Below are 55,871 nucleotides of genomic sequence, written 5' to 3'. Positions count from 1 at the left end.
CGCGAGTTCCTTCAGCGCCTCCAGCAGCACCCCGGCCTCGGAGCCGTTCAGCCCGTCGAAGACCATCGGCGCCCGGGTGATCTGGGTCCAGGCGTCCTCCACCTGGGAGGCCGCGCCCTCGGCCACCTCCTGGGTGATCAGCGCGATCCGGCGTCCGAAGGACAGCCCCTCGGAGGGGACGGCGCTATCGGCGGGGGTGATGCTCTCGACGATCTTGTTGGAGACCTCGGCGCTGTCGTTGCCGCTCTGGGAGGCGGTATCGGTGCCGCTGCCCGATTGCGCGGCTTCCAGTTCCTTGACCAGGGCGGCGCGGCTCTTGTCGTCCTGAAGCACCTGCAGCAGCAGCTTCAGGCTGTCGCCGGATCCCTGGTCGGCTGCCGGGGCCTCGGCTCCGGTCTGGCTGGCGGTTTCGGTCTGGGGCGTGGTCGGGGTCTGGTCCTGCGCCAGGCTGGGGCCGGGGGCGGTCAGGCCCAGGGCCAGGCAGCCCAGCATCAGCGCGGCCGCAATGCGGTCTCTTGCTCGTCTCATGTCACCATGTTCTCTGGTTTCCTCTGCTCCGGCGGCGCGCCGCCTGCTCGCCCCGGAGCTAGCGCAAAGACCCGGGGCTGCCAGCCGCAACCCCGGGTGCGCAGGGAACAAAAGACCGTGCGGCAAGGTCCCGCCGCCGGGCGCTCCGGTCCGTCAGTGCCGGCGTAGACCGTAGCGGCGGATCCGGCGGTGGATGGTCGAGCGGTCGACCTCGAGCCGCCGGGCGGTCTCGGAAATGTTCCAGCCGGTCTCGGAGAGGTGGCGGGCCAGGATCGCCTGCTGCGCCTCGGGATCGGCGGGGCCCTCGGGCAGGGGCCAGGGCAGGTCGCCGGCGGTGATCAGCGCCGGACCCTCGTCGGGGGCGGGGCGGGCCTGGAGCGGGTTCCGGGGCGGGGTCGGGGCCAGGTTCTGGGCCAGATGCCGGGCAAGCTGGGTCAGCTCCTGCAGGTTGCCGGGCCAGTCGTGTCCGGCCAGCGCCGCCAGCGCGTCGTCTTCCAGGACCACGCGGCGCCCGAAGGCCCGGGCGAAGGCCTGCTCGGCCAGGGCCAGCATGTCGCGGCGGGCATGGAGGCCGGGCAGGGTCAGGCGCTGGCCCATCAGCCGCAGGAACAGGTCACGGCGCAGCTGGCCCGCGTCCACCGCCGCTTCCGGATCGCCCGAGACGGTGACCAGGATGCGGGTGCGCGCGGGGCGTTCGCGCAGCGCGCCGACCGGGCGGTACAGACCCTCGGTCAGCAGCTTCAGCAACCGGCCCTGCAGGCGCTGGGGCAGTTCGGGCAGGTTCTCGAAGATCACGGTGCCGCCCTCGGCGCGGGCCAGCAGGCCGGGTTCGAAGCGGCGGCGGTCCTCGCGGCCAAAGAGCACCGCCGCCTCGCCTTCCTCGAAGCTTTCGCAGGCCACGCAGATGCAGGGCCCGGCGGGTCCGGCCTCGTGCAGGGCGCGGGCCAGGGTGGTCTTGCCGCTGCCCGGCGGCCCCTCGATCAGCACCGGCTGGGAGGTGCCGGCCAGGGCGGCGGCGCGGCCCAGCAGCCGGGTGATCTGGGGGTCATCGCCCGCCAGCGGACGCAGCGCGGCGGGCAGGGCGGGCAGCTGCACGGGACGGGGCCGCAGCGGTGGCTGGCGGCGCGGCTCGATCGCATGGCAGAACAGGCGGTGGCCGTCGCGGGTTTCCAGCACGCGCTCGCGTGCGGCGGTGTGGCGGGTCAGCCCCTCCAGCATCGGGAAATCCAGCGCGAAGGCCTCGCTCACGTGGCGCCCGATCAGGTCCTCGCCCCGGCGCCAGTCGCCGCCCAGGGTGCGCGCCATCAGCCGCGCCGCGCCATGGGTCATGCCCTTGATATGGCCCCCCGCATCCAGCGCCAGCGCGGCCTCGGGATCGACATCGAGGAAATCCGGGCTGGAGGCCAGCCGCAGCACCCAGTCGCCCCGGCTTTCGGCCATCAGGTTCGCCAGCTCGATCCGGCGCACCGTCTGGCGCACCAGGTTCAGCGCCAGAAGCTGGCTTTCGCGCGGACGCGGCGGCGACAGCAGGGAAATGTCCAGCACCGCGCAAAGCTTGCCGGCGCTGTCGTAGATCGGCGCGGCGGTGCAGGACAGCGCGCCATGGGTCACGTCGAAATGGTCGCTCTGGTGAACGATCAGCGGCTCTCCGGCCTCGATGCAGGCGCCGATGGCGCAGGTGCCGGCATGGGCCTCGGTCCATTCGGCGCCCAGGAACAGGCCGCTGCGGCGCAGCGCCGCCTTGTGCTGGTCCTGGCCAAGGTAATCCACCGTCACCCCCTGGGCATCGGCCAGCATGAGCACGTAATCCTGCCCCGCGACCAGCTTGTAGAGCGTGTCGATCCCCGAGCGCGCGATCGAGATCAGCTCCTCGGAGCGCTGCTGGTGGCGGCGCAGCTCGCGCGCGGTCAGGATGCGGGCCTCGCGGCGGCGGGTCGGGTCCAGCCCGTGGCGGTCGATGCAGCGGATCCAGCTGTCCAGAACGCGGGTGTCGCGCGCGCTGGAGAGGCGGCCCCCCCGCGCCAGCGAGACGATCTCGCGCATGTGGTCGGTTTCGGTCTGCATCGCGACTCCCTCCTGGGCGCGCTCTGGATGATATCGCAACGGTCCTTGCAGCCAACAGGGGAGTGGGCGGGGTGCAGCATCGCGCCGCACCGCGGCGCAACTGTGGCGGCGGCCTGCAACAGGTATGCAGCCGCATGCAACAGGGCAAGAGGCTAAGTGCATGGAAACGCGGCGCTTCCATTCCACGCTTGAGGCGCATCAGCGCGCGCGCCACCCTGACGCCGAAATCTAGAAGGAGATCCGAAGATGAAGGCATTGCGTTTCCACGCCGCGAAAGACCTGCGGGTCGAGGAGATTGATGCTCCGGCGGCACCGGGTCCGGGACAGGTGGCGGTCAAGAACCGCTACGTCGGGATCTGCGGGACCGACCTGCACGAATATGCCCATGGGCCGATCTTCATTCCGACCGAGCCGCACCCCTATACCGGCGTCAGCGGCGTCCAGATCCTGGGCCATGAGTTCGGCGGCACCGTGACCGCCGTCGGCGAAGGCGTCACCAACGTCAAGGTCGGCGACCGGGTGGCGATCCAGCCGCTGATCGGCCCGCGCACCGGCGAATATTTCGGCGAGCGCGGCTGGCTGAACCTGTCGCCCGTGCTGGGTCTGGTGGGGCTCAGCTGGAACTGGGGCGGCATGGCCGAGGCCTCTGTGCTGAACGATTACAACGTCTACAAGATCCCCGAGACCCTCTCGGACGAGGAGGCCGCGCTGGTCGAACCCACCGCCGTCACCGTCTATGCCTGCGACCGTGCCGGCGTGAAGGCGGGCGACAGCGTGCTGATCACCGGCGCCGGCCCGATCGGCATCCTGGCGCTGCTGACGGCGCGGGCCTTCGGCGCGACGAAGCTGTTCGTCTCGGACATGAACGAGACGCGGCTGAAACTGGCACAGGAAATCGTGCCGGGCGTCATCGCCGTGAACCCGATGAAGGACGATCTGGTCAAGGTCGTGCAGGCGAACACGCAGGACAACCTGGGCTGCGACATCGCCATCGAATGCGTCGGCAACGACAAGGCGCTGCAAAGCTGCCTGGATGCGGTGCGCAAGCAGGGGACCATCGTCGCCACCGGCGTGCACCCGGGCGTCGGCAAGCTGAACTTCTTCGATGTGACCTTCAAGGACGTCACCGTGAAGGGCTCCTGGTGCTACCCGGCGCACAGCTGGCCGCGCGTCATGGACCTGATCGCTTCGGGGGCCATCCCCTCGAAGAAGGTGGTCACCAAGAAGATCACGCTGGATGACGCCGTGGCCGAGGGCTTTGAGGCGCTGCTGGACCCGGCAGGCACCCAGCTGAAGATCCTGATCGACCTGGAGGCCTGAGGCCTTCGGTCCGACATCCTGCGACGGCGCGGGCCCATGGGGAAGAGGAGCCCCGCTCGCGCCGCCGCACCAAACCGGAGCTTATGGGAGGAGAAACCATGCTCGACACAACCCCGCGCGGCCAGCTGGCCGCCCTTGTCGCCGATCTTGAACGCGCCCTCGTGGCGCAGGATGCCGATGCGGTCGCAGATCTGTTCCTGGAAACGGGATTCTGGCGCGATCTGGCGGCCTTTACCTGGAACCTGAAGACCTGCGAGGGGCGGCCCCAGATCCGCGCCATGGCGGCGGCACAGCTGCCCGCCGTTGCCCCGCAGGCGCTGGTGCTCGACCCGGCCGAGGAGGTCTCCGAGGCCGATGGCGTCACCGAGGGCTGGCTGCGGCTGGAGACCGCGCAGGGCCGCGGCGTCGGCTACATCCGCATGAAGGGCGGGCGCATCTGGACCCTGCTGACCACCCTGCACGAGCTGAAGGGCCACGAGGAACCCCGCAAGCTGCGCCGCCCCATGGGCGCCGAGCATGGCCACGACCCCGAGCGCCTGTCCTGGAAGGAAAAGCGCGAGGAAGAGGCCACGCGCCTGGGCTATCAGGATCAGCCCTATGTGCTGGTGATCGGCGGCGGGCAGGGCGGCATCGCCCTGGGCGCAAGGCTGCGCCAGCTGGGGGTGCCCGCGATCATCGTCGATGCCCATGAACGCCCCGGCGATCAGTGGCGCAAGCGCTACAAGTCGCTCTGCCTGCATGACCCGGTCTGGTACGACCATCTGCCCTACATCCCCTTCCCCGACAACTGGCCGGTCTTCGCGCCGAAGGACAAGATCGGCGACTGGCTGGAGATGTACACCCGCGTGATGGAGCTGAACTACTGGTCCTCGACCCGCGCCACCTCGGCCCGCTACGACGAGGCGACGGGCGAATGGACGGTGACGCTGGATCGCAACGGCGAAGAGGTCGTGCTGCATCCGAAACAGCTGGTGCTGGCCACCGGCATGTCCGGCAAGCCCAATGTCCCGGTCTTCCCCGGGCAGGACATCTTCGCGGGCGAGCAGCAGCATTCCAGCCAGCACCCCGGACCCGACGCCTATCGCGGCAAGAAGGTGGTGGTGATCGGCGCCAACAACTCGGCCCACGACATCTGCGCGGCGCTGTGGGAAAACGGTGCCGACGTGACCATGGTGCAGCGCTCCTCGACCCATATCGTCAAGTCCGACAGCCTGAGAGAGGTCTGCCTGGGCGGGCTTTATTCCGAAGAGGCGCTGGCGAACGGGATCACCACCGACAAGGCGGACATGATCTTTGCCTCGATCCCCTACCGGATCATGCATGAATTCCACGTGCCGCAATACGACCAGATCAAGGAGCGCGACGCCGAATTCTACGACGCTTTGCGGGCGGCGGGCTTCCTGCTGGACTTCGGGGATGACGAAAGCGGGCTGTTCATGAAGTACCTGCGCCGCGGCTCGGGCTACTACATCGACGTGGGGGCCTGCGATCTGGTGATCGACGGCTCGATCAAGCTGCAATCGGGCAAGGGCGTCAGCCATCTGACCCGCGATGCGGTGGTGCTGGACGACGGCACCGAACTGCCCGCCGATCTGGTGGTCTATGCTACGGGCTATGGCTCGATGAACGGGTGGGCTGCGGATCTGATCAGCCCCGAGGTCGCCGACAAGGTCGGCAAGTGCTGGGGCCTTGGCTCCGAGACCACCAAGGACCCCGGCCCCTGGGAGGGCGAGCAGCGCAACATGTGGAAACCCACCATGCAGGAGGGGCTGTGGTTCCACGGTGGCAACCTGCACCAGTCGCGGCATTATTCGCGCTACCTCTCGCTGCAGCTGAAGGCCCGTTACGAGGGGCTGGAAACCCCGGTCTGGGGGCTTGAGCCACCCCATCACGCCAGCTGAGGCCATCCCGCATCACCGCAGGGCCCGTCGCCGGACGGCGGGCCTTGCGGGCAATTGGGGCGCGCCGATGCCCTCGGGTCTACCGGAACGCCGCCCGGCGTTGTAAGGGGGGCAAAGCCTGCCACCAGACCGGAAAGTGCCCCGATGCCCGCTGCCTCGCTTCATGCCGTTGATATCACGCCGCCCGCACAGCCCCTGACCGGCCGTGTCGCCCTGCCGGGATCGAAGTCGATCACCAACCGGGCGCTGCTGGTGGCGGCCCTGTCGAAGGGCACCAGCCGCCTGAGCGGCGCGCTGACCAGCGACGACACCCGCCACATGATGACCGCGCTGCGTGCCATGGGCGTCACCGTCACCCAGGAGGAAGAGACCACCTTCACGGTCACCTCTCCGGGTTACCTGACCCCGCCCGAGGCGCCGCTGTTCCTGGGCAACGCGGGCACTGCCGTGCGCTTCCTGACCGCCGCCTGCGCCTTCCTGGACGGCGAGGTCGTAGTGACCGGCGATGAGCACATGCAGAAACGCCCGATCCGCCCGCTGGTCGAGGCGCTGAACCGCCTGGGCGTCGCCGCCGAGGCCCCGAGCGGCTGTCCGCCGGTGGTGATCCGGGGCAACCCGGGCGCGCTGGCCTCGGACCAGGTGAGGGTGCTGGAAATCGACGGCTCGCTTTCCAGCCAGTATGTCTCGGCGCTGCTGATGGCCGCGCCGGTGGCCCCGATGCCGATCCGCATCGAGGTGACCGGCGGCGCCATCGGCTCGCGCGGGTATGTCGACATCACGCTCTCGGTGATGCGCGCCTTCGGTGCCGAGGTCGAAGAGGTCGGCCCGCTGTCCTGGCTGGTGCACCCGACCGGCTACCGCGCGGCGGATTACGCCATCGAACCCGATGCCTCGGCCGCGACCTACCTCTGGGCTGCCGAGGTGCTGACCGGCGGGGCCATCGACATCGGCGCCCGGGCCGAGGAGATGAGCCAGCCCGACGCCCGCGCCCATGCGGTCATCGCGCAGTTCCCCCACATGCCCGCAGAGATCGTCGGCGACCAGATGCAGGACGCGATCCCGACGCTGGCGGTCATGGCGATGTTCAACGAGACCCCGGTGCGCTTTACCGGCATCGCCAACCTGCGGGTCAAGGAATGCGACCGCATCCGCGCCCTTTCGGCCGAGCTGAACCGCATCCTGCCGGGCCTTGCGCGCGAGGAGGGCGATGACCTGATCGTTGCCGGAAACCCCGCCTATGCCGGCCAGAGCCTGCCCGCCGAGATCGAGACCTATGCCGATCACCGCATCGCCATGTGCTTTGCCCTGGCGGGGCTGAAAGTGCAGGGGATCCGCATTCTGGATCCGGGTTGCACCGCCAAGACCTACCCGCAGTACTGGCGCGATCTGGCGGCGCTGGGGGTTGCGGTGGCCCCGGTTCAGGGCGCCTGACGCCTTCGGGGCAGCGCTTGCAAAGCCTCCGGTGATCGCTATGGTCCGCCTCCGCCAGCGGGATGCCAGCACCTAGCGATGGACCGGCGTTCCGGACGGCCCCTTACGGGGCCGCCGCAGCTCCGGCAGGACGGAGTGCGCCATGCGGCTGGAGCGGATCGACAAACAGGTGGCGCGGGCGGAAACCGCGCTTGCGGCGGGGCTGATGGGCGGGGTCTTCCTGATCCTGCTGATCGGGGCGGGCTGGCGCAGCGCCGGCCACCCCCTGGCCTGGAGCGACGAGCTCGCCGTGCTGCTGATGGCCTGCGCGGGCTTCTTCGGCGCCTCGGCGGCGCTGGCATCTGGGCGCCATATCTCGGTCGATCTGCTGGAGGCGCGGCTGGGGCCGCGCGGGCGGGCCCGGGTGCAGGGGCTGGTGCGGCTGGTTCTGCTGCTGGCGCTGGCGGGCTTCGCGCTGCTGCTGTGGCGCTGGTTCGACCCGTTGGGCCTGCTGCGCGCCGAAAGCGCCCAGGCCTTCGCCGAGGCCACCTTCAACTTCGTCTACCAGGAACCCACCGTGACGCTGGGCGTGCCAAAGGTCTGGGCCTGGCTGGTGCTGATCCCGTTCTGCGCCGGCAGCCTGCTGCATGTGCTGGCCCAGATCGCCCGGCTGCTGCGGGGGGATGCACCGTGCTGAGCCTGCTGTGTTTCCTGACCCTGCTGCTGATCGGCCTGCCCATCGCCTTTGCCATGGCGATTGCCGCCGTGTTGCAGATCCTGCTCTCCGGAGAGGCCCAGGTGCTGCTGATCTCGGTGCCGCAGACGCTGTTCGGCGGTGTCGAAAGCTATGGCCTGCTGGCGCTGCCGGTGTTCATCTTCCTCGGAGAGCTGCTGAACGCCTCCGGGGCGGGGCGGCGGCTGATCGCGCTGGCGGCGCTGGTGGTCGGGCCGGTGCGCGGCGGGCTGGCGCAGGTCAACCTGATCGCCAATGCGCTGATGGCGGCGGTGCTGGGTTCGACCGTGGCGCAGATCACCCTGATGTCGCGCCTCGCCGTGCCCGAGATGGTGCGCGCCGGCTACAGCCGCGACATGGCCGCCACCATCACCGCCGCCGGTGGCCTGCTGGCCCCGGTGCTGCCGCCCTCGATGCTGCTGATCGTCTACGGCGTCATCGCCCAGCTGCCGATCGGAGACCTGTTCCTGGCCGGGGTCGTGCCGGGGCTGATCATGCTGGTCCTGTTCATGGCCCTGACCCATCTGATGGGGCGGCGCCACGGGTTTCCGGCCTCGGCGCGCCCGGCCACCGGCAAGACCCGCATCCTGACCGGCGCCCTGCCGGCGCTGGCGGTGCCCGCCGCGATGATCGGCGCCATCCTGGGCGGCATCGCCACCCCGACCGAGGCCGGGGTCGTCGCGGCCCTCGCGGTTTTCGTGCTGGGCCGCTGGCTCTGGCACGAGATCGGCTTTGCCGATCTGTGGCCGGCGCTGAAGGCCACGGCGGTTTCCTCGGCTTCGATCCTGTTCCTGATCGCCGCTGCCGGCCTCTACGCCTGGGTCGCCGCCTGGGAGAACCTGCCCGCCACCGTCGCCGCCTGGCTGGCGCAGGTCTCGGACAACCCGCTGGTGTTCCTGCTGCTGCTGAACCTGCTGCTGTTGCTGCTGGGCATGGTCACCGACCCGCTGCCGGCGCTGATCCTGACCGTGCCGGTGCTGCTGCCGGTGGCGCAGGATGTCTATGGCATCGACCCGGTGCAGTTCGGCCTGATCACCTGCATCAACCTGGCTGCCGGGCTGCTGACGCCGCCCGTCGGATCGGGTCTTTTCACCGCCGCCCTGCTGAATGACGTGCCCTCGGGGCGCATCGCGCGCCGCCTGCTGCCCTACCTGGGCGCGGTCGGCCTGCTGCTGGCGGCCCTTTCGCTCTGGCCCGGCCTGTCGCTGGGTCTGGGGCGCCTCCTCGGATAACGAGACCGGACATGAAGAAGCTTCTCCTTTCCCTTGCCGCCCTGCTTGTGGCGGGCCCGCTGTCGGCCAAGGATTACCGCCTGGGCCTGATCACCCCGCCGCCGCACCAGTGGACCCTGTCCGCCCAGGCCGCCGCCGACGAGATCGCCGCGCGCACCGGGGGCCGGGTGCATATCCTGGTCTTTCCCTCCGGCCAGCTGGGCAACGAGGCGCGGATGCTTCAGCAGCTCCAGACCGGGGCCATCGACTTTGCCATGATGACGGTCGGGGAATTCGCCAACCGCGACCCGAATTACGGCATCTTCCAGGCGCCCTACATCGCTGCCGATTACGACGCCGCCGGCAAGCTTCTGTCGGGGCCCACGGCGCAACAGCTGCTGGAGGGGATGCGCGCCTTCGGCCTGAAGGGGCTGGCCTGGGGCATGGCGGGCTTTCGCCAGATCGTCACCGGCCCGCAGGTCGACACTGCGGACCAGCTTCGGCACATGAAGATCCGCACCGTGCCGATGCAGTCCTCCATGGCATTCTGGAGCGATCTGGGCGCGGCGCCGACGCCGATGCCGCTGCCCGCGCTTTACGATGCCTTCGCCAATGGCCAGATCGACGGGATGCAGATCGACTACGAGGGCACCTGGAATTCGGGCTACCACGATCATGCCGGCACGATCATCGCCTCGAACCACATGCTGTTCCCGATGGCCGCCGTCGCCTCGGGGCGCAAGTGGCAGACGATTTCCGCCGCCGACCGCGCCGTGGTGCAGGAGGTCTTTGCCGATCAGGCCGCGCAGCTGATCGCCAGCTACCAGGACATCGACGCGGGCTATCTGGCCAGGCTTGAGACCACCGGCGTTCCGGTGCTGAAGGTGGACCGCGCCTGGTTCGGCCCGGCCATTGACGCCTGGTACGGCGAATGGGAACAGAAGGCGCCGCTGCTGAAGCAGCTGGAGGCCGAGGCGGCCCAGGACTGAGCCCCAGACAGGAGAGACAGACGATGCCCCCCCATGGTTACCGGACCGCCGAGGTCCCTCTGCCCGGCACCGCTGCGGTGCGCATCGTCCTGCGCCTGCTGATCCCCGATCAGGCGCCGCCGCCCGGGGGCTTTCCGGTGCTTTACGCGCTGGACGGCAATGCCGCCTTCCAGGACATCGACGCGCCGGTGCGCGCGCGCTGCGCCGAAGGTCCGGGGGCGGTTCTGGTGGCCCTTGGCGCGGAGGAACCTGCCCGTTTCGCCCGGCTGGAGCGCACCCGCGACTATACGCCCCCCGATGCGGCGGGCGCCCCGGTCCTTGATCCCCATGGCCGTCCGGCGGGCGGGGCGGCGGCCTTCGAGGCGCTGCTGCCGGATCTGGTGGCCCGGGCCGAGGCGCTGGCCCCGGTGAACCCGGCGCGCCGCTTCCTGTGGGGGCACAGCTATGGCGGGCTGTTCGTGCTGCGTCACGCCCTGGGGCAGGGGCCTTCGCCCTTCGCCGGGGCCATCGCCGCCAGCCCCGCGCTCTGGTGGGATCATCAGCGCTTCCTGACCACGCTGAAGGCGCAGCTGGAGAGCGGCGCGCGCCCCCGCATTCCGGTGCAGTTCCACACCGGCGGCGCCGAGAAGGCCCGCGCCACGCGGTCCCTGAAACCCGAGGCCCGCGCCTTCATGGAGATGCGCGATGCGCTGCCCGAAACAGCCCTGCCGGAGCTGGCCTGCGCTTTCCGGCGGGCCGGGGCCTCGGACGGGATGACGGTGTTCCCGGGCCTCTCGCATGGCGAGACCTTCAGCCGCTCGATTCGTGAAAGCTGGCGGGCACTTGCGCTGGATGAGGGGGGCTTTCCCGGGCCCTGATCCCATGCAGGCGGAGCCCCGCAGGGCGGCGTCGGGATTAGTTGACTAACTTAATCAGGAATAGTACGCCTCGGGGCCAACACCCTGCAAAACATCGCGGGGGCGGGTCCTCCCTGGCCCCGCGCGAAGGCCCGGCCTTCGGATGAGCCACAGCATCGCTGCAGCAAACAGGGTCTCCGGAACAACGACCGGGGTGCCCCGGGCACCCTGCCAGCAGCGAGAGGGCTTTTCAGGATGAGTGGTTTCACGGGACAGCGGCATGCACGGCCGGCGAACTGGCTGGTGGCGGCAGCGGTGGCGGGCATCGTCGCGCTGGCCGGCGCCGCCCAGGCGCAGGAGGCCTTCACCAGGGCCGGCCCCGCGCAGGGAGAGTTCGCGGCCTTTGCCGATGACATGGGCCCGATCACTGCCGGCAGCACCGTGGATCTGAAGGGCCGCGGCCTGACGCCCGGGGCGCAGATCACCCTGCGCCAGGGCGGCGTCGCGCTGAACGGCGGCCAGCCCGTCACCGTGGCCCAGGATGGCACCTTCGCACTGCAGGTGCAGATCCCGAAGACCGCGCCGGTCGGCCCCTATCCGGTGGTCGCCGAAATGGCCGATCCCGCCTATGCCACCACCTTCGACGTGCGCGTGACGGCGGATCTGGGCCCGATCGGCACCGATCAGTTCAAGCTGAGCCAGACCGACGGCGTGCCCGGCCTCTATCAGGTGGTCGAGGCGCCCTCGCTCGGCGCGATCTACGTCGCCGCCGCCAATGGCCGCCCCCCGGTCGAAAAGAGCAGCGTCGCGAAATACGATGCCAAGACCATGAAGCTGCTGGCCGAGGTCACCCCGGCGGCCTCCGACAAGGGCGGCGTCTACGCGGTCTACGGCCTGGACGTGGATGCCAGGGCCGGGCAGGTCTGGACCACCAACACCCGGCAGAACACCGTCGCGGTCTATTCCACCGACGATCTGAAGCTGATCAAGCAGTTCCCCGATGGCGCGGTCGCGCATCCCCGCGATGTGCGGATCTATGACGGCAAGGCCTATGTCTCGGCCACCTTCACCCCCGATATCGAGGTCTTCGACATCGCGACGCTGGAACATGTCGGCACGATCGAGCTGCATTCCGGCAAGCGCGGAGAGGTCTTCGGCAACGGCGGCATGATGATCGACGCCAAGAGCGGCACCATGGTCGTCGCCAGCCTTGGCAGCAACGAGGTGGCGGTGGTCGATCTGGCAACCGGCAAGCAGGTCGGCGCCTATCCGGTGCCGGGCGCGGAACGTGTCATCGGCGTGGGCTATGATGCTGCGCGCGGTCATATCTACACCGCGAATTCGGGTTCCGGCGACGTGTCGATCCTGGATGCGGGCTCGGGCAAGCTGATCCGCACGGTGCCGGTGGGCTCGGGTCCGCTGAACGTGGCGGTGGCCGGCAACGGCGATGTCTACGTGGCGGTGCGCAGCTCCGGCACGGTGGTCGTGCTCTCGCCCGAGGGCGACGTGATCGGCAACCTCGCCATCGGCTCCTTCCCCAACCAGCTGGCCGCAGATGCCGAGGGCGGCGTCCTCGTGGTCAACAAGCGCAAGGGCGGCGACGATCCCACGGGCGACAAGATCACCCGCATCACCCCCGCCAGCTGATCCCTTCCGGGCCGCGCCCCCGGTGCGGCCCGTCTTCCTTCCCGCATCCGTTCCCCGGAGTAGCCCCCATGAAACCTCTTGAGCAGATCTTCCCCGCCGAGCGCGCCGCGCGCTACCGTGAGAAGGGATACTGGACCGGAGAGACCTTTCCCGCCCTGCTGCGCGAGCGTGCCGAACGCTTTGGCGATCGCACCGCGCTGGTCCATCGCGACACCCGCATCAGCTATGCCCGGATGGCCGAGGCCGCGCAGCGCTTCGGTGCGGGCCTGCTGGCGCAGGGGCTGAAGCCCGGCGACCGGGTGCTGATCCAGCTGGGCAACACGCCAGAATTCTTCACCGCCGCCTTCGGCCTGTTCGCCGCCGGCATGATCCCGGTCTACGCGCTGCCCGCCCATCGGCGCACCGAGATCGAGCACCTGCTGACCCGCTCGGAGGCCTGCGGGCTGATCATCCCCGACAAGGCCGACGGCTACGATTACCGTGCCCTCGCGGCCGAACTGTGGGACGTGGTGCCGGGGCTGAAACATGTCATCGTCGCGGGCGATCCCGCTGAGACCGGCTTTGCCGCCATGGCCGAGATCGACGGCGATCCCGCGACCCTGCCCGAAGATCCCGATCCCCAGTCGGTGGCCTTCCTGCAGATCTCGGGCGGTTCGACCGGGCTCTCGAAGCTGATCCCGCGCACCCATGACGACTACATCTACACCCTGCGCGAAAGCGCCCGGATCTGCGGCCTGACGCCCGACAGCGTCTTCCTGGCCGTGCTGCCGGTGGGCCACAACTTCACCATGTCGAGCCCGGGCACCTATGGCGCCTTCTACGCCGGTGCGACCGTGGTGCTGGGCCATTCGCCGGTGCCCGACGCCGCCTTCCCGCTGATCGCGAAGGAAGGCGTGACGATCACCGCCCTGGTGCCGCCGCTGGCGCTGCTGTGGCTGGACGCCGCCGAACGGCTGAAACCCGAGATCCCGACGCTGGAGGTCCTCCAGGTCGGCGGTGCCAAGTTCCTTTCCGAAAGCGCGCGCCGGGTGAAGCCGGTGCTGGGCTGCACGCTTCAACAGGTCTTCGGCATGGCCGAGGGGCTGGTGAACTACACCCGCCTTGATGACGACGAAGAGACCATCGTCACCACCCAGGGCCGCCCGATTTCCCCCGATGACGAGATCCTGGTGCTGGACGATGCCGGCACCCCGGTGCCCGATGGCACGCCCGGCCACCTGCTGACCCGGGGCCCCTACACGATCAACGGCTACCACGATGAACCGGGCGCCAATGCCCGCAGCTTCGAGAACGATCATTACCGTTCGGGCGATATCGTGATCCGGCGCGCCGATGGCTACCTGACCGTGCAGGGCCGGGCGGGCGACCACATCAACCGCGCCGGCGAAAAGATCAGCGCCGAGGAGGTCGAGGATCACCTGCTGGCCCATCCCGGCGTCTTCGACGCGGTGGTCGTCTCGATCCCCGATGCCCATCTGGGCGAACGCATCTGCGCCTTCGTGAAACCCCGCGACGGTCAGACCCTGAAGCCGGTGGAGCTGCGCAAGTTCATGCGCGCCCGCCAGATTGCCGCCTTCAAGATCCCCGACGAGATCCGCTTCGTCGATGGCTTCGGCATCACCGCCGTGGGCAAGATCAGCCGCCGCCAGCTGCGTTCCCAGCTGCGCGCCGAGGTTCTGGCCGACGAGGCCGCACAGCAAGAGCAGACCGCATGACCGACACGACCCTTTCCCTGACCCGCGACCAGATGCAGGCCGACATCGCCGCCGAGATCGGCATCCCCCTGGCCGAGGTCGAGCCCGACGAGAGCCTTGTGGATCTGGGCCTTGATTCCATGCAGGTGATGACCCTGCTGATGAAATGGGGCGAGGTGATCCCCGGCCTCGAATTCTCGCTGTTCATGGAGGCCGAGACCTTCGAGGAATGGTGGCAGATCGCGGCGGAGGCGCAGGCGGCGTGAGCGTCTTCGGCCCGATGGAAACCGACAGTTTCCCGCTCTGCGACAGCCAGGACGGCATCTGGTACGCGCAGCGCCGCGATCCGGGCAGCCCGGTCTTCATGACCGGGCAGGCCCTGCACCTGAAAGGCCCGCTGGACAGCGAAGCCCTGGACCGGGCGATCGCGCAGGTCGGTCAGGAGGCGCAATGCCTGTCGCTGCGCTTCTCGGAAACCAAGGCCGGTCCGCGTCAGCGCCTGCAACCGGGCGGTGCCCCCCGCATGGCGCTACGCGATCTTTCGGCCGAGGCCGATCCGCTGGCCGCCGCCGAGGCCGCCATTCTGGCCGAGGCCAAGGCACCTGCGGATCTGGCCCATGGTCCCATCGCGGGCTTCACCCTCTGGGTGCTGGGCCCCGATCACCACATCCTGTCGGAACGCATCCACCACCTGGCCGCCGATGGCTACGCGATGGTGCTGATCACCAACCGCATCGCCGAGCTTTACAACGCCCTGGTGCGCGACACTGCCCCCGGTCCCGCCTTCCCGCCCTATCTTCAGGCCGTCGAGGCCGAGGCCAGGTACCGCGAGGCCCCGAAGCGCGACAAGGACCGCGCCTTCTGGCACGAGACCCTCGCCGGTCTTGGCGCGGTCGAAGGCATGGTCGCCGGAGAGGCCACCTCGGCCCGCTGGTTCCACCGCGCCGAGATCGCCCTGCCGGAAACCGCCCGCGCGACGCTCCATGCGCTGTCGGAGCGCACGAAACTCTCCTGGCCCGACATCCTGACCGCGCTCAGCGGCGCCTATCTGGCGCGCTGCCTGCCGCCGAAGGAGGATGAGACGCACGAGGTCGTGCTGGGCGTGCCGCTGATGAACCGCATGGGCACCAAGGCCTCGCGCGTGCCGGCCTCGCTCGTCAACGTGCTGCCGCTGCGCCTCGTGATCGACGAGGACGCGGCGCTTGCGGACTGGCTGGCCGAGGCCGCCGCCCGCATGGCCGCGATGCGCCGCCATGGCCGCTACCGGGGCGAGGGGCTGCGCCGCGACCTGGGCCGGATCGGCGCCGGGCAGCGGCTGCACGGGCCGCTGGTCAACGTGCTGCCCTTCGATGCCACGCCGAAGATGGAGGGGCTTGAGACGCGCCTCCAGATCCTCGGCGCCGGTTCGGTCGATGACCTGACCTTCTGCTTCCGCGGCGATGGCGGTGAGGGGCTTCTGGTGCAGGCCGATGCCAACCCGCATCTCTACGATCTGGCGACCACGCAGGCCCATGCCGCGCGTCTGTCGGCCTTCCTGGCGGCGGCGCTTGGCGCGGAACGGCTGGCCGATGTGGCGACCCTGACGGCGGAAGAACACCAGACCCATGTGGTGACCCGCAACGCCACCGGCCATCCGGTGCCCGAAACGACGCTTGCCGCGCTGATCTCGGACCAGCTGAAGGCCGCGCCCGAAGCCGAGGCGCTGGTCTTCGGCGACAAACGCTACAGCGCCGCGCGGCTGGATGCCGCCATCGACGATCTGGCCGGCAACCTTGCCGCGCGCGGCATCGGTCCGGGCGATGTGGTGGCCGTGGCGCTCCCGCGCTCGGCCGAGCTGATCATCGCGCTTCAGGCGGTAGTGCGGGCCGGGGCAGCCTATGTGCCGCTCGACCCCGAGGATGCCTCGGCGCGGCGTGCCGACATGCTGGAACGCGCCGCGCCGAGGCTGGTGCTGGCGGCGGGCGATTTCGACACCGCCGGTCAGCCGGTCCCGGTGCTGGCCCCCGAAGCCTGGTCCGAAGGGCCGCGCGCGCAGCCCGTCGCGCCGGGGCCTACCGATCCGGCCTATGTGCTGTTCACCTCGGGTTCGACCGGGGTGCCCAAGGGCGTGGTGATCGAACACCGCGCCATCGTGAACCGCCTGCTGTGGATGCGCGACCATTACGGTTTCGGCCCCGGCGACCGGATCCTGCAAAAGACGCCTGCCACCTTCGACGTGTCGGTCTGGGAATTCTTCCTGCCCTTCCTGTCGGGCACGGCGCTGGTCGTGGCGCCCCCCGGCGCTCATCGCGACCCGGTGCAGCTGGCCGGGATCATCCGCGACGAGGCGATCACCACGGCGCATTTCGTGCCCTCCATGCTGTCGCTGTTCCTGGCCGCGCCAGCCTCGGACGGGCTGAGGATCGACCGGGTCTTTGCCAGCGGCGAAGCGCTGCCCGTAAGCCTTGCCCGCCAGTTCGGCGAGCGCATCACCGGCACGCTGCACAACCTCTATGGCCCGACCGAGGCAGCGGTGGATGTGACCTACCAGCCCGCCACGGGGCGCGAACCCGGTGCCTCGGTGCCGATCGGTCTGCCGGTCTGGAACACGCGGCTCTACCTGCTGGATGCGCGCGGACGCCCGGTGCCCGACGGCACGGCGGGGCGGCTGTATCTGGCGGGGCGGCAACTGGCGCGCGGCTACCTGGGCCGGCCAGACCTGACCGCCGAACGCTTCCCCGAAGACCCCTTCGTGCCGGGCGAACGCATGTACGACACCGGAGACCTTGCGGTGGCGGCAGCGGACGGGCGGATGACCTTCCTGGGCCGGATCGACCATCAGGTGAAGATCCGCGGTGTCCGCATCGAGCTGGGAGAGATCGAGGCCGCGCTGGAGGCCACCGGCCTCGTGTCCCAGGCCGTCGTTCTGGCGCCGCCCGACCATGCCGGCAAGGCGCGGCTGGTGGCCTATGTGGTGGCGCCCGATGCCACGGGCGATCAGATCCGCGCGGCGCTTTCGGGGCAGCTGCCGGCGATGATGCAGCCCGCCGCGATCATGGTGCTGGAGGCCTTCCCGCTGAACCCCTCGGGCAAGCTGGACCGCAAGCAGCTTCCGGCGCCGCAGTTCGGCGATGCCCCCGCCGCCCGCGCCGCCGCGCCGGGCACCGAGGCGACGCTGGCCGCGCTTTACGCCGAGATCCTCGGCCTGCCGGCCCCCGCCTCGGCGGAGGCCGATTTCTTCGCCGCCGGGGGCGACAGCCTGAAGGCGGTGCAGCTCTCGCTTGCCATCGAGGAAGCCTTCGGCACGGATCCGGGCCTTGGCACGATCTTCGAAGTGCCGGTGCTGGCCGACCTCGCGCAGCGGATCGAGCAGTCCGGCCAGCGCGATGACGGGCTGGGCCCGCTGGTGCGGCTGTCGCAGGGCACGGGCACCAAGGGCACGCTGTTCGCGATCCACCCCGCCGGCGGCATCTCCTGGTGCTATCGCCGCCTCGCGCGCGAGCTGAAGGACTGGGCGGTTGTCGGCGTGCAGTCGCCGCTGCTGGACCCGAACGCCGCCATGCCCGACAGCCTGTCGGAGCTGGCCGCCGCCTATGCCACGCGCATCGCGGCGGAGCAGCCCGAGGGGCCGGTGCACCTGCTGGGCTGGTCGCTGGGGGGCATCATCGCCCATGCGGTCGCCGCCCATCTGGAAGGGCAGGACCGCCAGATCGGCGCGCTGGTGCTGCTGGATGCCTATCCTTCGGAGTGCTGGCGCAATGAGCCCGAGCCCGACGAGGGCGCCGCGATCCGCGCGCTGCTGGCGATTGCGGGCCATGATCCCGATGCCTATCCGCATCTCGTGTCGCGGACCGAGATCCTGGGCTTCCTGCGCGAAACCGGGCACCCGCTAGGCCACCTGCCGATGGCGGCGCAGCACGGCGTCGTGCGCTCCGTGCAGGAGGTCAACCGCCTGGTGCGCGGCCACCGCGAGCCGCGTGTCGCGGCGCCGGTGATCCATGTCCACGCAAGGCTCGATCATGCGGGCAGTGATCGCACGCCGCAGCTCTGGACCCCCCATGCCGGCGCGCTGGAGGTGGTCGACATGGACTGCCGCCATGCCGACATGGTTTCGGACCGCGCCAGCCAGAGGGTGGCGCAATGGCTGCAGGGGCGCACCGGCTAGGCTGGCCGGCGCGCCTCTGCGCCCCATATCCCATGCCAGAAGCCTGATGTTTCGCCCCTTCGGGGGCGGAACCTCCGGACAGGATGGTCTTTGCAGTTTTGGGCATTGCATGTTTGCATGACCTGCCGCGAAAACCACAACCGGAACGAGACGGAAATCCCGTACCCATCCGTTCCAGACCTGACCCGGATGCCACCTCAGGCCGCCAGCCATTGGGAGACCTCATGACCAACACGCTCGCCCTGCGCAGGACCCTTGCCGTCGCCGCGCTGATTGCCATGCCGGGACTGGCCCTTGCCCAGTCCGCCGGGAAATCCGGCCCGACCGAGGTCGGGGTGGTGACCCTGCAAACCGCGAGCGTGCCCTACGACGTGACCCTGCCGGGCCGCGCCGTCGCCAAGGACCAGACCGAGATCCGCCCCCGGGTCGAGGGCACGATCGAGGCGATCAACTACACCGCCGGGCGTTCCGTGAAGGCCGGGGACATCCTGTTCACGCTGGACAGCGACACCTACGACGTGGCGCTGGCCGCCGCCCAGGCCGAGAAGGCCTCGGGCGAGGCGGCGGTATCGGCGGCGCAGGCCACCGTGAACCGCTATGAACGGCTGAACGGCGTCGGCGTCACCCAGGGCGATCTGGAGACCGCGCAGACCTCCCTGGCGTCTGCCAAGGCGACGCTCAGCTCGGCGGAGGCCTCTCTGAAATCGGCGCAGCTGAACCTGGACCGCACGGTGATCCGCAGCCCCATCGACGGGGTGGTGGACGTGCCGGAATTCTCGGTGGGGGCGCTGGTGACGGCGAACCAGACCGATGCGCTGACCACGGTGACCCGGCTGGATCCGATCTATGTCGATGTGCAGGAAAGCTCGGCCCGGATGCTGCGGGTGCGCCAGATGATCTCTGACGGGACGATGACCCCGGGCGACAAGCTGGATGCCACGCTGACGCTGGAAACCGGCCAGGTCTACGAGGGCAAGGGCACCCTGGTCAGCCCGAGCGCGCTGGTCTCGACCACCACGGGATCGCTGGATTTCCGCTTTGAATTCTCCAACCCCGACCAGCTGATCCTGCCCGGACAGTTCCTGCGGGTCGAGCTGACGCTGGGCACGACGCAGGCCGTGCTGGTGCCGCAGCGCGCCACCGACCGCAGCTCTGACGGGACGCTGACGGCCTTCATCGCGGCGGATGGCGTGGCCAAGCAGGTCGTGCTGACCTCGAAGGGCAGCTACCAGAACGCCTGGGTGGTCACCAGCGGCGTGCAGGCGGGCGACAAGCTGGTCGTCGACGGGCTGCGCGACCTGAAGGCGGGGGCCAAGATCACCACCGTCCCGGTCACCATCAATGCGCAGGGGGTGGTGCAGGACGCCACCGGCGGCGGCACCGGAGAGGGCACCGGCACCGAGGGCGGCGTGGTTCCCAACGGCACCTTGCCCGAGGCCGATACCGACGCCACCAGCGCCGATCCCACCACCGCCGCAGACCCCGACAAGGGGAACTGACACCCGATGGTCCGCTTCTTCATCCACCGCCCCGTCTTCGCCTGGGTGCTGGCCCTGGTCACCATCCTGGCCGGCGCCTTCGCCTATACGCAGCTTCCGGTCTCCCAGTACCCCGAGATCGCGCCGACCACGATCCGCATCACCGCCACCTACAGCGGCGCCACCGCCGATGCGGTGCAGAACTCCGTCACATCGACCATCGAGGATGCGCTGACCGGCATCGACGGGATGCTCTACATGGAGAGTTCCTCGCGGCAGGGATCCTCGCGGGTGACGCTGACCTTCGATGGCTCCATCGACCCGATCGACGCCCAGAACGAGGTGCAGGTGAAGGTCTCCTCGGTCGAGAGCCAGCTGCCCGATGCGGTGGTGACCTCGGGGGTGAAGGTGTCGCGGTCTTCGGATTCGATCCTGATGGTGGGCGCCATCGTGTCCACCGACGGGCGCTATTCCACGGTCGAGCTGGGCGACATCATCACCAACATGATCGAGGGGCCGGTGCAGCGCACCACCGGCGTCGGCGGCATCAACATCTTCGGCTCGGGCTATGCGATGCGGATCTGGCTGGATCCGCTGAAACTGGCGCAGTACCAGCTGACGCCTGCCGACGTGACCACCGCGGTATCGAACCAGAACACCACCGTCTCGGTCGGCTCTCTGGGGGATCTGCCCACCACCGAAGGCCAGCAGTTCACCGCCACGATCACCGCGCAGAGCCAGCTGACCTCGGCCGAGCAGTTCGAGCAGATCCTGCTGAAGACGGAAAGCGACGGCAGCGCGGTCTACCTGGGCGACGTGGCGCGGGTCGAGATCGGGCAGGAGGACTACGGCGTCAACTCCTTCTTCAACGGAGAGAACGCGGCCGGTTTCGGGGTCAACCTGGCGGCCGGGGCCAATGCCATCGACACCGCCGAGGCCGTGCGCGCGACGCTGAAAAAGCTGGCCCCCGCGCTGCCCGAGGGGGTCGAGGTGCATTATGCCTACGACACTTCGCCCTTCGTGCAGCTGTCCATCGAGAAGGTCTATCACACCCTGGGCGAGGCGGTGCTGCTGGTGCTGCTGGTGATCCTGGTCTTCCTGCAGAAATGGCGCGCCACGATCATCCCGATCATCGCCGTGCCGGTGGTGCTGATGGGCACCTTCGCGGTGCTGGCGGCCATGGGCTACACGATCAACACGCTGACCATGTTCGCCATGGTGCTGGCCATCGGCCTGCTGGTCGATGACGCCATCGTCGTGGTGGAAAACGTCGAGCGGGTGATGGAGGAAGAGGGCCTTGATCCCTTGCCCGCGACCGAGAAATCCATGGGCCAGATCACCGGGGCGCTGATCGGCATCGCGCTGGTGCTTTCGGCGGTGTTCCTGCCGATGGCCTTCATGGGGGGCTCGACCGGGGTGATCTACCGGCAGTTCTCGGTGACGATCATCACCGCCATGGTGCTGTCGGCGCTGGTGGCGCTGATCCTGTCGCCGGCGCTTTGCGCCACCATGCTGCGGCGCGCCCATGGCCGGGCCATCGCGCCCGCGCGCTGGTTCAACCGCAACTTCGACCGCATGAGCCATGGCTATGGCAGCGTCGTGCGCCGCTTCCTGAAGGCGCCGGTGATCATGCTGGTGGTGCTGGCCGGGGTCGGCTTTGCCGCCAGCCAGGTCTACAAGCGCATCCCGTCCTCCTTCCTGCCCTCCGAGGATCAGGGCGTGCTGATGGTCATCGTCAGCCTGACCGAGGGCTCGACCACGGCGCAGACCAAGAGCGTGGTGGAAAAGATCGACGACTGGCTGAAGACCGATCAGGCGGCCAGCGTCGACAGCTCCTTCGCGACGCTGGGCTTCGGCTTTGGCGGTTCGGGGCAGAACAGCGCCATGGTCTTCGTCAAGCTGAAGGACTTCGACGAACGCACCGGCGCCAACCAGTCCGCCAGTGCCGTCGCTGCCGCCGGCAACCGCGAATTCGGCAAGCTGCGCGCCGGGCGGGTGTTCTTCATGCAGCCCCCGGCGATCCCGGGGATGGGCAATACCTCGGGCTTCTCGATGTATCTGGTGGACCAGGCCAACAACGGCAGCGAGGCGATGATCGCCGCTGCCAAGGAACTGGAAACCATGGTCCAGAAGGATGGCCGGGCGCAGAACCTGCGCATCTCGGGCGATGAATCCGAGGCCGTGCTGCGCATCAACATCGACCAGCAGAAGGCGGAAAGCTTTGGCGTGACGCCCTCGACCGTGAACTCCCTGCTCTCGACGATCTTCACCGGCAAGACGGTCAACGACTTCGACATGAACGGCAACCTGCGGCCCGTCATCGTGCAGGCCGATGCGCCCTACCGGATGCAGCCCGAGGATATCGACGACTGGTTCGCCATCAACTCCGACGAGGAGATGGTGCCCTTCTCGGCCTTCATGACGACGAAATGGGTCTCGGCCTCGCCGACGCTGTCGCGGATCGGGGGCACCAATGCCATGAGCATCTCCGGCTCGGCCGCCGACGGCGTGTCCTCGGGCGAGGCGATGAACGCCATGGAGGAACTGGTCGGCCAGCTGGATGGCGGCTACGGCGTGGCCTGGACGGGCATCTCCTACCAGGAGCAGCAGTCGGGCAATCAGGCGCCGTACCTCTACGCGCTTTCGGTGCTGGTGGTCTTCCTGTCGCTGGCGGCGCTCTATGAAAGCTGGTCGATCCCGTTCTCGGTCATGCTGGCGGTGCCGGTGGGCATCCTGGGGGCGCTGGTCGCGGCCTGGGTCGCGGGGGGCGACAACGATGTCTACTTCAAGGTGGGCATCCTGACGACCATCGGGCTTGCGGCCAAGAACGCCATCCTGATCGTCGAATTCGCCAAGGATCTGGAGGCCGGGGGCAAGCCGCTGGTCGCCGCCACCATCGAGGCCGCGAAGATGCGGCTGCGGCCGATCCTGATGACCTCCTTCGCCTTCATCCTGGGGGTGGTGCCGCTGGCTGTGGCCACCGGCGCGGGGGCGGCGGCGCAGAATGCCATCGGCATCGGCGTGCTGGGCGGCATGATCGCGGCGACCTTCATCGGCGTCTTCATGGTCCCCAGCTTCTACGTGCTGATCCGGCGGATCTCGGACCGCTCGGTGCGTAGCCAGCCGCGCTGAGGCCGGCCTTCGGACCTCTGGACGGGCGGTGGATCGAAAGGTCCGCCGCCCGTTTCGCTTGGGGCTGGCCCCGTGCGGGCAGGGGGCCTATCCTCGGGCCAGCCAGACCGGAGGGCCATCATGACCGATCCCGTGAATGCCGCGCAGCGGGCGCTGTGGAATGCCCAGCCGGGCGCCACCTGGGTGACCCATCAGGCGGTGCTGGACCGGATGCATCAGCCGATGGCCGATCTGCTGCTGGAAGCCGCCCGCCCCGCCCCCGGTGAACAGGTGCTGGATATCGGCTGTGGTGCCGGCCAGACGGTGCTGATGGCGGCGGCGATGGTGGGGCCTTCGGGGCGGGTGCTGGGCCTCGACATCTCCGCGCCCCTGCTGGATCTGGCGCGCCACCGCATTGCCGGGGCGGCGCTGCCCGGGGCCGAGGTGCTGCTGGCAGATGCCCAGACCTGGCCGGGTGATGGCACGACGGTCGATCTGGTGATCTCGCGCATGGGGGTGATGTTCTTCGAGGATCCGGTGGCGGCCTTCGCCAATATCCGGCGCCGGATGCGGCCCGGCGGGCGGCTGGTCTTCATCTGCTGGGCCGAGGGCAACCCCTGGTTCGATCTGCCTGCGGCGGCCTGTGCGGCGCATTTCGGTCCCCCCGAGGCGCCCGAAGACCCCGGGGCGCCGGGGCCGCTGGCCTTCCGCGATCCCGAGCGGGTGTGCCGGCTGCTGACCGAGGCGGGCTTTGCCAATGCCGCAACACGGCTGCTGCGGCCCGTGCTGACCCCGGGGCTGACCCTTGAGGAGACCCTGGCCCTGTGCGAACGGCTGGGGCCCATCGCCGGGCAGATGCGCGCCCATGGCGGCAGCCCGGCGGACCTGGAGGCGATCCTGGCGCGGCTGCGGCCCGAATTCGCCGCCTTCGAAGAACACTCAGAGATGCGCATCCCGGCCCGGATGCACCTGTGCTCGGCCCGCGCCTGAGCGGGGCTAGAGGTCGAACAGCTCTCCCAGCAGGGATTTCTTCTTCTTGCGCTTGTAGGCGTACTTGTCGCGGTAGCGCGGGTCGTAACGCTCGTCCCGGTAACCGTGCTCTGCCGTCGGGGCGGCGCGGCGCTGCGGCTGGGCATGGGCCTGCTCGGCGGCGCTGCGGTCGAGGATCTTGTCCAGCTCTCCGCGGTCCAGCCAGACACCCCGGCATTGCGGGCAGTAGTCGATCTCGACCCCCTGTCGATCGGTCATCAGCAGCGGGGTTCCGTCCACGGGACATTTCATCGGGCTCTCCTTCCTCGGCTCCTGATCCGAGATGGGCAGGGGCGGCGGTCCCTGCAAGGATCTGTTAACCAAGCTTAGGGAAAGATTGAGAAAATCCTGAATTTCAATTGCGATGTCCCTGCGTAATGCGCTATCACGGAGGCGTGCCGAGGCCGGAGGAGGCGGGCGGCACGGCGGTCCCCGAAGGCCCGCCCGTGGCCGAAGTGCCACCGGATCAATCACGACATGATCATCACGATGCGACGGTGTGGGCCGAGGGTGCCCGAACCGGCATCCCGCACCCCTGCCACCTTCGCATCCGAAGGGAAAGGAACTGCGGGATGCGTCTTCTTGTGACCGACACCACCTGGAATATCGCCGGCCTGGCCCATGCCCTGCGCGGCGAAGGGTTCTACATCACCGAGGCCGGCAATGCTGCCGAGGCGCTCGATTTCGCCGAGGCCGGTGAGCAGGACGCCTTCCTGATCGACCCCGACGTACCCGACATGGCCGCCGCCGCGCTGGTGGCGCAGCTGCGGGCCCAGTATCCCAAGACCGTGATCTGCGTGGTCAGCCGCCGCGTGACCGAGGCCGACCGGGCGCATTTCCTGACCCGGGGCGCCGATGCGATGATCGAATGGCCGGCCAAGGCGGTCGAGGTCGCGGCCCAGATCCGTGCCTATGTCCGCCGCGCCGCGGGTTTTGCCCACCCCGAGATCGCCATCGGTCCGGTGACCATCGACGTTGCCCGGATGACGGTGCTGAACGGCGACATGCCCATTCACCTGACCCGCCTGGAATACGAGCTGGTCGAGATGCTGGCCCTGCGCAACGGCACGATGGTCACGCGCGAGCAGCTGATGCTGCAGCTCTATGCCTGGCAGGATGAGCCCGATCCCAAGATCATCGATGTCTACATCTGCCGCATCCGTGCCAAGCTGGCCGCCGCCGGCGTCGCGCAGGAGGTCATCCAGACCAGCTTCGGTCAGGGCGTGCGGATGCCGGTTCTGGGCCGCGCCGTGCTGGAAGAGGTCGCGGCCTGATCCGCGCATCTTAGCAAAGCGTTAACCAAGCGCCCCCGATACTGCCGGTCAGAGAGGGGTCTCATGGGGATCGGCAGGCGCTTGCGAACGGCACTGCTTCTGGCTGCCCTGGCCGGGATCGTGGCACCGGCACAGGGGGCTGCGGGGGCCTGGCCGCGCGGCAAGGGCAAGACCTTCAGCGCCGGCGCCATTCGCATCTTCGGGCTGGGCACGCCGGGGCGGCTGACCCAATCCTTCACCTATTTCCACGAATACGGGCTGAGCGATCGATGGACCCTGGGTGCCGATATCGGCGGCGCGATCTCGGGGCTGGACAAGATGGTGGTCTTCGTCAGTCATCCGCTGCTGACCTTTGGCCAGACAAGGACCGCAGCGGATCTGGGGGTGGGCTCGGTCTCGGGGCATCCGGTGGTGCGACCGGGCTTTTCCATCGGGCGCGGGCTGGAATACCCACCGGGTTGGGCGGTGATGGAAACAGCCGTGGAATATTTCCTGGATACGGGGGTTTACGACTGGAAGGTGGATTTCACCTTCGGCGTGGCGCCGGCAGATCATCCAAAGACCTACCTGCAGTTGCAGACCGGCAAGAGCCATCAGGACCCGGTCTTCGCGCGGCTGGCGGTCTCCATGGCGATCCCGCTGCGCAAGGATTTCCTGCTGGATCTGGGGGGCTCTGCGGCGCTCAGGAACAGCGATCCCTACCGGCTGAAGATCGGCTTCTGGAAGACCTTCTGAGGGGGCTTTCCCAGCCCCCGTCCCGGGCCTATCCTGCCGCCATGAACGATCCCTTCCGCCCTGCCGACGATGCCGCCCGGACCCTTTCCCGGGAGCTGCTTGCGAAGGCCCGTCACGGCGCCCTGGCGGTGCTGCGCGACGGCGCGCCCTTCGTCACCCGAATCGCCCTGACGACAGATCCAAGGGGGCTGCCGCTGACGCTGGTCTCAAGGCTGGCGGTGCATACCGCGCCGCTGCTGGAGGCCACGGAGGTGTCGCTGCTGCTGGGAGAGCCCGGCGCCCGGGGCGATCCGCTGACCCATCCGCGCCTGACCCTGCAGGCCCGCCCGGACCCTGTCCTGCGCGAGGATCCCGGCTTTGACGCGCTGGCGGCGCATTACGTGGCCCGGCGTCCGAAGGCCAAGCTTTACATCGGCTTCGGGGACTTTCTGCTGGTGCGGCTCCGGCCGCTCTCGGGGATGCTGAACGGCGGCTTCGGCAAGGCCTACCGGTTGACGCCGCAGGACCTCGGGCCCGCATAGCAAAGGGGCGCCCGAAGGCGCCCCCTGGATCCGGACGGACCGGCGTGGATCAGGCGAAGTCGCCGGCCAGGGCGCGGTCGATCAGATCGGCCGTTTCGGTCACGCCGTAAAGCGCGATGAAACCGCCGAAGCGCGGGCCCTGGGAGGCGCCCAGCAGCACTTCGTAAAGGCAGGAGAACCAGGCCTTCATCGGGTCGAACCGTTCGCGGCCCACGGTGTAGACCACCGATTGCAGGGCTTCATCGGTCATCTCGCCGTCATAGGCACGCAGGGCGTCGCGCAGGGCTTCCAGCGCCTCGCGCTCGGCCTCGGTGGGCGCGCGGAAGACTTTGCCCGGCTTCACGAAGTCGTTGTAGTAGCGCACCGCGTAGCCCGCTGCCGCGTCCAGGTCGGCATGGGTTTCGGGCGTGGCTTCCGGCGCGTAGCGGCGGATGAAGCCCCAGAGGGTTTCCTTGTCCTCGGCGCCCGCGACCGAAGCGAGGTTCAGCAGCATCGAATAGCTGACCACCATGGTCGAGACCGGCACCTTGCCGCCGTGGATGTGCCACACCGGGTTCGCCAGCTGCTGTTTGATGTCCTGCGCGTGGTAGGCGGTGAGCTGCTGATGATATTCGTCCATCGCCTTCGGGATGACGTCGAAATGCATCCGCTTGGCCGTCTTGGGCTTCTGGAACATGAAGTACGAAAGGCTCTCGGTCGAGGCATAGGTCAGCCATTCGTCGATCGACAGGCCGTTGCCCTTGGACTTGGAGATCTTCTCGCCGTTCTGATCCAGGAACAGTTCGTAGGTGAAGTGGTTCGGCTTCTTGCCGCCCAGGATCTCGCAGATGCGGTCGTAGATCGGCGTGTTGGTGGAGTGGTCCTTGCCGTACATCTCGAAATCGACGTCGAGCGCGGCCCAGCGGGCGCCGAAATCGGGCTTCCATTGCAGCTTCACGTTGCCGCCGGTGACGGGCAGGGTCCATTCGCGGCCCTCTTCGTCATCGAAGGTGATGGTGTAGTTTTCCGCATCCACCTTCTTCATCGGCACGTACAGCACGCGGCCGGTCTCGGGGTGAATCGGCAGGAAGATCGAATAGGTCGCGGCACGTTCGTCGCGCAGCGACTTCAGCATGACCTTCATCACGTCATCGTATTTCTCGACCGCGCGCTTCAGAACCGCGTCGAACTGGCCGGACTTGTAGAACTCGGTGGCCGAGTAGAACTCGTACTCGAACCCGAAGGTGTCGAGGAAGCGGCGCAGCATGGCGTTGTTGTGATGGCCGAAGCTTTCGAATTCCTCGAAGGGATCGGGCACGGCGGTCAGCGGCTTCTGGATGTTGGCGTACAGAAGCTCTTGGTTCGGAACGTTTTCCGGAACCTTGCGCATACCGTCCATGTCGTCCGAGAAGCAGATCAGACGGGTGGGGATGTCGCTGATCGCCTCGAAGGCAGAGCGGATCATCGTGGTGCGGGCCACTTCGCCGAAGGTGCCGATATGGGGCAGGCCGGAGGGGCCATAGCCCGTCTCGAACAGCACATAGCCCTTCTCGGGCGGAGCCTTCGCATACCGTTTGGCCAGGGCACGGGCCTCCTCGAAAGGCCAGGCCTTCGATTCAAGTGCTGCTGCGCGCAGTTCGGACATGATGGACTCCTTGGGTTGCACCCTTGCTCCGGGACCTGCGCTTCCTATTGTGCGTCCTGCCCAAGGTCAATAATCTGGCCCTTCAAGGCTGACTTCAGGGGGTCGAAACATGACCGAGATTTCCCATTCGCTGTCCGAGCAGGACTGCCTCGTTCTGGTGATGATCGCCGTGTCGGCCTCGGACGAGAACATGCGCACGGTCGAGTTGATCAAGATCGAGAGCCAGGTGAACACCCTGCCGATCTTCGCCGAATACGACGATGCGCGGATCAAGCAGATGGCCACCATCGTGTTCGAGCTGTTCTCGGAAGAGGACGGGCTGGATGCGCTCTTCGGGCTGATTCGCGACAACCTGTCGGAACGCCTGTTCGAGACCGCCTATGCGCTGGCCTGCGACGTGGCCGCCGCCGATGGCACCCTGCGCGAGGCCGAGCTGCGCCTGCTGGAAGAAATCCGCTACGAGCTGAACCTGGATCGCCTCCATGCCGCCGCGATCGAGCGCGGCGCGCGTGCCCGCCACATGCGCGCCTGAGGGCAAAACCGGATCACGACGGGGGATTACGGGCGCCCGGATCACGGGCGCCGGATCACGGGGCGCGTGCGCATTGTAACGCTTCGTGACCCGCCCCGGGGCGCCCGTCGCTTGATCGGCGGACCCGGGCGCCCATCTTCTGAAGCGTGAACAGCTTCAGAGGTCCCCCCATGCGCCGCGTCATCCTGTTCGGCGGTCTCGTGCTTCTCTGCCTCGTCCCGGTCTACGGAGCGATGACGGACCATTCCGGCGCCCTCGCCGGCGCCGTCTCGACCGAGCTGCCGGCGATGCGCTACTGAGCCGCCGACTCATCACCTCCCGCCCCGGGAACCGCGCCTGCGGATCCTCAGGGTTTGTACATCCCGCCCCAGCGTTCCATCAGGTTCTGCTGTAGGTAGCGTGCCCGGCCCAGCCATTGCGCGCCGCCCGGCGGGTGTTCCTTCTGGTTGCGCGTCAGCTCATCCCGCTTCGGCAGGTTGTTGGAGATGATCGCGAAGACCAGCTTGTGGCCGTTCGGCGCGGTCTCGTAGCCCGCCAGGGCACTGACGAAGTTCAGCGTGCCGGTCTTCGCCTCGACCTTGTAAGGGTGGTGCGGATCGACGGACTTGCCGCCCTTGCGCAGCGGGATGACCTTCAGCAGCGGATGCAGCTGCACCTGCGCGCTTTTCGAATTCAGCATCGTCGCCAGGTCGCGCACCGACACGCGCGAGGCATCGCCCAGCCCGGAATGATCGACCATGTCGACCTCTTTCATGCCAAAGCGCTGCCGCGCCCAGGCGCTGAGGTAGCGCGCCGAGACATCCAGCGTGGGCGGGATCTGTCCGGTCAGCTTGATCGTGGTCGAGACGCCGACGATCTCGGCGGTGACATTGGTCGAGTAGAACAGCATGTCCTTCAGGATCGCGTCCAGCGTCTGGCTTTCGTGCTGCGCGATCTGGTAGGCGTCACCCGGCAGCGCATCCAGCGCTTCGGGCGTGCCCAGGACGATCCCGTTGGAGCGCGCGAGCGTCGCAAAGACCTCGGCCGTGTAGGCGGCGGGACGGGTCACCGGCAGCCAGCGCGCGCCATCGTCGTTCAGCGCGCTGCGCAGCACCGTCCAGACATCCTTGCCGTCCCTGTCCTCCCAGGTGAAGACGCTTTCGGACTGGTCGACGATCTCCATCGTCGCGATCTCGACCCCCGGACGGTAGCGTCCGGCGGGGGCCTGCATGGAGATCTGGAACTTGCCGCCGACCTTCTTCCAATCGAAGTAGACGCGGTTGAAGTTCAGGTTCAGCCCCGAGATCCCCGGGTTGTAGCTGACGTGATAGGGCTGGCCGGGGTCGATGTTGCGGGTCTCGGGCAGGGCCTTGCCGTAGTACTGGAAGGCGCCTTCCACCGAATGGATGCCGACGGCGCGCAGCTGCGCGGCCAGTTCGCCCAGGTCCTGGGTATCCAGCACCGGATCGCCGCCCCCCGCCAGGATCAGGTCGCCCTTCAGCACGCCGTTGTCGATCAGCCCGGTGGTCAGCAGCCGGGTCTGGAACCGGTGATCGGCGCCCAGATGCTCCAGCGCGTACATGCTGGTCATGGTCTTGGCGACGCTGGCCGGGGCCATCGGGTGATCGCCGTGATAGCTTTCCAGCGTCTCTCCGGTGGTCAGGTTGTGCACGATGCAGGCGCTGTCGCCGGGCACGTTCACCGACTCCACCGCATGGGTCAGCCCGCTGCTGGTAACCTCCGAGGCGGTGGCGGCGGCGGGTTGCGCGCTTAGCCCGGAGGGGCGTTTCTTCGGGCGCAGGGCCTCGGGGATGCCGGCGGCATAGGCGGGCAGGGCGGATGCGGCCATGGCGCCGCCCAGCAGGCTGCGCAGGGCGGCGCGTCGGGTGAAGGCGGCGCTCGTCACGGGCGCACTCCTGTCTCGGGGGCACCGATGCGGTGCCGGGTCTCGGGTCTGCGGTTGGGGCGGGACGGTTTCAACCCTGCTGCCATTCGCCACGCTGACGCAGGAGGGTTGAGGAAATGGAAACCAGTGGCACATTCACGAAGCACCAGGCCGGTGCCGCGCTGCGCGCCAGAAGATGGCTCTGCACGGCGGGCAGGCGATGGTCCCGATAGATCCGGGCCGCCCGCGAGGTCCGCGCCCCAAGACGTTCTCCGGGGCGGGCCAGCACGCCCAGGGGAAAGGTCTCCATGATCCAGCGCCATTCCTGCCAGCGGTCGAATTGCACGAGGTTGTCTGCCCCCATGAGCCAGGTGAACCGCACGCCCGGGTAGAGTGGCCCCAGGGCGCGCAACGTTTCTGCGGTGTATCGTGTCCCGGTCCGTGCTTCCAGATCGGTGATCTTCACACGCGGGTGATCCAGCAGCCGGCGGGCGGCGTCCAGCCGGTCCTGCATCGGGGCGGGGCCCCGCGATTTCAGGGGGTTGCCGGGACTGACCAGCCACCAGACCTGATCAAGGTCGAAGGCGCGGAGTGCCGCAAGGGTAATGTGGACATGCCCGTGATGGGGCGGATCGAAAGAGCCGCCCAACAGGCCGATACTCTGGCCCGGCCGGGCCAGCGGGAACGTCCGGGTTCCGGTGCGCGTCGGGGGCGGGGCCAAGGGCGGGCTCCTTGCGTGGCGTGTCACGGGGCTGTCATCAGACTTGGCTTTGTGACGCAAGGCGCGGGAAAGTCAAATGGCTTCCTGCCGTTCCGGTATGCGGGCTCGGGCCCTGATGTCCGGTTGTGAGGGCTTCGGGCCCAGATCTTTTGCTGCGCGGGCTCAGGCCCGCGGCGGGGCTTTCATCGGCTGCAGGCCCGGGGTCGGGCCATGGCCGGCGGCTGCGCCGATGGGGGGATCGGTCTCGGCCGGCAGGATGACATGGGCGGGCGAGCGCAGCGCCTGGCGCTGGCGGGCGGCCTCGGCCCGGGCGCGGCGGCGGCGGCGGCGTTCCGCCCGGCTGAGCGTGGGGCCGTCATCGCCATCAAGGAACCGCGCCACCACCGAGAGTTCGGGAACATTGTCGCAGACCACCTTGATCATCACCAGGAAGGGCACGGCCAGCAGCGCCCCCGCGATGCCCCAGAGCCAGGCCCAGAAGATCACCGCCAGGAAGACCGCCGGGGTGTTCAGCTGCAGGTGCCGCCCCACCACCCAGGGGGTCAGGATCTGTCCCTCGAGGGAGGTCAGGATCATGTAGGTCAGCGGCACAAGCAGCGCCTGGCCGGTGCTGTCGAAGGTCACCAGCGCCAACGCGCCGGAGGCGGCGATCCCCACCACGGCGCCCAGATAGGGCAGGTAGTTCAGCGCGAAGGCGGCCACCCCCCAAAGCAGCGCATAGGGCATGTGCATGAGGTGCAGCGCCCCGCCGATGGCCAGCCCGAGGCCTGCGTTGATCACCGTGATCGCGGCCAGATAGCGCGAGATCTGCCGCTCCACGTCGCGGCTGATCCGCATGGCGCGCCGCTTGGAGGCGAAATCGGGGAAGGAATCGATGAACTTGTGCCGGAACATCCCGCCACTGGCGAGAAGGAACATCGCCAGCAGCAGGGCGACGATGACGGTCGAACCGGTGCCCGCGGCCGAGGCAGCGGCACTGCGCAGCAGCGAGGGGCCGTTCTGCACGATGACCCGGGTGTCGGTGGCATTGCCGTTGTTGCCCCCCGAGGCCATCTGCTTCAGCTCTTCGGTGGCGGCCTGCATCTTGTCGACGTTGCGCATGACGCTCCACAGCTTGATGCGCAGCTCGGTCTGGATCTTGGGGGTTTCCTCCAGCAGCACCTGGGCGGGCACGCGCAGCATGTACATGCCGTAGGCCGAGGCGCCGCCGATCGAGAAGATCAGCAGCATCGCCGCCAGGGCCTGCGGCACGCGCAGCCGTCCCAGGAAGCGCATGAAGGGGGCCAGGGTCAGGGCGATCAGCAGGCCCAGGACGATGGGCAGAACCACCACCTTGGCGAGGGAGATCGACCAGAAGCCGAACAGGATCGCCAGCGCCGACAGCGCCACGTAGATCCGCTGCAGGTACCGGTTGCGGGCCATGTCCCGCCGGGTGCGCGCCTCCTCGGGGCTATCCGGCTGGGCTGGCTGGCGGACGGTCTGGTCTGTCATCGTGCTGGCGCCTCTCCCTTTGCCGGGATCAACGTCCGGGGGCGGGCGCAGTTCCGTATCCGCCCCTGTCTCCCCTCCTCAGCTCTTGGCAGCCCGTGCCGGCCCGGGCGGCAGCCAGCCGGTCCTGCATCAGGGCAGGGCGACGCGGGGCAGGCGGGGCGGGGCAGGGTGAGGGCGCCCGATACGGGCCGCTCAGCCGGTGCGGCGCTCGCCGGCGGGATCGCGCCCATGCGCGCCGCCGCCCTCGACGCGGAACTGTCCGATCAGCCCGCTCAGCACATCCGACTGATCGCGCAGCCGGACCGCCTCTGCCGAGGTCTCCTCCGACATCGAGGCATTCTGCTGGGTGAAATCGCTGCTCTGGCTGATGGCGCTGCTGATCTGGGAAATGCTGCCCTCCTGCTCTTCGGCAGAGCTGCGGATCGCCCGCAGCAGGGCGTTGATCTCTCCGACCTTGTCGCGCGTCATCCCGAGCGCCTGGCTGGTCTCGTCCACCAGCTTGCCACCACGCGAAACATGCTTGGAGCTCTGCTCGATCAGGTCCCGGATGGTCTTGGCGGCCTCCGCCGAGCGATGCGCCAGCGAGCGGACCTCGGTCGCGACCACGGCGAAGCCGCGCCCGGCCTCGCCGGCGCGGGCGGCCTCCACGCCGGCGTTCAGGGCCAGCAGGTTGGTCTGCATGGCGATCGTGTCGATGACCGAGACGATATTGGCGATCTCCTTCGAACTGGTCAGGATCTCCTGCATGGCCGCCTGGGTCTGGGTCATGCCGTCGCTGGAGCGCGAGACCATGTCATGGGCCTCGGTCGCGGCGGCAGAGGCCTTGCGGGCGCCGTCGGCGGTGCTCTTCACCGTCTGGCTGACCCGGTCGAGCGAGGCATGGCTGGTGTCCATCGCCGCCGCCTGGCGTTCCGTCCGGGTCGAGAGCGCCTCCAGCGCCGAGGCGATGTGCTGGCTGCCCATCTGCACTTCGGCCGAACTGGTGGCAATGTCGCTCAGCGTGGCCTGAAGCGTCTCCATCGCCTCGTTGAAATCCTGCCTGGCGCGCTCGATCTTCTTCGGAGCCTCCTCGCCCACGCGATGGGTCAGGTCGCCGGCGGCCAGGTTGCGCATCGCGCGCCCCAGCACCTCCATCGCCTTGTGGTCGGCCTTGGCCTCCGCCTCGAAGAAATGGTGCATGGCGACGGCCACGTCGGCGAAGATTCCCATGCTGAGCTGGTTGAACAGCTGCTGCTGGCGGGCGGTCTTCATGTCCTTGGTTGCGGCGGCCAGCGCCGCCATCAGGCCGCCGGCATAATGGCCGTAGCCCTGAAGATAGGTCGGGAAATTGATCTTCTGGGCGATGTCGGCGGCGATCTCGGCCTGCTCGCGAAAATAGGCATCCGAGAAGTCGCCGGTCGAGATGCGGCGGAACTTGCGCAGCTCCTTCTGGTAGAGATCCTCGGACATGGAAGCCATGTCGGGCGCGACCACCCGGTAGGCCCGCACGAGGATCTGGCGCAGCTCTCCCTCGATCAGCGAACGGACCTGTTCGCCAAGCTGCTGCTCTTCCTTGTTCCACCTCTTGATCTCGGTCTCGATGGTCAAGCCTTCATCCCCCATGCGGTCCGGCCCGGCAGGCGGACCCGGCGCAGACGATGGGACGATTCGGTTAGGGGCCCGTAAACCGCCGCCGGGGCCGCAGATCCGCATCCGGGATTTTTCGCCGGGGGAATTGTGAAAGTGCCGCGCCCCGCGTATCTAGGCGCCCAAGCGATAACGGAGGATCTCATGGCCGCCTATCAGTACGTTTACCACATGTCCGGCGTCTCCAAGACCTATCCGGGTGGCAAGAAGTGCTTTGAAAATATCCACCTGAACTTCCTCCCCGGGGTGAAGATCGGGGTGGTCGGCGTCAACGGCGCCGGTAAATCGACCCTGCTGAAGATCATGGCGGGCTGGGACAAGGACTTCCAGGGCGAGGCCTGGCATGCGGAAGGCGCCAAGGTCGGCTACCTGCCGCAGGAGCCCGAGCTGGATCCGAACCTGGACGTGCGCGGCAACGTCATGCTGGGCGTGAAGGCGAAGAAGGACATCCTGGACCGCTACAACGAACTGGCGATGAACTACTCGGACGAGACCGCCGACGAGATGGCCCAGCTCCAGGACGAGATCGACAGCCAGAACCTGTGGGATCTGGACAGCCAGGTCGATGTCTCGATGGAGGCGCTACGCTGCCCCCCCGACGATGCCGACGTGACCCAGCTTTCGGGCGGTGAAAAGCGCCGCGTGGCGCTGTGCAAGCTGCTGCTCGAAGCGCCCGACATGCTGCTGCTCGACGAACCGACCAACCACCTCGATGCGGAAACCATCGCCTGGCTGCAGCAGCACCTGATCGACTACAAGGGCACGATCCTGTGCGTCACCCACGACCGCTACTTCCTGGATGACATCACCGGCTGGATCCTTGAGCTGGATCGCGGCCGCGGCATCCCCTACGAGGGCAACTATTCCAGCTGGCTGGAGCAGAAGGCCAAGCGGCTGGAGCAGGAAGCCCGCGAGGACAAGGCCAAGCAAAAGACCCTGTCGCGCGAACTGGAATGGATGCGCCAGGGCGCCAAGGCCCGTCAGGCCAAGTCCAAGGCCCGGATCAACGCCTACAACGAGATGGCGAACCAGTCCGAGCGCGAGAAGCTGGCGAATGCCCAGATCGTCATCCCGAACGGCCCGCGCCTTGGCAACAAGGTGATCGAGGTCGAAGGCCTGAAGAAGGCCATGGGCGACAAGCTTCTGGTCGAGGGGCTGAGCTTTGCGCTGCCGCCGGGCGGCATCGTGGGCGTCATCGGTCCGAACGGCGCGGGTAAGACCACGCTCTTCAAGATGCTGACCGGGCAGGAACAGCCCGACGAGGGTTCGGTCGAGTTCGGTGACACGGTGAAACTGTCCTATGTGGACCAGTCGCGCGACGATCTGGACCCCAACGCCAACGTCTGGGAAGCCATTGCCGACGGTCAGGACATCATCAAGCTGGGCGATGCCGAGGTGAACGCGCGGGCCTATTGCTCGGCCTTCAACTTCAAGGGCGGCGACCAGCAGAAGAAGGTCTCCCTGCTCTCGGGCGGTGAGCGCAACCGCGTCCACATGGCGCGCCTGCTGCGCTCGGGCGGCAACGTGCTGCTGCTCGACGAACCGACCAACGACCTCGACGTGGAAACGCTGCGGGCGCTGGAAGACGCGCTTGTCGATTTCGCCGGCTGCGCGGTGGTGATCTCGCACGACCGTTTCTTCCTTGACCGGATCTGCACCCACATCCTCGCCTTCGAGGGCGAGGCCCATGTGGAATGGTTCGAGGGCAACTTCGAGGATTATGAAGAGGACAAGAAGCGCCGGCTGGGCCCGGACGCGCTTGAGCCGAAGCGGATCAAGTACAAGAAGTTCGCACGCTGAATTGGAAAGGCGGCCTCCGGGCCGCCTTTTTCTTTGCCCGAAAGGGTGATTGTATTGGGCGTCTGAAAAGGATGCTCAAATGCCCAAAGGAAGATCCGTTCGTCTGTTTCTGGCCGAAGGCACCCCGACGGGCGTTGTGACGGCGGAAATCGTCAATTGGACCGGTCACGTCATTTCGGCGCCGCGTTCGAAGCTGGATGTGGCCATCGCCCTGCCCGAGCTGCAGCGGACCGGCGTGTACATGCTATTGGGCAATTCCCTGGATTCGGATCTGCCGTCGATCTATGTCGGCGAAAGCGACGATATTTCCCGGCGCCTGCGCGAGCACGAGAAGTCCGCAGACAAGATGTTCTGGGATCGCTTCGTTGCCGTGACGAACAAGGACATGAACCTGACCAAGGCCCATGTGCTTTTTCTGGAGGGCAAGCTGATCGCCGTCGCGAAGGCGGCGAAGAAGGCGCATGTCACCAATCAGCAAACGGCTGAATTCGATCGCCTGCCTCGGGCCGACATTTCGGACATGGAAGCCTTTCTGGAAGAGATACAGCTGGTTCTGCCGGTCATCGGGATCGACCTGTTGCGCAGGGCCGCTGCGCCTGTCGTGCTGAAGTCCGATCTGCATCGCCCCGATGACGAAGCGGCCAATGGCGCGGCGCCCACATTCCTGCTCAGGCATGAGAGGAAGGGCATCGATGCCAGGGCCATGGAACTGGACGGAGAGTTTGTCCTGCTGGCCGGAACTTTCGGTGACATGGCCGAGGCCATCTCTTTCGGAGAAAGGCTGAGGTCCCTTCGGGCGCAATTGCTGGAAAGCGGACGGGCAGAGCAAACCGGGGCAGGGTCATTCCGGCTTCTCGAGGATGTTGCGCTTTCCAGTCCGAGCGCCGCATCCGTCCTTCTATTCGGCACTTCGCGCAATGGCAGGGCTGATTGGATCCATAAGGAAAGCGGAATGACATATGGCGAGTGGAAGGCGGCACAGGTGGATCAGGCTGTGCCGTAGGGTTACAACCTCCCTCTTCCCCCGACTCACGAAACCTGCCATAAGGATTCCCGCGCGAGCGCGATCTATCGACCCCCTGTTCTCTACCGACGACAGTCTTCGATGTGACGACATGACGCCGAGCCGCCGCACTTCCGCGGGCGGTAAGTTAACAGGAGTACACGGAATGGCTACCGGCACCGTGAAATGGTTCAACACCACCAAGGGTTATGGCTTCATCGCACCCCAGGGTGGCAGCAAGGACGTCTTCGTCCACATCTCCGCCGTCGAGCGTTCGGGCCTGACCGGCCTGAAGGATGGCGCGAAGGTCACCTTCGACATCCAGCCCGGCCGCGATGGCCGTGAGAGCGCCGTCAACCTGGCTCTCGACTGATTTCGATCCGTCCTGCGGGACAGATCTGCCGACGAAAACGGCCGCCCCGGGGCGGCCGTTTGCATGTCGGGGAGGCGTCTGCAGAGCCGGTCATCCGGCCGGCTGCCCCTCGCAGAACAGCTTGTAGAGCAGGCCGATCACCTGCGAGACATTCTCGTCCTTCAGGCGGTAGTAGATCACCTTGCCGTCCCGGCGGTTGGTGACAAAGCCTTCCTCGCGCAGCCGCGCCAGCATCTGGCTGACCGCGGCCTGTCGCATGTCCAGAAGTCCCTCGAGCTCGCCGACCGAGCGTTCTCCGTTGCTCAGGTGGCACAGGATCATCAGCCGCCCCTGGTGTGACAGCGCCTTCAGGAAGGCAGCGGCCTGGGCGGCGTTTTCGGCCATGATCTCTGGCGGGACAGTGACGTCCTTCATCGTGAGGTCCGTTCCGGTTTAATATACGTATATGAACAAATATTTTAACACGCCTTGTTGCATGAGGCTAGAACTCATGCTGCACCAACCAGTTTCCTAATCCGGAAAGGCGAAATTCCGCGACCGGAGGGCAAAAATCACGATGCCGGGCAGCAGCAGCAGGGCGGCGGCGGCGAAGGGCGCTCCGGGCAGGTAGAGCGGCGCATCGGGGCCGGTGAAGCCGCGAAAGATGCCGGTCATCAGCACCGGGGTCACCACAAGCGACAGCGCCTGGAGCGCGGCAAGCACGCCCTGCAGCGCGCCCTGCCGGTCGGCGGGGGCGGTCCCGGCGGCGATCGCGGTCAGCGCCGGATGGGCAACCGCACCGATGGCGGTGACGGGGGACAGGATCAGCGCCGCGGGCCCGTTGCGCAGCACGCTCAGCAGCAGCAGGAAGCACAGATCGCTGGCCAGCCCCCACAGCACCGTCCGCCGCGCCCCCAGCAGCCGCAGCGCCGGGCGCACCAGCAGGGCCTGCACCAGCACGTAGCCGCCGCCGTAGAGCGCCAGCGACAGGCCGACCAGCCCGGTGTCCCAGCCAAAGCGCTCCATGCCGAAATAGGACCAGACCACGGTGTAGACTTGCAGGGAGATGAAGTAGAGCACGAAGACGATCATCAGCGGGCCCAGGCCCGGCAGATCCGAGAGGCTGCGCAGCGCGGTCAGCGGCGTGGCGGAGGCCCAGCGGAACGGGCGGCGGCGGGCGCGGGGCAGGGTCTCGGGGAGGAAGGCCCAGATCAGGGCGGCGTTCAGCCCGGCGATCCCGGCGGCGGCCCAGAAGGGTGCGCGCGGATCGATCTGGCCCAGCAGGCCGCCCAGAACCGGCCCCAGGATGAAGCCCAGCCCGTGGCTGGCGGCCAGCAGCCCGAAGGCGGCGGCGCGGTCGCCCTCGGCCGTCAGGTCCGAGATCGCGGCGGCGGCGGTCGCTGCCGTGGCCGAGGCGATGCCGCCGATGATCCGGGCGAGCAGCAGCAGCCAGATACTGTGCGCCAGTCCCAGGACGGCATAGTCCAGCACCAGGATCGCTTGGGACAGCACCAGCACCATGCGGCGTCCCCGGGCATCCGAGAGTGCGCCGATGGCGGGGCTGAACAGGAACTGCATGGCGGCGAAGGCGGCAACGATCACGCCGCCCCAGAGCGCGGCCTCCGACAGGGTGCTGCCCAGGACCGAGCGGATGAGATCGGGCATCACGGGAAAGATCAGCCCGATCCCCATCATGTCGATGGCGACGGTCAGCAGGATCAGCGGACGGGCAAGGGGCATGGAATGGCTCCGGGGGGCGCAGCTGGTGCGATGGCACCAGTGGGGCCGTCCCGGAGCCGGAGGTCAAGACCTCAGAGCGCGGCCACCGCAGCGGCGAAGCGGCGGGCGGTGGCGGGGGCATCGCCCATCTGCTCTTCGGGGGCGAAGAGGCCGGAAAGGTCCAGATCGGGCCATTTCTCGCGCGCCATCTCGCCCAGGGTGCGGCCAGAGGCCAGCACCTCAAGCGCCAGCGCCTTCACGGCATCCTGCGCCTCGGGGCGGGGCATGGAGCGCGCCAGGCGGAACGAGAGCGCCTCGGCATGCAGCAGCCCCTGGGAGCCGGAGAAGGCCTCGGCCATCTTTTCGCCCTGGGGTTTCAGGCCGGGAACCAGCGCATTGGCGGTGACCAGGGCGGCATGGGCCGAAAGGCAGAGCTGGGGCAGGGTCATCCATTCGGTGAACCAGGCGGCGCCGTCGCGCTCCTGCCGGGGCATGCCTGCGCCCTGCATGATGGCGTTCAGGCCGATGACCTGACGGGCCAGCGCCAGCAGCACCGAAGGCTGCACCGGGTTCTGCTTCTGCGGCATGGTCGAGGAGCCGCCCGAGGCGCCCAGACGGACCTCTCCGGCGCTGGACTGCGCCATCAGGATCAGGTCGTCGCCCATCTTGCCCAGGATCTGTGCCAGCCGCGTCAGCCAGCCGGCGATGCGCAGCACCGGGCCACGATCGGCGTGCCAGCTGCGGCCCGGATCGCCCAGACCCAGCCCCTCGGCCAGGGCGGCACGCAGGGCGTCGCGCTGTTCGCCGAACTCGGCCCCCGTCCCGGCAGCCCCCGAGAGCGACACCCAGAGCGAGGATTTGCGCAGGCCTTCAAGCTCTGCCAGCAGGTCGAAAAGCGGCCAGCCCCAGCCGGCGACATGGCTGCCGAAGCTGACGGGGGTGGCGAACTGGCCGTAGGTGCGCCCCGCCATCGGCAGATCGGCATGGGCTTCGGCCTGGGTGGCCAGAGCCTTCAGCAGGGTCTTCAGCCCGTCCTCGCACAGCAGCAGCAGCTGGCGCAGCCGCAGCATCTGGCCGGTGTCGGCGATATCCTGGGAGGTCGCGCCCCAGTGCACGAACTGGGCGTGCTCGGGCGCCTCCATGGCCTTGCGGAAGGCCGAGACGAGGCCCGGCACCGGCACGCCGTTCTTGGCGGCCCCGGCGTTCAGCCCGGAAGGGTCGATCGGCAACTCCAGCGAGGCGCGGTGGATGAATTTCGCGGACAGTTCGGGGATGATGCCGAGCGCGCCCTGGGCCTTGGCCAGCGCCCCCTCGACGATCACCATGGAGCGCACCTCGGCGCTGTCGGTGAAGAGGCGCCCGGCCTCGCCGCAATCGAAGAGTTTCGAGTAGATCGTGCTGTCGTGGACCGATCCCGCCATGTCGTCGCCTGCCTGTCTGTTCTGCGGAAAATGAAAGAAGACCGGGGCCAGCTGGCAGCCCCGGTCCGTCTGTATCAAAGCCTGTGCCGTGCGAACAGCACGGGGTTCAGATGTCGAGGAAGACCGTCTCGCCCGCGCCCTGAAGGCGGATGTCGAAGCGGTACTTGCCCTCGGCGGTCTTCTTGGCGATCAGCGTGTCGACGCGCGGACGCTGTTCGATGCGGGCCAGCAGCGGGTCGGCACTGTTGTCCTCGTCCTCGAAGTAGATCCGGGTCTGCAGGCCGATGTTGATGCCGCGCGCCACGACCCAGAGCGAGATGTGGGGCGCGCTGAAGACGCCGCCACGGCCCTTGACCTTGCCGGGTTTGACGGTGCGCAGGGTGAATTCCCCGGTCTCCGCATCGGCGGCAAAGCGGCAGTGGCCGGAAACCTTGGGGTCCGCGCCTTCGGTGCCCGGGTAGATCCCCGCGGCATCGGCCTGCCAGCTTTCGATCAGCGCGTCGCGCATCGCCCAGCCGGTGCCGTCGTAGACGGAGCCGACGATCTCGATGATCTCGCCTTCGGCGCCCTCGGTGATCGGGGTCTCGCCGATCTCGAAGTCGTAGTAGCCGGCGTTGCCCGCATAGGTCGGCATCAGGCCGATATGGACGTAGGGACCGGCGGTCTGGGACGCGGATTCCTGCAGGACGTTCAGTTTCTGGACCATGTTACATGCCCTCCAGCTTGTTCTCGAACATCGTCTGACGACGGCCGCGCAGCACGATGTCGAACTTGTAGGCGAGGTAGTCGAGCGGACGCGACATCGAGAAGTCGAGCGGCGCGACCAGACGGTCGAGCGAGGCACGGTCCTTGATGGTGGCGGCGATCGGGCAGTGGTTGATCAGCGGGTCGCCCTCGAAATACATCTGGGTGATCAGGCGCTGGCCGAAGCTGTGGCCGTAGACCGAGACGTGGATGTGCATCGGACGCCAGTCGTTGCCACGGTTGGGCCAGGGATAGGCACCGGGACGGATGGTCAGGAACTCGTAATAGCCGTTCTCATCCGTGATGGTGCGGCCGCAGCCGCCGAAGTTCGGATCGAGCGGCGCGAAGTAGGTGTCCTTCTTGTGCCGGTAGCGACCGCCTGCGTTGGCCTGCCAGATCTCGACCAGGGTGTTGCGCACCGGGCGGCCCATCTCGTCCAGCACGCGACCGTGCATCAGGATGCGTTCGCCGACGGCGGGGGCGGCGCCCTTGGTCCAGTTCAGGATCAGGTTGTTGTCCAGCGCACCCAGCTTGTTGTGGCCGAAGGTCGGGCCGGTCTCTTCCGAGGGGCCGCTTTCGAGCGACAGCAGGGGCAGGTTGGGCGAACGCGTGACGCTGGTCTTGTAACCGGGGTCATAGGCGTCGGGATGGATCGCGCGGTTGCGCGGGATCAGCGGGCCGAGGTCGGTCATTTGGGTTCCTCCTCCATTTCGGCATAGGTTGCCTTGGCAAGCTTCAGGGCATGGTTGGCCTTCGGCACGCCGGCGTAGATGGCGACGTGCTGGAAGGCTTCCAGAACGTCGGACTTGCTCGCACCGGTATTGGCGGTGGCGCGAATGTGCATCGGGATCTCCTCGAAGTTCCCGGTGGCAGCCAGCAGGGCCAGGGTGATCATCGAGCGTTCGCGCTTGCTGATCCCGTCGCTGGCCCAGACCGTGCCCCAGGCGCCCTCGGTGATGAGGGACTGGAAGGCGAGGTCGAAGTCGGTCTTGTTCTTTTCGGCGCGGTCGACGTGGGCGTCGCCCAGCACCGAGCGGCGGACCTTCATGCCGGTTTCGTAGCGATCAGTGGACATGGCCGGTTTCCTTGATGAAGTCTTTGAGAATGCGGGCGTATTCTTCGGGGTCCTCGACGCAGGGCAGGTGGCCGGCGCCGCGGATCATCTCGAATTTCGACCCCGGAACGAGGTCGATCGTTTCGCGCACCAGATCGGGCGGAGAGGAGCCGTCCTCGGTGCCGGCGATGCCCAGGACGGGCAGGCGCAGGCCGGAGGTCGGGGTGTAGAAATCGGTGCCGGCGATGGCGGCGCAGCAGCCGGTGTAGCCTTCGAGGTCCTGCCGCGAGAGCATGTTCTGCCAGGCTTCCAGCTCGGGCGTGGCGCGGAAACGCTTGCCGAACCAGCGCTCCATGGTGACCCCGGCGATGGAACCGACGCCGTTTTCGCGGCAGTTGGCGATGCGGGTGTTCCACATCTCGGCGGTGCCCATCTTGGCGGCAGAGTTGGAGATCACCAGCGCGCGCACCAGGTCGGGGCGCTTCACCGCAAGGCCCTGGCCGATCATGCCGCCGATGGAGAGGCCGACGAAGAGCGCGTCCTTCACCTGGAGATGGTCGAGCAGGGTTTCCACGTCGCGGATCAGCGTGCCCATGGAATAGGGCGCGGGCGTCGCCTGGGTCAGGCCGTGGCCGCGCTTGTCGTAGCGGATAATGCGCAGCCCGGCGGGCAGCAGCGGAACGAGCTTGTCCCAGAGCCGCAGGTCGGTGCCCAGCGAGTTGGCGAAGACGATGGGGGCGCCGTTCGGGTCGCCTTCGTCGGTGTAGTGGATCTTGAGAGCGGAAAGGTCTGCAATCTGCATCAGTCGGAAATTCCCATGGTCGTCTGGAGCATCGCCTGGCGGGCGATCCGGGGCTGCATCGGGCGCGGGGTCCGGGCCGGGGATGAACCGGAGGCAGTCCGGTCCGAGAGAGGGGACAGGGGTGTCACCGGGGCCCGGCGCCGCCCGCCGCACCGCAGGATAGGGCGCGGGGCGGGGCAGGAAAACCCGTGGAATGTCCGGCAGATGCGGCGCGCCGGGCAGGGCGTGACCCTGCGGCATGTCCGGCGCTGGATATACGGTTGCTGCAACGGCAGCAGCCCGTATGAACCGCCGCCGATCCTAGCGTCCTCAACTGTCATGTAGCCTCCCTAGCTGCAAGCTAAGTGACAAAAGCAATTATCTTTGTCAACTAAAATTGCGCCTGAAATTCCTTGCTGGAAAGGCGGCAGGGGGGCTCTGCCCCCCGGGCCTGCGGCCCTCCCCCCGCCATATTTGGGGAAAGATGAAAGGGAGAGGGAGGTTTCGGGATCAGAGCGTGTCGAGGGCGCGGCGGAACATCGCAGGATCGACATTGCCGCCCGAGACCACGGCGATCACCGTGTCGGAGCGGATCTGCTCGGCGCGCCAGAGGGCGGCGGCCAGGGAGACGGCGCCGCCGGGCTCGGCGACGATCTTGAGGCGCAGGAAGGCCTGGGCCATGGCCTGGAGCGCCTCGGTCTCGGAGACCGCGAGGCCCGGGCCGCAATGGGCCTTCATCAGCGGGAAGGTGATGTCGCCGGGCTGCGGGGTGATGATCGCGTCGCAGATATTGCCCGAGAGGGCTGGATTGCGGCGGATCTCTCCGGCGGCGAGGGAGCGGGCGACATCGTCAAAGCCCTCGGGTTCGACCGGGCGGGTCAGGAAGCCCGGGGCCTTCGCGGCCAGCGCCAGCGCCACGCCCGAGGTCAGCCCGCCACCGCCGCAGCAGACCAGCACCTCGGCCTCGGTGATGCCGAGGGCGAGGGCATCCTCGGCGATCTCTAGGCCCACGGTGCCCTGGCCGGCGATCACCTGGGGCTCGTCGAAGGGCTTGATCAGGGTCAGGCCGCGTTCGGCGGCCAGGCGGGCGCCGATGGCATCGCGGTCCTCGGTGGCGCGGTCATAGGGGATGACCTCGGCGCCGAGGGCCCTGGTGTTGGCCAGTTTCAGCGCCGGGGCATCCGAGGGCATGATGATGACCGAGGGGATGCCGTGCAGGGTCGCCGCATGGGCGACGCCCTGGGCATGGTTGCCCGAGGAGAAGGCGATGACGCCGGCTTCGCGTTCGGCCGGGCTGAGCGCGGAGATCGCCGACCAGGCGCCGCGGAACTTGAAGGAGCCGGTGTGCTGGAGGCATTCGGGCTTCACCAGCACGCGGCGACCGGCGATTTCGTCGAGGAAGGGAGAGGAGAGGAGCGGCGTGCGCCGGGCATGGCCCTTCAGCCGCGCGGCGGCGGCCTCGATCATGTCGATGTTCATTGCAGTCTTTCTAGCCATCTGAGGAGGGTATCTGTGGCGGCGGGTTCGTCGAGGAAGGGGATGTGGCCGCGATCGGGCAGCGTGGTCAGCAGCAGGTTCGGGTGGCGGCGGGCCATCTCGGCGGCGGTGGCGGCCGAGAGGATGTCGGAGTTCTCGCCATGGATCACCGCCACCGGCAGCTCGAGGAGGGGAGCGAAGAAGCTCCAGGGGTCGGGCGGTTCGGTGGCGGGGGCGGGCGTGTCCGGGGCGGGCGGAAAGACCGCCTCGCGCAGGCGGGCATCGTAGCGCAGCTTCAGTCCCTCCGGGGTCTCTTCCAGGGTGACGGCGCTGTAGTCGATCCAGCGTTGCAGCGGCACGCCGGGGAAATCCGGATCGGCCAGGCGGGTGCGCGCGACTTCCTCGATCGTGGCCGCGTCAGGCACGACGCCGAGGTAGTCCCCGATGGCCGCCAGCCCTGCCGGTTCGACCACGGGGCCGATGTCGTTGAAGGCGACGCCCAGCAGGCGGTCCTTCGCGCTCAGCCCCAGGGCCATGGCGATCAGCCCGCCGCGCGAGGTGCCCAGGAGCGCCGCCTTTTCGATCCCCAGATGGTCGAGCAGCGCCAGCGCATCGGCGGCCTCCTGCGGGATGGTGTAGCCGGCGGGGCCGGACCAGTCCGACAGGCCACGACCGCGGTAATCCATCCGGATCATCCGCACGCCCGAAAGCGCGGGCGCCACGAAGTCGAAATCGCGGGAATTGCGGGTCAGGCCGGCAAGGCAGAGCAGCGGCAGGCCGGTGCCTTCGTCCTCGTAATGGAGGCGGGTGCCGTCGGGCGCGACGAAATGGGGCATCAGTAGATCTCCAGGTCGGGAAGGGCCGTGAGGTCGGGCAGGATATGGGCGGGCTGGCCGGGCAGGCGGTCGAGCGGCGCTCCGGTGCGGTTCACCCAGGCGGTGACGAAGCCGTAGGCCGCCGCCGCCGAGACATCCCAGCCGTTCGAGCTGACGAAGAGGACCTGCGCGGGCTGGGTGTGGAAACGCCGGCCCACCAGATCGTAGACCGCCGGCGCGGGCTTGAAGAGGCCGATGGTTTCCACCGAGAGCACGGCGTCCAGCACGCCGCCGATCCCCGCCGAGGCCACGGCATCCGACAGCATGGAGGGCGCGCCGTTCGACAGGATCGCGGTTTTCAGCCCCTTGGCGCGCAGGCTGGCCAGCACCGCGGGGACCTCCGGGAAGGCCGAGAGGCGCCGGTAGAGCGCCAGCAGGTGAGTGCGCAGGGCCGGGTCCTCGATCCCCTCGGCCTCCATCGCGTAGTCGAGGCCATCGACCGTCACCTGCCAGAAGTCGCAGTGCAACCCGCGGATCGCGCGCTGCCAGGAATATTCCAGCTGCTTGGCGCGCCACAGGGAGGCGATCGCAGGCCAGTGCGGCGCCAGCTGGGGGAAACCGGGGTCCGAGGCGGCCTCGCGCGCGGCGGCGGCGACGTCGAACAGCGTGCCGTAACCATCGAAGACGCAGGTGGTGACCGGCAGGGCGGGCCAGTCCTGCGCTGCGGAAAATTCGGGCATGTGTTCTGTCCCTCCCCTCCTGATGGCAGGACAGTGCCACGGCCCGTGTCGCAGGGAAAGGGCGGTCGGTTTGCACGCCGGGGCCGGCTGCGCTAGATTGGCTTCAGGAGACGGGCACCCGGCGAGAGAGACGCTGGCCCCGCAATTCACCCCCAGACATGATTGGACACATGATGAGCACTGCAAAAGCAGGCGATACCGTGCGTATCCACTACACCGGCACCCTGACCGACGGCACCACCTTCGACAGCTCCGCGGGCCGCGAGCCGCTGGAGTTCACCGTGGGCTCGGGCCAGATCATCCCCGGTCTCGACAAGGCGATCCCCGGCATGGCCGTGGGCGACACCAAGAAAGTCGAGATCCCCTGCCTGGAAGCCTATGGCGAGCGTGACCCGAACGCGACCCAGGCCGTGCCGCGCAGCGCCATCCCCGACACCATCCCGCTGGAGCTGGGCCTTCAGCTGCAGATGCAGACCCCCGATGGCCGCGCCATTCCGGTGGTGGTGACCGAGATCGGCGAAGAGGAAGTGACCCTCGACGCGAACCACATGCTGGCCGGCAAGGACCTGGTCTTCGATGTCGAGATGGTCGAGATCAAGTAAGCGCGGCACTGTCGCGTGACGGGGCCTGTCCTTCGGGACGGGCCCTTTTTCTTTGCGCGGGCTTCGGGGGAAGGGGCTGTCGCACTGGCATGTCTCGGGAGACGGCTTGCGCGCAGCCGGTGTCAGCCGTCGCGGCTGAGGCGGATCACCACGTCGACCTTGGCAATGCGGGCGCCCTTGGGCGCGCGCGGCAGCCTTGCGATCTCCAGCTCTTCCAGGGGGGCGTCGGTCAGTTCGCCGTCGTCTTCCCAGTAGAAATGCGGATGATCCAGCATGTTGGTGTCGAAATAGCTGCGCGAGCCGTCCACGGTGATCTCCCGCAGGAGGCCGGCTTCGCAGAAGGCGCGCAGGGTGTTGTAGACCGTGGCCAGCGACACCGGGTGTCCGTTGTCCTTGGCTGCGGCGAACAGGCTTTCGGCGGTGACATGGCGATCATTGCCGTCCCCCACCAGAAGAGTGGCGAGGCCAAGCCGCTGCCGGGTCGGTCGCAGGCCGGCTCTGGAAAGCCAGGCGGCGCCGCGTTCGGTTGCCGTTCCAATCATGGCGTTCTTGTATCCTGTAGTTCGCCCGACAATATAGGAAAAAATGCCACCTTGATGCAACGGGGCAACGGCCTTCGGCTGCAAGGCGGTCGCGCAGGTACCGCAAAGGGGTCCTCGGGAGAGGGGGCGCGCGGTCTTGCATGGTTCGTTGACGCGGTGATAGAGGGGGCAGGATGCAAGACGAGAAGACAGTAAAGAGGCGGGGCTGAATGGCCGACTATCCCAGCTACTTTGATCGGGACGATCTTCTGAAATGTGCGCGCGGAGAGCTTTTCGGCCCCGGCAACGCGCAGCTGCCCGCGCCACCCATGCTGATGATGGACCGCATCACCGAGATTTCCGGTGATGGCGGGGCCCATGGCAAGGGGCACGTGGTGGCGGAATTCGACATCACGCCGGACCTGTGGTTCTTCGACTGCCACTTCCCCGGCAACCCGATCATGCCCGGGTGCCTCGGGCTGGACGGGCTGTGGCAGCTGACCGGGTTCAACCTGGGCTGGCGCGGCTGGCTGGGACGCGGCTACGCGCTTGGCGTCGGCGAGGTGAAGCTGACCGGCATGGTCCGCCCGGACCGCAAGATGCTGACGTATTACGTCGATTTCACGAAGGCGGTGCAGACGCGCCGGCTGACCATGGGCGTGGCCGACGGCCGCGTCGAGGCGGATGGCGAAGTCATCTACCAGGTCAAGGACATGAAGGTCGCCCTGTCGGAATCCTGACCGGATCCGGCAGAGACAGGCGGTGCCGCACCTAGGGGCCGCCGCCGAAACGAGATGCGAAAGCGGACGTCACGGCGGGCCCCCATGGTCCTCCGGACATCCATTTGGAAGGAGGGCGCCATGCGCCGAGTCGTGGTCACCGGGTTGGGGATCGTTTCCTCGATCGGAAACAACGCCGCAGAGGTCACTGCGTCGCTGAAAGCGGGGACGTCGGGGATCGTGCACAGCCCCGAAATGGCCGAGAACGGCTTCCGCAGCCAGATCGCCGGGACCCTCAAGATCGACGTGAGCGAACATGTCGACAAGCGGGCCCTGCGCTTCATGGGCCCGGGTGCGGCCTATGCCTATATCGCGCTGAGCCAGGCCATCGCCGATGCGGGGCTGGACGAATCGGACGTGGTGAACCCGCGCACCGGCCTGGTGGCCGGTTCGGGCGGCCCCTCGACCAGCGCGATGTTCGCGGCGCACCAGTCGGTGCTGAAGACCGGCGCCACCAAGCGCATCGGTCCCTTCGCCGTGCCCAAATGCATGAGCTCGACGATCTCGGCCAACCTTGCGACGGCCTTCAAGATCAAGGGCATCAACTATTCCATCACCTCGGCCTGCTCGACCTCGCTGCACTGCATCGGCAATGCGGCGGAGCAGATCATGCTGGGCAAGCAGGATGTGATGTTCGCCGGTGGCGCCGAGGAACTGGACTGGACCCTGTCCTGCCTGTTCGACGCCATGGGCGCTATGAGCTCCAAGTACAACGATACGCCGGCGAAGGCCTCGCGCGCCTTCGATGCGGGCCGCGACGGCTTCGTGATCTCCGGCGGCGGCGGCATGCTGGTGCTCGAAGAGCTGGAACATGCCAGGGCGCGCGGCGCCAAGATCTATGCCGAGGTGACGGGCTATGCCGCGACCTCGGATGGTCATGACATGGTGGCCCCCTCGGGCGAGGGCGGTGAGCGGGCGATGCGCCTGGCGCTGGAAACCCTGCCCGAAGGCCGCAAGGTGGGCTACATCAACGCCCACGGCACCTCGACGCCGGTCGGCGACGTGGGCGAGGTCCAGGCGGTGCGCCGGGTCTTCGGCCAGGGCACGACCCCGCCGATCAGCAGCACCAAGTCGATGACCGGCCATGCCCAGGGCGCCGCCGGCGCGCTGGAGGCGATCTTCAGCCTGCTGATGCTGGAAAATGATTTCATCGCTCCCTCGATCAACGTGGAGACCCTCGACCCCGAGCTCGCGCCGGAAGAGATTGCCACGAAGCTGGTCGAAGGGGCTGGACTTGACACGGTAATGACCAACTCCTTCGGGTTCGGCGGCACGAACGGATCGATGCTGCTGTCCCGCTTTGACGGGTGAAAGACGACATGAGTGGATTGATGGCAGGCAAGCGCGGCCTCGTGATGGGGGTCGCCAACGACCGCTCCATCGCCTGGGGCATCGCGAAGGCGATGGCTGAGGCGGGCGCGGAGCTTGCCTTCACCTACCAGGGCGAGACCTTCGGCAAGCGGGTCCTGCCGCTGGCCGAGCAGCTGGGCGTGAAGCTTCTGGTGGATGCGGACGTCACCGACGACGCCTCCATGGATGCGGCCTTCGACCTGCTGGAAAAGGAATGGGGCAGCCTCGATTTCGTGGTCCATGCCGTCGCCTATTCCAACAAGGATGAGCTGGCCGGCCGCTTCATCAACACCAGCCGGGCGAACTTCAAGAATTCGCTGGATATCTCCTGCTACTCGCTGATCGACGTGGCGCGCCGGGCGCATCCGCTGATGAAGGAGGGCGGCACGATCCTGACGCTGACCTACCAGGGCTCGACCCGGGTGACGCCGTTCTACAACGTGATGGGCGTGGCCAAGGCGGCGCTGGAATCCGCGGTGCGCTATCTGGCGAACGACCTTGGTCCCGAAGGCATCCGGGTGAACGCGATTTCGCCGGGTCCGATGAAGACGCTGGCGGGGGCTGCCATCGGCGGCGCGCGCAAGACCTTCCGCCAGACCGAGGCCAATGCGCCGATGCGCGCCAATGCGACGCTGGAAGCGATCGGCGGCACGGCGGTCTATCTGGCCTCCGACGCCGGCGCCTGCACCAGCGGCGAGATCATCCGCGTGGATGGCGGCTATCACGTGCTGGGCATGCCGCAGCCGGAGAACCTCTGATCTGCCGTCGCGCCCCCGGAGAGGGCGCGACGTGCATATTTTTGGAAAGATGAATGAAAGGTCCGGGCGTCAGGCGACGCGCCGGGCCTTTTGCGTTCCGTGGAAGATATGGGTGAAGGTGGCCGCGCCGATGATCGGGATCACCAGGTTCAGCAGCGGGATCGACAGCGGGATCGCCATCAGGATGCCGGCGGCCCAGATCGTCGGCGTGTTGCGGCGGCGCTGGTCCTTCACCTGATCGGCGGGCAGGCGGCGCACGGCGGCGAGGGTGTAGTATTCGCGCCCCAGCAGGAAACCGTTCAGCCCCCAGAAGATCAGCGGCGCGAAGGGCGGGAAGATCAGGTAGAGGACGAAGGCGAGGATATTCGCCACGATCATCACCCCGAGGAAGCTGAACGTGTCGCGGATCGCGTCGGGGATGCTCTGGCCGGGCACGTCGGGCAGCTGGGGGTAATGGCGATGCTCGACCGCCTCGGCCACGTCATCGAGGAAGAGCGAGGTGAAGGCCGAGGCCACCGGGATCATCAGGAAGACTGAGAGCCCCATCATCACCAGCACCCCCGAGGCCGCCGCCAGCGTGTCGAGCCAGTGCACCGTGCCGATCCAGGGCAGGGTCACATCCGGGCCGGTCAGCCATTCCAGCCCGTACCAGACCACCACGCAGGCCGCGATCAGCAGCCCCAGGGTCAGGCCGAGGCCGAGGAACAGCACCTTGCGGAAGCGCGGATCGCCGATCTGCGAGAGCGCCCGGGCGAAGGCCTTCAGGATCAGTCCGAAATCCATGTCACCACCTGGTCGAGGTCGGGGCGCGGGCGTTCCGGGGCGGCCACCGTCTCGGTCGCGATATGGACGATGCCGGCCACCCGTTCCTGCGGCTGAAGGCCGAGGCCGATGGCGCGGAATTCCGGATCGGTGGAGGCCCAGCCCGACAGCCAGTTGGCGCCCCAGCCGGCCGCCAGCGCGGCGTTCAGCAGCGCGAGGCAGGCGGCTCCGGCGGAATAGGTCTGCTCGAGCGGGGGGACCTTGTCGGAGGGTTTCGGGCTTTCGATCACCGCCACGGCCAGCAGGCCCTGGTCATATTGCGAGCGGTCCTTGGCGATCTGTTCGGGGCTGCGTCCGGCGGCGGTGGCGCGGGCCTCGGCCAGCTCGGCCAGACGGGCCAGCGCGGGGCGTTCCAGCACCACGAAGCGCCAGGGCTCCAGCTTGCCATGGTCGGGGGTACGGGCGGCGGCGGTCAGCAGCGGCAGCAGCTGGTCCCGCGTCGGCACCGGCAGTTGCAGGGTCTTGGCGGGGCGGGAGCGGCGGCTCAGCAGGAAGGCGAGGGCCGCGTCGTTTCTTTCGGGCATGGGGTCTCCTGTCTCCTTTGCGGAGATGTCGGGGCTGGCGCCCCGGGGTTCAAGCGAATTCCGAGGCCATCTCTGTCACCAGGTCGTGCAGGAAGGCATCCATCCGGGCGTTGGGCTGGCGGGCGGCGACGGTGACGGCCATGGGATCGGCAACGGTGCGGGCGCTGCCCGAGAGGACCTCGATCACGCGGTGGCCGCAGAAGGGCACGTAGGCCTCGGAATAGCCGCCCTCGTGGACCATCACGAGCCTGCCGTCACAGAGGCGTTCGGCGGCGGATTTCACCCGGGCAGTCATCTCGCCGTAGGTGTCGACGGTGCAGAGCATCCGGGCGATGGGATCGAAGATCCCGGCGTCGAAGCCGCAGGCCACGAGGATCACCTCGGGGGCGAAACGCTCGATCGCGGGCAGCACGATGCGGTCCATCACGTCCAGATAGGCGGTGTGGCCCGCGCCAGGCGGCAGCGGGATGTTCATATTGGCGCCCAGCCCCGCGCCCCGGCCCCGATCCGCGATGTCGCCGGTGTCCAGCGGATAGTTCCGCTCCTGGTGGATCGAGATCGTCAGCACGTCGGGATCCTCGTAGAAGATCGCCTCGGTGCCGTTGCCGTGGTGCACGTCCCAGTCGAGGACGACGAAGCGCTGCGCCTGCCCCCTCGTCCGGGCGGCCTGGATGGCGATGGCGATATTGGCCATCAGGCAGAAGCCGTTCGGCCAGTCCGGCAGGCAATGGTGCCCCGGCGGGCGCGACAGCGCGTAGGCATTGGCGACCGTGCCCTCAAGCACGTCCGAGAGCGCCTGCATCGCCAGCCCTGCCGAAAGCGCCGCGATCTCGTAGCCGCCCTGGGCGAAGGGGGTGCGCAGGCCGAGCTCTCCTCCGCCCGAGTCGGACTTTGCCTTGAAGGCATCGAGGTAGGAGGCCGGGTGGATGCGCAGCAGATCGTCGCGCCCGGCCGGGGCGGCCGAGGTGGCATGGAGATCGGCCATGATCCCCGAGACATCCATCAGGTTCTTCAGGCGGCGCTTGGTTTCGGGGCTTTCCGGCAGGCCGCCGGCGGCCAGCGGCTGCACGTAGCCGCCGATCGGCAGGGTCAGCGCGTAGTTGCCCCCTGCGTGCCAGAAGCAACGCTCGTCCCAGTAGAAGCCCGATCTCGTTGACATTGGAGGGTCTCCGCTATGATTTGGGGCAGGGTGGACGCGCGGGGCGCCCGCTGCAAGGGGCGCAGGAGGTCCGCATGGTCGTGAAATTGCCGGATCTGAGCCGCCTGGCGCAGCCCGGGGCGCGGGTGGTCGTGCGGGTGACGCCGAAGGCCTCGCGCGATCGCATCGTCGAAGAGGAGGCCCTGCTGCGCGTCTATGTCACCACCGTGCCGGAGGACGGCAAGGCCAACGAGGCGGTGCGCAGGCTGCTGGCCAAGGCGATGGGGGTGCCGAAGGGCGCGCTGAGCCTGGAACAGGGCCAGACCTCGCGCGAGAAGGTGTTTCGGGTGGCGCCGGAATGACGCCGCTACTTCTTCAGCCGATAGGCCCCCTCGGGCAGGTTGAGCGCGGCAGCAAGGTCACGGACCTGGGCAATCGAAAATGTCACCTTGCGCATTTCATCCGTGCGCGGATCATACTGCTCGACGGTGATGCATTCCTCGAAGGCATTGATCACCACGTCCTCCTGGAGGGGCGCGGGGCCATCGTCGACAAGGGTTACGACGGTGCAGTCGAATTCGTGTTCAATCGTAAACATGGGCCGGTTTTAGCCCGGGGTGACGTGGCGGGAAATGGGCGAGTTTAGAAAATCGGTAACCTCCGACTGTGCGCGGATCGTGCAGGTCGCGCGCCGCCTGCTGCCGGTGCTGGTGCTGTCCGGCGCCGTGGCGCTGAGCGCCTGTTCCGCGCCGCAGGTCGAAAACGCCCCGGATGGGGAAAGCCGGCTGGGCCCGCAGGCGGCGGCGGCACAGTTCGCCCAGGTCGCCTCGACCGTGGAGCCGGTGGCCGAGAAGGTCTGCCGGCGCAAGCGCAAGGACGGGCGCTGCAACTTCCGCATCCTGGTGGACACCAGCCCCTGGCGGCCGGCCAATGCCTATCAGACGCTGGACCGGGACAACCAGCCGGTGCTGATCTTCACGCTGGCGCTGATCGCCGACATGCGCAATCCCGACGAGCTGGCCTTCGTGATGAGCCACGAGGCGAGCCATCACATCCTTGATCACCTGCGCAAGCAGCGGGAATATTCCGAGGCTGGCGCCAAGGTCTATGCCGAGGCGGCGGCGCGTGGCGGTGCAAGCCCCGAACAGCAGAAGAAGGCCGGCGAGATCGGTGCCGAATTCGGCGCGCGCTCCTATTCCAAGACCTTCGAATTGCAGGCCGATTACCTGGGGGCGCAGATCGCGCTGGAGGCGGGGTACGATCCGCTGAAGGGGGCGATGTACTTCCAGCGGCTGCCCGATCCCGGAGAGGAGTTCCTGGGCAGCCATCCCCCCAATGCCGAACGCCTGGCCACGGTGAAGCGCGCGGTACGGGCGGCCAAGCGCAAGCGCGGGTCCTGAGGCCGGGCAGGGGGCTCTGCCCCCGTCGCTGCGCGACTCCCCCGCCATATTTGGGGAAAGATGAAGGCGGTGAGCGGCAGGCTTGCCTTTCGACGGGTGTCCGCGTAGGCCCGGAGCCATGAAGATCCTGTTCCTTGGAGATGTGATGGGGCGCGCGGGGCGTGCGGCCATCGCGGAGTGGCTGCCGCGCCTGCGGACGGCCTGGAAGCTCGATTTCGTCGTGGTGAACGGCGAGAATGCGACCCATGGCATGGGCCTCTCGGGGGAGCATGCCCAGGAGTTCCTGGCGGCGGGGGCAGATGTGGTCACCCTGGGGGACCATGCCTTCGACCAGAAGGACATGCTGCAGGCCATCGGCAAGGAGCCGCGGATCATCCGGCCGCTGAACTTTGCCAAGGAGGCGCCGGGCGTCGGTGCGCGGGTCTTCGATGCCCCGGGCGGGCGCAAGGTGCTGGTGGCGCAGGTGCTGGGCCAGGTCTTCATGAAACGGCCCTTCGAGGATCCGTTCAGCCATATCGAGGCGGTGCTGAAGAAATACCCGCGTGGCGGGCTGGTGCAGGCCGCCGTGGTCGACGTGCATTGCGAGGCCACGTCCGAGAAGATGGCGATGGGGCACTGGTGCGACGGGCGGGCGAGCCTGGTTGTCGGCACCCATACCCATGTGCCGACCGGCGATGCCCAGATCCTGCCGCGCGGCACGGCCTTCCTGAGCGATGCGGGCATGTGCGGGGACTATGATTCCGTGATCGGCATGGACAAGGCCGAACCGATGCGCCGCTTCGTGACCGGCATGGCCAAGGGGCGCTTCACCCCGGCGGAGGGGCCGGCGACGGTCTCGGGCGTCTATGTGGAGACCGATGACCGCACCGGCGCCGCCACCCGCATCGAGATGGTACGTCAGGGCGGCCGGTTGCAGCCCGCGGGGCCCGGCCCGGTGCCCGAGGCGGGCTGAACGGGGGCGGATGTTCTGGGCCGGTCGGACGGCGGCGGCCTGATGGCGGGCTCGGCCCTTGCACCGCCGTGCCGGCTTTGCCTAGATGAACCGGATGCCGTGACAGGACCCTGCTGATGTCTATCCTACCGCTTCCCGAGACGTACCAGGCGGTTTTCGCGCTTTTGGTTGTGCTCGGGATGTTCGTGCTTTTCGTGCGCGAAAGCTTTCCGACCGAGGTGGTGGCGATCGGCGGTGTCGCCCTGATGCTGGTGACCGGGCTGCTGCCCTATGAGGATGCGCTCAAGGTGCTGGCCAACCCCGCGCCCTGGACCATCGCCGCCATGTTCATCGTCATGGCCGCCCTGGTGCGCACCGGCGCGCTGGAAAGCTTTACCCGCCTCGCCACCGCCCAGGCCACGCGCCGCCCGCGGCTGGCAATGGCCGGGCTCTTCGCCTTCGTGCTGCTCTCCTCGGCCATCGTCTCCAACACGCCGGTCGTCGTGGTGATGATCCCGGTCTTCATCCAGATGGCCCGGGCGCTTGGCAAGGCGCCCTCCAAGCTGCTGATCCCGCTTTCCTATGCCGCCATCATGGGCGGCACGCTGACGCTGATCGGCACCTCCACCAACCTGCTGGTCGATGGCGTGGCGCGCGG

General features: G+C 68.0%; 53 protein-coding genes (1 of these 53 running past the window's edge). 30 read left to right on the top strand and 23 right to left on the bottom strand.

Annotated elements, in window-relative coordinates; genetic code table 11:
• Positions 1-528, bottom strand: the 5' portion of a protein-coding gene (locus KM176_RS11825; RefSeq protein ID WP_160894383.1) for a mechanosensitive ion channel domain-containing protein. It extends 1,911 nt beyond the left edge of the window; only the first 528 of its 2,439 coding nucleotides appear in the window; the start codon lies at positions 526-528; the stop codon falls past the left edge of the window.
• Positions 529-681: 153 nt separating this feature from the next.
• Positions 682-2,592: a sigma-54-dependent Fis family transcriptional regulator gene (locus KM176_RS11820; protein ID WP_160894382.1), complete on the bottom strand. Its 1,911-nt coding sequence runs from the start codon at positions 2,590-2,592 to the stop codon at positions 682-684.
• 246 nt (positions 2,593-2,838) lie between these two features.
• On the opposite strand from KM176_RS11820, the gene KM176_RS11815 reads away from it, so the two are divergent.
• From KM176_RS11815 to KM176_RS11750, 14 genes are all read left to right on the top strand, one after another.
• Positions 2,839-3,912, top strand: a complete 1,074-nt coding sequence (locus KM176_RS11815; RefSeq protein ID WP_160894381.1) for a 2,3-butanediol dehydrogenase — start codon at positions 2,839-2,841, stop codon at positions 3,910-3,912.
• A 98-nt stretch (positions 3,913-4,010) separates the two neighbouring features.
• On the top strand, positions 4,011-5,813 hold the full coding sequence (locus tag KM176_RS11810; RefSeq protein WP_160894380.1) for an NAD(P)-binding domain-containing protein: 1,803 nt from the start codon (positions 4,011-4,013) through the stop codon (positions 5,811-5,813).
• A gap of 144 nt (positions 5,814-5,957) precedes the next feature.
• Complete coding sequence (gene aroA, locus KM176_RS11805; RefSeq protein ID WP_160894378.1) at positions 5,958-7,244, top strand: 3-phosphoshikimate 1-carboxyvinyltransferase; 1,287 nt, start codon at positions 5,958-5,960, stop codon at positions 7,242-7,244.
• A gap of 142 nt (positions 7,245-7,386) precedes the next feature.
• Positions 7,387-7,920, top strand: coding sequence for a TRAP transporter small permease (locus KM176_RS11800; RefSeq protein WP_160894376.1), 534 nt, complete (start codon positions 7,387-7,389; stop codon positions 7,918-7,920).
• Positions 7,914-9,188: a TRAP transporter large permease gene (locus KM176_RS11795; RefSeq protein WP_160894374.1), complete on the top strand. Its 1,275-nt coding sequence runs from the start codon at positions 7,914-7,916 to the stop codon at positions 9,186-9,188. Before KM176_RS11800 ends, KM176_RS11795 begins: the two co-directional genes overlap by 7 nt.
• 11 nt (positions 9,189-9,199) lie before the next feature.
• Positions 9,200-10,156, top strand: coding sequence for a TRAP transporter substrate-binding protein (locus tag KM176_RS11790; RefSeq protein WP_160894372.1), 957 nt, complete (start codon positions 9,200-9,202; stop codon positions 10,154-10,156).
• A gap of 23 nt (positions 10,157-10,179) precedes the next feature.
• On the top strand, positions 10,180-11,013 hold the full coding sequence (locus tag KM176_RS11785) for an alpha/beta hydrolase (protein WP_215558784.1): 834 nt from the start codon (positions 10,180-10,182) through the stop codon (positions 11,011-11,013).
• Positions 11,014-11,247: 234 nt separating this feature from the next.
• The gene (locus KM176_RS11780) at positions 11,248-12,639 is read left to right on the top strand and encodes a YncE family protein (protein ID WP_160894368.1); all 1,392 of its coding nucleotides are present in this window, start codon (positions 11,248-11,250) and stop codon (positions 12,637-12,639) included.
• A 68-nt stretch (positions 12,640-12,707) separates the two neighbouring features.
• Positions 12,708-14,354, top strand: coding sequence for a (2,3-dihydroxybenzoyl)adenylate synthase (locus tag KM176_RS11775; RefSeq protein ID WP_160894366.1), 1,647 nt, complete (start codon positions 12,708-12,710; stop codon positions 14,352-14,354).
• Positions 14,351-14,599 carry a phosphopantetheine-binding protein gene (locus KM176_RS11770; protein ID WP_160894364.1) on the top strand — a complete coding sequence of 83 codons (249 nt, stop codon included), beginning with the start codon at positions 14,351-14,353 and terminating at the stop codon, positions 14,597-14,599. The genes KM176_RS11775 and KM176_RS11770 overlap by 4 nt, the downstream gene beginning before the upstream one ends.
• Complete coding sequence (locus KM176_RS11765) at positions 14,596-18,477, top strand: amino acid adenylation domain-containing protein (RefSeq protein ID WP_311136156.1); 3,882 nt, start codon at positions 14,596-14,598, stop codon at positions 18,475-18,477. The genes KM176_RS11770 and KM176_RS11765 overlap by 4 nt, the downstream gene beginning before the upstream one ends.
• Before the next feature lie 224 nt (positions 18,478-18,701).
• Entirely contained in the window at positions 18,702-19,976 is a 1,275-nt protein-coding gene (locus tag KM176_RS11760; protein WP_160894362.1) for an efflux RND transporter periplasmic adaptor subunit, read from the top strand.
• A 6-nt stretch (positions 19,977-19,982) separates the two neighbouring features.
• Positions 19,983-23,087, top strand: coding sequence for an efflux RND transporter permease subunit (locus KM176_RS11755; protein ID WP_160894360.1), 3,105 nt, complete (start codon positions 19,983-19,985; stop codon positions 23,085-23,087).
• A 120-nt stretch (positions 23,088-23,207) separates the two neighbouring features.
• Entirely contained in the window at positions 23,208-24,056 is an 849-nt protein-coding gene (locus KM176_RS11750) for a class I SAM-dependent methyltransferase (protein WP_160894358.1), read from the top strand.
• 6 nt (positions 24,057-24,062) lie between these two features.
• On the opposite strand, the gene KM176_RS11745 is transcribed toward KM176_RS11750, so the two are convergent.
• Positions 24,063-24,347 (bottom strand): TFIIB-type zinc ribbon-containing protein, encoded by a 285-nt coding sequence (locus KM176_RS11745; RefSeq protein WP_160894356.1) that lies wholly within the window; start codon positions 24,345-24,347, stop codon positions 24,063-24,065.
• A 320-nt stretch (positions 24,348-24,667) separates the two neighbouring features.
• Here KM176_RS11745 and KM176_RS11740 point away from each other — a divergent pair, with 320 nt between their 5' ends.
• The 3 genes from KM176_RS11740 to KM176_RS11730 all read left to right on the top strand — a co-directional run bounded on the left by KM176_RS11740 (position 24,668) and on the right by KM176_RS11730 (position 26,625).
• A complete protein-coding gene (locus KM176_RS11740; protein WP_160894354.1) occupies positions 24,668-25,369 on the top strand; it encodes a response regulator transcription factor in 702 nt (233 codons plus the stop codon).
• An 81-nt stretch (positions 25,370-25,450) separates the two neighbouring features.
• Positions 25,451-26,104: a hypothetical protein gene (locus KM176_RS11735; RefSeq protein WP_160894352.1), complete on the top strand. Its 654-nt coding sequence runs from the start codon at positions 25,451-25,453 to the stop codon at positions 26,102-26,104.
• A 41-nt stretch (positions 26,105-26,145) separates the two neighbouring features.
• Positions 26,146-26,625 (top strand): HugZ family pyridoxamine 5'-phosphate oxidase, encoded by a 480-nt coding sequence (locus tag KM176_RS11730; RefSeq protein ID WP_160894350.1) that lies wholly within the window; start codon positions 26,146-26,148, stop codon positions 26,623-26,625.
• Positions 26,626-26,674: 49 nt separating this feature from the next.
• On the opposite strand, the gene KM176_RS11725 is transcribed toward KM176_RS11730, so the two are convergent.
• Positions 26,675-28,249, bottom strand: coding sequence for a lysine--tRNA ligase (locus KM176_RS11725; protein ID WP_160894348.1), 1,575 nt, complete (start codon positions 28,247-28,249; stop codon positions 26,675-26,677).
• 109 nt (positions 28,250-28,358) lie between these two features.
• Here KM176_RS11725 and KM176_RS11720 point away from each other — a divergent pair, with 109 nt between their 5' ends.
• Both KM176_RS11720 and KM176_RS25175 read left to right on the top strand, forming a co-directional pair.
• Positions 28,359-28,781: a tellurite resistance TerB family protein gene (locus KM176_RS11720; RefSeq protein WP_160894346.1), complete on the top strand. Its 423-nt coding sequence runs from the start codon at positions 28,359-28,361 to the stop codon at positions 28,779-28,781.
• A gap of 170 nt (positions 28,782-28,951) precedes the next feature.
• Positions 28,952-29,080, top strand: coding sequence for a hypothetical protein (locus tag KM176_RS25175; protein ID WP_268946149.1), 129 nt, complete (start codon positions 28,952-28,954; stop codon positions 29,078-29,080).
• Between the two features lie 47 nt (positions 29,081-29,127).
• Here the strand turns inward: KM176_RS25175 and dacB are convergent, their stop codons facing one another.
• From dacB to KM176_RS11700, 4 genes are all read right to left on the bottom strand, one after another.
• A complete protein-coding gene (gene dacB / locus KM176_RS11715) occupies positions 29,128-30,666 on the bottom strand; it encodes a D-alanyl-D-alanine carboxypeptidase/D-alanyl-D-alanine endopeptidase (protein WP_311136155.1) in 1,539 nt (512 codons plus the stop codon).
• 70 nt (positions 30,667-30,736) lie between these two features.
• On the bottom strand, positions 30,737-31,366 hold the full coding sequence (locus KM176_RS11710) for a nicotinate-nucleotide adenylyltransferase (protein ID WP_236045294.1): 630 nt from the start codon (positions 31,364-31,366) through the stop codon (positions 30,737-30,739).
• Between the two features lie 162 nt (positions 31,367-31,528).
• Positions 31,529-32,857, bottom strand: coding sequence for an AI-2E family transporter (locus KM176_RS11705; RefSeq protein ID WP_236045293.1), 1,329 nt, complete (start codon positions 32,855-32,857; stop codon positions 31,529-31,531).
• Between the two features lie 192 nt (positions 32,858-33,049).
• Positions 33,050-34,444 carry a methyl-accepting chemotaxis protein gene (locus KM176_RS11700; RefSeq protein ID WP_160894345.1) on the bottom strand — a complete coding sequence of 465 codons (1,395 nt, stop codon included), beginning with the start codon at positions 34,442-34,444 and terminating at the stop codon, positions 33,050-33,052.
• A gap of 183 nt (positions 34,445-34,627) precedes the next feature.
• Between KM176_RS11700 and ettA the strand changes: the two genes are divergently transcribed.
• The 3 genes from ettA to KM176_RS11685 all read left to right on the top strand — a co-directional run bounded on the left by ettA (position 34,628) and on the right by KM176_RS11685 (position 37,659).
• Positions 34,628-36,283, top strand: coding sequence for an energy-dependent translational throttle protein EttA (gene ettA / locus KM176_RS11695; RefSeq protein ID WP_160894343.1), 1,656 nt, complete (start codon positions 34,628-34,630; stop codon positions 36,281-36,283).
• Between the two features lie 79 nt (positions 36,284-36,362).
• Positions 36,363-37,286 (top strand): GIY-YIG nuclease family protein, encoded by a 924-nt coding sequence (locus tag KM176_RS11690; protein ID WP_160894341.1) that lies wholly within the window; start codon positions 36,363-36,365, stop codon positions 37,284-37,286.
• Between the two features lie 166 nt (positions 37,287-37,452).
• Positions 37,453-37,659: a cold-shock protein gene (locus KM176_RS11685; protein WP_160894339.1), complete on the top strand. Its 207-nt coding sequence runs from the start codon at positions 37,453-37,455 to the stop codon at positions 37,657-37,659.
• Positions 37,660-37,749: 90 nt separating this feature from the next.
• Here the strand turns inward: KM176_RS11685 and KM176_RS11680 are convergent, their stop codons facing one another.
• The 10 genes from KM176_RS11680 to KM176_RS11635 all read right to left on the bottom strand — a co-directional run bounded on the left by KM176_RS11680 (position 37,750) and on the right by KM176_RS11635 (position 46,352).
• The gene (locus KM176_RS11680) at positions 37,750-38,043 is read right to left on the bottom strand and encodes an ArsR/SmtB family transcription factor (protein WP_160897230.1); all 294 of its coding nucleotides are present in this window, start codon (positions 38,041-38,043) and stop codon (positions 37,750-37,752) included.
• A 126-nt stretch (positions 38,044-38,169) separates the two neighbouring features.
• Entirely contained in the window at positions 38,170-39,378 is a 1,209-nt protein-coding gene (locus KM176_RS11675; protein ID WP_160897212.1) for an MFS transporter, read from the bottom strand.
• A gap of 71 nt (positions 39,379-39,449) precedes the next feature.
• The gene (locus KM176_RS11670; protein ID WP_160897213.1) at positions 39,450-40,778 is read right to left on the bottom strand and encodes a lyase family protein; all 1,329 of its coding nucleotides are present in this window, start codon (positions 40,776-40,778) and stop codon (positions 39,450-39,452) included.
• A 106-nt stretch (positions 40,779-40,884) separates the two neighbouring features.
• Entirely contained in the window at positions 40,885-41,484 is a 600-nt protein-coding gene (pcaG, locus tag KM176_RS11665; protein ID WP_160897214.1) for a protocatechuate 3,4-dioxygenase subunit alpha, read from the bottom strand.
• 1 nt (position 41,485) lies between these two features.
• Positions 41,486-42,214: a protocatechuate 3,4-dioxygenase subunit beta gene (gene pcaH, locus KM176_RS11660; protein ID WP_160897215.1), complete on the bottom strand. Its 729-nt coding sequence runs from the start codon at positions 42,212-42,214 to the stop codon at positions 41,486-41,488.
• Positions 42,211-42,597, bottom strand: coding sequence for a 4-carboxymuconolactone decarboxylase (gene pcaC, locus KM176_RS11655; protein WP_160897216.1), 387 nt, complete (start codon positions 42,595-42,597; stop codon positions 42,211-42,213). Before pcaC ends, pcaH begins: the two co-directional genes overlap by 4 nt.
• Positions 42,587-43,378, bottom strand: a complete 792-nt coding sequence (gene pcaD / locus KM176_RS11650; protein ID WP_160897217.1) for a 3-oxoadipate enol-lactonase — start codon at positions 43,376-43,378, stop codon at positions 42,587-42,589. Before pcaD ends, pcaC begins: the two co-directional genes overlap by 11 nt.
• A gap of 489 nt (positions 43,379-43,867) precedes the next feature.
• Complete coding sequence (locus tag KM176_RS11645; RefSeq protein WP_160897218.1) at positions 43,868-44,836, bottom strand: threonine ammonia-lyase; 969 nt, start codon at positions 44,834-44,836, stop codon at positions 43,868-43,870.
• The gene (locus KM176_RS11640; RefSeq protein WP_160897219.1) at positions 44,833-45,669 is read right to left on the bottom strand and encodes an alpha/beta fold hydrolase; all 837 of its coding nucleotides are present in this window, start codon (positions 45,667-45,669) and stop codon (positions 44,833-44,835) included. Before KM176_RS11640 ends, KM176_RS11645 begins: the two co-directional genes overlap by 4 nt.
• Complete coding sequence (locus KM176_RS11635) at positions 45,669-46,352, bottom strand: haloacid dehalogenase type II (RefSeq protein WP_160897231.1); 684 nt, start codon at positions 46,350-46,352, stop codon at positions 45,669-45,671. Before KM176_RS11635 ends, KM176_RS11640 begins: the two co-directional genes overlap by 1 nt.
• A 209-nt stretch (positions 46,353-46,561) precedes the next feature.
• Here KM176_RS11635 and KM176_RS11630 point away from each other — a divergent pair, with 209 nt between their 5' ends.
• Complete coding sequence (locus KM176_RS11630) at positions 46,562-46,990, top strand: FKBP-type peptidyl-prolyl cis-trans isomerase (RefSeq protein WP_160897220.1); 429 nt, start codon at positions 46,562-46,564, stop codon at positions 46,988-46,990.
• A 122-nt stretch (positions 46,991-47,112) separates the two neighbouring features.
• Here KM176_RS11630 and irrA read toward each other — a convergent pair whose 3' ends face one another.
• Positions 47,113-47,532, bottom strand: coding sequence for an iron response transcriptional regulator IrrA (gene irrA / locus KM176_RS11625; RefSeq protein ID WP_160897221.1), 420 nt, complete (start codon positions 47,530-47,532; stop codon positions 47,113-47,115).
• Positions 47,533-47,741: 209 nt separating this feature from the next.
• Between irrA and fabA the strand changes: the two genes are divergently transcribed.
• The 3 genes from fabA (at position 47,742) to KM176_RS11610 (ending at position 50,398) form a co-directional block, all read left to right on the top strand.
• Positions 47,742-48,251 (top strand): bifunctional 3-hydroxydecanoyl-ACP dehydratase/trans-2-decenoyl-ACP isomerase, encoded by a 510-nt coding sequence (fabA, locus tag KM176_RS11620; protein ID WP_160897222.1) that lies wholly within the window; start codon positions 47,742-47,744, stop codon positions 48,249-48,251.
• 120 nt (positions 48,252-48,371) lie between these two features.
• On the top strand, positions 48,372-49,601 hold the full coding sequence (gene fabB / locus KM176_RS11615; protein WP_160897223.1) for a beta-ketoacyl-ACP synthase I: 1,230 nt from the start codon (positions 48,372-48,374) through the stop codon (positions 49,599-49,601).
• A gap of 8 nt (positions 49,602-49,609) precedes the next feature.
• Positions 49,610-50,398, top strand: coding sequence for an enoyl-ACP reductase FabI (locus tag KM176_RS11610; RefSeq protein ID WP_160897224.1), 789 nt, complete (start codon positions 49,610-49,612; stop codon positions 50,396-50,398).
• A gap of 69 nt (positions 50,399-50,467) precedes the next feature.
• On the opposite strand, the gene KM176_RS11605 is transcribed toward KM176_RS11610, so the two are convergent.
• The 3 genes from KM176_RS11605 to KM176_RS11595 are packed head-to-tail and all read right to left on the bottom strand — an operon-like array spanning position 50,468 to position 52,903.
• Positions 50,468-51,181: an EI24 domain-containing protein gene (locus KM176_RS11605; RefSeq protein ID WP_236045292.1), complete on the bottom strand. Its 714-nt coding sequence runs from the start codon at positions 51,179-51,181 to the stop codon at positions 50,468-50,470.
• Positions 51,166-51,744 carry a nitroreductase family protein gene (locus KM176_RS11600; RefSeq protein WP_160897225.1) on the bottom strand — a complete coding sequence of 193 codons (579 nt, stop codon included), beginning with the start codon at positions 51,742-51,744 and terminating at the stop codon, positions 51,166-51,168. The genes KM176_RS11605 and KM176_RS11600 overlap by 16 nt, the downstream gene beginning before the upstream one ends.
• A gap of 49 nt (positions 51,745-51,793) precedes the next feature.
• The gene (locus KM176_RS11595) at positions 51,794-52,903 is read right to left on the bottom strand and encodes a class II histone deacetylase (RefSeq protein ID WP_160897226.1); all 1,110 of its coding nucleotides are present in this window, start codon (positions 52,901-52,903) and stop codon (positions 51,794-51,796) included.
• Between the two features lie 74 nt (positions 52,904-52,977).
• Between KM176_RS11595 and KM176_RS11590 the strand changes: the two genes are divergently transcribed.
• Positions 52,978-53,244, top strand: coding sequence for a DUF167 domain-containing protein (locus tag KM176_RS11590; protein ID WP_202398114.1), 267 nt, complete (start codon positions 52,978-52,980; stop codon positions 53,242-53,244).
• 5 nt (positions 53,245-53,249) lie between these two features.
• On the opposite strand, the gene KM176_RS11585 is transcribed toward KM176_RS11590, so the two are convergent.
• Positions 53,250-53,480: a hypothetical protein gene (locus KM176_RS11585; RefSeq protein ID WP_160897227.1), complete on the bottom strand. Its 231-nt coding sequence runs from the start codon at positions 53,478-53,480 to the stop codon at positions 53,250-53,252.
• 34 nt (positions 53,481-53,514) lie between these two features.
• On the opposite strand from KM176_RS11585, the gene KM176_RS11580 reads away from it, so the two are divergent.
• The 3 genes from KM176_RS11580 to KM176_RS11570 form a co-directional block, all read left to right on the top strand.
• Entirely contained in the window at positions 53,515-54,282 is a 768-nt protein-coding gene (locus KM176_RS11580) for a M48 family metallopeptidase (protein WP_160897228.1), read from the top strand.
• Positions 54,283-54,400: 118 nt separating this feature from the next.
• Positions 54,401-55,234, top strand: coding sequence for a TIGR00282 family metallophosphoesterase (locus tag KM176_RS11575; RefSeq protein WP_160897229.1), 834 nt, complete (start codon positions 54,401-54,403; stop codon positions 55,232-55,234).
• A 116-nt stretch (positions 55,235-55,350) separates the two neighbouring features.
• The coding region (locus KM176_RS11570) for an SLC13 family permease (protein ID WP_215558783.1) at positions 55,351-55,871 on the top strand (521 nt) is incomplete at its 3' end.

Source organism: Pseudooceanicola endophyticus (assembly GCF_018760365.1).
GTDB lineage: Bacteria > Pseudomonadota > Alphaproteobacteria > Rhodobacterales > Rhodobacteraceae > Pseudooceanicola > Pseudooceanicola endophyticus.
This window is presented reverse-complemented; position numbering and strand designations above follow the sequence as displayed.

What these genes read in the sequence shown, in the direction of transcription:
- KM176_RS11685 (WP_160894339.1), top strand. Translation starts at nt 37,453, where the DNA reads ATGGCTACCGGCACCGTGAAATGGTTCAACACCACCAAGGGTTATGGC.
- KM176_RS11725 (WP_160894348.1), bottom strand. Translation starts at nt 28,249, where the DNA reads ATGTCCGAACTGCGCGCAGCAGCACTTGAATCGAAGGCCTGGCCTTTC.
- KM176_RS11670 (WP_160897213.1), bottom strand. Translation starts at nt 40,778, where the DNA reads ATGGCGGGATCGGTCCACGACAGCACGATCTACTCGAAACTCTTCGAT.
- pcaG (WP_160897214.1), bottom strand. Translation starts at nt 41,484, where the DNA reads ATGGTCCAGAAACTGAACGTCCTGCAGGAATCCGCGTCCCAGACCGCC.
- KM176_RS11575 (WP_160897229.1), top strand. Translation starts at nt 54,401, where the DNA reads ATGAAGATCCTGTTCCTTGGAGATGTGATGGGGCGCGCGGGGCGTGCG.
- KM176_RS11680 (WP_160897230.1), bottom strand. Translation starts at nt 38,043, where the DNA reads ATGGCCGAAAACGCCGCCCAGGCCGCTGCCTTCCTGAAGGCGCTGTCA.
- KM176_RS11580 (WP_160897228.1), top strand. Translation starts at nt 53,515, where the DNA reads ATGGGCGAGTTTAGAAAATCGGTAACCTCCGACTGTGCGCGGATCGTG.
- pcaH (WP_160897215.1), bottom strand. Translation starts at nt 42,214, where the DNA reads ATGACCGACCTCGGCCCGCTGATCCCGCGCAACCGCGCGATCCATCCC.
- KM176_RS11610 (WP_160897224.1), top strand. Translation starts at nt 49,610, where the DNA reads ATGAGTGGATTGATGGCAGGCAAGCGCGGCCTCGTGATGGGGGTCGCC.
- KM176_RS11730 (WP_160894350.1), top strand. Translation starts at nt 26,146, where the DNA reads ATGAACGATCCCTTCCGCCCTGCCGACGATGCCGCCCGGACCCTTTCC.
- KM176_RS11775 (WP_160894366.1), top strand. Translation starts at nt 12,708, where the DNA reads ATGAAACCTCTTGAGCAGATCTTCCCCGCCGAGCGCGCCGCGCGCTAC.
- fabA (WP_160897222.1), top strand. Translation starts at nt 47,742, where the DNA reads ATGGCCGACTATCCCAGCTACTTTGATCGGGACGATCTTCTGAAATGT.
- irrA (WP_160897221.1), bottom strand. Translation starts at nt 47,532, where the DNA reads ATGATTGGAACGGCAACCGAACGCGGCGCCGCCTGGCTTTCCAGAGCC.
- KM176_RS11790 (WP_160894372.1), top strand. Translation starts at nt 9,200, where the DNA reads ATGAAGAAGCTTCTCCTTTCCCTTGCCGCCCTGCTTGTGGCGGGCCCG.
- KM176_RS11705 (WP_236045293.1), bottom strand. Translation starts at nt 32,857, where the DNA reads ATGACAGACCAGACCGTCCGCCAGCCAGCCCAGCCGGATAGCCCCGAG.
- KM176_RS11595 (WP_160897226.1), bottom strand. Translation starts at nt 52,903, where the DNA reads ATGTCAACGAGATCGGGCTTCTACTGGGACGAGCGTTGCTTCTGGCAC.
- KM176_RS11720 (WP_160894346.1), top strand. Translation starts at nt 28,359, where the DNA reads ATGACCGAGATTTCCCATTCGCTGTCCGAGCAGGACTGCCTCGTTCTG.
- KM176_RS11780 (WP_160894368.1), top strand. Translation starts at nt 11,248, where the DNA reads ATGAGTGGTTTCACGGGACAGCGGCATGCACGGCCGGCGAACTGGCTG.
- KM176_RS11760 (WP_160894362.1), top strand. Translation starts at nt 18,702, where the DNA reads ATGACCAACACGCTCGCCCTGCGCAGGACCCTTGCCGTCGCCGCGCTG.
- fabB (WP_160897223.1), top strand. Translation starts at nt 48,372, where the DNA reads ATGCGCCGAGTCGTGGTCACCGGGTTGGGGATCGTTTCCTCGATCGGA.
- KM176_RS11675 (WP_160897212.1), bottom strand. Translation starts at nt 39,378, where the DNA reads ATGCCCCTTGCCCGTCCGCTGATCCTGCTGACCGTCGCCATCGACATG.
- aroA (WP_160894378.1), top strand. Translation starts at nt 5,958, where the DNA reads ATGCCCGCTGCCTCGCTTCATGCCGTTGATATCACGCCGCCCGCACAG.
- KM176_RS11690 (WP_160894341.1), top strand. Translation starts at nt 36,363, where the DNA reads ATGCCCAAAGGAAGATCCGTTCGTCTGTTTCTGGCCGAAGGCACCCCG.
- KM176_RS11770 (WP_160894364.1), top strand. Translation starts at nt 14,351, where the DNA reads ATGACCGACACGACCCTTTCCCTGACCCGCGACCAGATGCAGGCCGAC.
- KM176_RS11750 (WP_160894358.1), top strand. Translation starts at nt 23,208, where the DNA reads ATGACCGATCCCGTGAATGCCGCGCAGCGGGCGCTGTGGAATGCCCAG.
- KM176_RS11810 (WP_160894380.1), top strand. Translation starts at nt 4,011, where the DNA reads ATGCTCGACACAACCCCGCGCGGCCAGCTGGCCGCCCTTGTCGCCGAT.
- KM176_RS11740 (WP_160894354.1), top strand. Translation starts at nt 24,668, where the DNA reads ATGCGTCTTCTTGTGACCGACACCACCTGGAATATCGCCGGCCTGGCC.
- KM176_RS11745 (WP_160894356.1), bottom strand. Translation starts at nt 24,347, where the DNA reads ATGAAATGTCCCGTGGACGGAACCCCGCTGCTGATGACCGATCGACAG.
- KM176_RS11645 (WP_160897218.1), bottom strand. Translation starts at nt 44,836, where the DNA reads ATGAACATCGACATGATCGAGGCCGCCGCCGCGCGGCTGAAGGGCCAT.
- KM176_RS11755 (WP_160894360.1), top strand. Translation starts at nt 19,983, where the DNA reads ATGGTCCGCTTCTTCATCCACCGCCCCGTCTTCGCCTGGGTGCTGGCC.
- KM176_RS11630 (WP_160897220.1), top strand. Translation starts at nt 46,562, where the DNA reads ATGAGCACTGCAAAAGCAGGCGATACCGTGCGTATCCACTACACCGGC.
- KM176_RS11800 (WP_160894376.1), top strand. Translation starts at nt 7,387, where the DNA reads ATGCGGCTGGAGCGGATCGACAAACAGGTGGCGCGGGCGGAAACCGCG.
- KM176_RS11585 (WP_160897227.1), bottom strand. Translation starts at nt 53,480, where the DNA reads ATGTTTACGATTGAACACGAATTCGACTGCACCGTCGTAACCCTTGTC.
- KM176_RS11820 (WP_160894382.1), bottom strand. Translation starts at nt 2,592, where the DNA reads ATGCAGACCGAAACCGACCACATGCGCGAGATCGTCTCGCTGGCGCGG.
- KM176_RS11785 (WP_215558784.1), top strand. Translation starts at nt 10,180, where the DNA reads ATGCCCCCCCATGGTTACCGGACCGCCGAGGTCCCTCTGCCCGGCACC.
- ettA (WP_160894343.1), top strand. Translation starts at nt 34,628, where the DNA reads ATGGCCGCCTATCAGTACGTTTACCACATGTCCGGCGTCTCCAAGACC.
- pcaD (WP_160897217.1), bottom strand. Translation starts at nt 43,378, where the DNA reads ATGCAGATTGCAGACCTTTCCGCTCTCAAGATCCACTACACCGACGAA.
- KM176_RS11590 (WP_202398114.1), top strand. Translation starts at nt 52,978, where the DNA reads ATGGTCGTGAAATTGCCGGATCTGAGCCGCCTGGCGCAGCCCGGGGCG.
- KM176_RS11640 (WP_160897219.1), bottom strand. Translation starts at nt 45,669, where the DNA reads ATGCCCCATTTCGTCGCGCCCGACGGCACCCGCCTCCATTACGAGGAC.
- KM176_RS11605 (WP_236045292.1), bottom strand. Translation starts at nt 51,181, where the DNA reads ATGGATTTCGGACTGATCCTGAAGGCCTTCGCCCGGGCGCTCTCGCAG.
- KM176_RS11600 (WP_160897225.1), bottom strand. Translation starts at nt 51,744, where the DNA reads ATGCCCGAAAGAAACGACGCGGCCCTCGCCTTCCTGCTGAGCCGCCGC.
- pcaC (WP_160897216.1), bottom strand. Translation starts at nt 42,597, where the DNA reads ATGTCCACTGATCGCTACGAAACCGGCATGAAGGTCCGCCGCTCGGTG.
- KM176_RS25175 (WP_268946149.1), top strand. Translation starts at nt 28,952, where the DNA reads ATGCGCCGCGTCATCCTGTTCGGCGGTCTCGTGCTTCTCTGCCTCGTC.
- KM176_RS11815 (WP_160894381.1), top strand. Translation starts at nt 2,839, where the DNA reads ATGAAGGCATTGCGTTTCCACGCCGCGAAAGACCTGCGGGTCGAGGAG.